A 42,316-nucleotide genomic window follows, 5' to 3' on the forward strand; every position below is an offset into this window, starting at 1 on the left:
GGAAGCTCGACTGAAAGATCGACACGCCGTCGTAGGTGAACGGCTTGTTCACTTCGACCCGGGCCGGCACGCGCGCTCCGGTCTTATGATCGATCACCACGATGTCACTCGCGAACAGCTTCGGCATGCCGGTCGAGTAGTAGTCGACGATGAACTTGTTGAGCTCGATCGAGAACGGCAGATCCTGGATCAGCGAGCCGTCCGGCTCATTAAGGATCGCCGTCGACACATGCTGCCCCTCCGGCACCCATGCGTAACCGCGGAAAGTCGGGTTCGATGGCGACAAACGATGTTCCGGCGGAATGTCGTTGATCACCGTGTTGGCACGAATCGGCGACTTGTCGAACAGCCACATTTGCAGCTTGATTGGCAGATTGCTGTCCAGCAAACCGCCCAAACAGATCACAACAATCGCAACGTGAGCCGAGATATAGCCGAACTTGGTCAACGCGCCGCGCTTGGCGGCGATCAGTGTGGCACCCTCAGACTCACGCGTAACGAACTTGTAGCCGAGCTTGGCCGAGAGTTTGGCGAGCACCGCCGAGGTCTGCGCGCGCGTGCCGTGCACCGCGAACTCACCCTTGTGATGGAACGCGCGGAGACTGCCTTCGCGGACCTTGTCCTTCCAGCTCTTCACGTCGGCGACCACTTTCGGCGCATTGCGGATCACGCACAGCGACACCGACACCATCAGGAAGCCGAGAATCAGCATGAACCACCACGAGCTGTACACCGTGTACAGACTCAGCGAGCGGAAGATGTCCGCCCAGAACGGGCCGAACTGGTTGACGTAGTTGGGATAGGGATCGTCCTGCGTGAGGACGGTGCCGATGATGCTGGCGATTGACAGAATCACGAGCAGCGAAATGGCGAAACGCATCGAACTCAATACTTCGACGACGCGGCGCGTGACCCGATTGCCCGACTTCGACTGCAAACCCGACGTGGTGATGCTCATTCATACTCCGACTGACCAGCAAAAAAGGGTGAAGGGCTGTCGTAGGTACGACGCCCCCACCCTTTTCTTGTTTTGTACCGGCCTCGCTGGGCCGGTTGCACTTGCGTGCGGACTCGTGAGAAACGCCGGGCCGCCCCAAGTTTTCTCGCCCCCTCGGGGGCCTGACGCAAAGCGGCAGGTCGGGGGCGCTCTATCTTAATGCAAGCCCGCGATGTAATCGGCGACAGCCTTGATCTCGCTGTCCGACAGACGCGTTGCAATTGCATGCATCGCCTCGTTGTTGTTACGTGCGCCCGGACCTTGCGTGAACGCGGTCAACTGCGCCACCGTGTATTCGGCCCACTGCCCCGAGAGGCGCGGATACTGCGACGGAATCCCTTGACCGGTCGGCCCGTGGCAGCTTGCGCAAGCCGGCACGCCCTTGTCCGCAATGCCGCCGCGGTAAATCTTCTGACCGAGCGGCACGGTATCTTTGTTATGCGCGTAGCCAGGCTTCGCGGTCTGCGTCGAGAAGTACGCAGCGACGTTGACCATGTCCTGACTGGACAGGGCCGAAGCCATACCCGCCATGATTGCATTGTTGCGTGCGGGCTGCTTGGCGCCAGGCTGCGTCTTGAAATCCATGAGCTGCTTGACGATGTACTCTGGATGCTGGCCCGCCAGCTTCGGATAGGCGCCGCCGGCACTGTTGCCGTCTGCACCGTGACATGACGCGCAAACCTGCACCGCGATTGCCTGCCCCCGATTGACGTCCGGCTTTGCCGGATCTGCTGCTCGTGCCTGAATTGCCAAACCTGAAAGACCTGCCGCTACTTGAATCACCATCAGAGTCTTGCACAGTCGATTCATTCGCACACCCTGTCTCGTCTTGTGGGATTTTAGATGTTTTGCAAAATACGACGGCGACTGAGTGACCGTTAAGAACCGCCAAGGCACGTGGGCCGGCCCCCTCAGGTTTTCAGTAAACCATCGTATTGTACAATAACTCGCTAATCGCTAAGACGCCAGTCGGGCTTGACCCGTCCCCACTCCGGGTTCCCCGGCGTCTCGAATCATGGCCTGATCATGTCCTTCCTGCTCCACCAATCCCGCTTTTTCACGACCGTCAATCATCTGCGCGATCTGCCGGCCACCGCGCAACCCGAGATCTGCTTTGCTGGACGCTCGAATGCGGGCAAGTCGACGGCCATCAATATTCTGTGCAATCAGAAACAGCTGGCCTTCGCCAGTAAGACGCCGGGACGTACGCAGCACATCAATTATTTTTCGGTGGGAAAGGCGGACGAGCCCACTGCGCACCTGGTCGACCTGCCGGGCTACGGTTATGCGGAAGTGCCGGGTGCAGCCAAGGCGCACTGGGAAGCGCTGCTGTCCACCTACTTGCAATCGCGCTCGCAGCTGCGCGGCATGATCCTGATGATGGATTCGCGCCGCCCGCTGACCGATCTGGATCGACGGATGATCGAGTGGTTCGCGCCGACCGGCAAGCCGATTCACACGCTGCTGACGAAGTGCGACAAATTGACGCGCCAGGAAAGCATTAACGCCTTGCGCGCAACGCAGAAAGGGTTGGCCGAGTATCGTACCGCCGGCTACCAGGGCGAACTGACGGCCCAGCTGTTCTCCGCGCTTAAGCGCGTCGGGATCGACGAAGCGCATGAACTGATCGAAAGCTGGCTGGTCCCCGAGGCAAAGGGCGAAACAGACGCGCCGCAATAGGAACGTCGGCCTTTATGAGCCAGGGCAAAAGCGCCATTTCGGCCTCCCATAAAAAAACCCGCCGCATTAACGGCGGGTCAAACAGCCTAATCGAAAAAACGACAGGCACCCGCTCAGGGAGGAGAAGCGGGGAGGTCAGCGCAGGGCGCCTTGCTCGATCGGTATGATATACCATTGTCTCGAAAAGTTTCCGGGAGCGGAGGCAGGCGTCACTGGTCCACTCCACACATCCACGATCTTCGATTCGTTTATGAGCTTCTACCCGCACTATCGTCCGCGCCGCATGCGCCGTGACGACTTCTCGCGCCGTCTGATGCGAGAAAACATTCTCACCACCAACGATCTGATCTATCCCGTGTTCATCGTCGAAGGCACCGACGTGCGGCAAGCCGTACCGTCAATGCCGGGCGTCGAGCGCGTGTCGGTCGATCTGCTGATGGGCGTGGCCGAACAATGCGTCGAACTGGGTGTGCCGGTGCTCTCGCTCTTTCCGGCAATCGAGCCTTCGTTGAAGACGCCTGATGGCCGCGAAGCGACCAACCCGGCTGGTCTGATTCCGCGCGCGGTTCGCGAACTGAAAAAGAACTTTCCCGAGCTGGGTGTGCTCACCGACGTCGCGCTCGATCCGTATACGAGCCACGGCCAGGACGGCGTGCTCGACGAAGCCGGCTACGTGATCAACGACGAGACGGTCGAAATCCTGGTCGAACAGGCGCATGCGCAGGCCGAAGCGGGCGTCGATATCGTCGCGCCTTCTGACATGATGGACGGCCGAATCGGCGCGATCCGTGAAATGCTCGAGAGCGAGGGCTATATCCATACGCGGATCATGGCTTATGCGGCCAAGTTCGCGTCGGCGTTTTACGGCCCGTTCCGCGATGCCGTCGGTTCCGCGACGAATCTCGGCAAGGGCAACAAGATGACCTACCAGATGGACCCGGCCAATTCGAATGAAGCGCTGCGCGAAGTGCAGGCGGACATCGACGAAGGCGCGGACATGGTGATGGTCAAGCCGGGCATGCCGTATCTCGACATCGTGCGTCGCGTGAAAGACGAGTTCCAGTTCCCGACTTACGTGTACCAGGTGAGCGGCGAATACGCGATGCTGAAGGCGGCGGCGCAGAACGGCTGGCTCGATCACGATAAGGCCATGATGGAGTCGCTGCTGGCGTTCAAGCGGGCAGGCGCGGATGGCGTGCTGACCTACTTTGCACTGGATGCCGCGCGGATTTTGCGCTCGCAGAAGTGATTTGACATGTCGCCTTGCTGGCGACGCTAGTCTTCTGAAGGCATAAAAAACGGAGGCCGACTCTAAGTCGTGCCTCCGTTTTTTATGCGTGTTCTGGCATGCGCCTTTTACGGGCGCGTCGGCGCGGGTTTCTTTGCGCGCTCAGGCAGGCGAGTTGCTCTGCGTTGCGCCCCCGGCTGCGCTCGCGCGATCAAGGGTGCGCAAAAACTTGTCCGCGGACTCGTATCCGACGACGCGCAGCACTTCCTTGCCGCCTTGATCGAAGAAGATGATGCCTGGCGGCCCGAACAGGCTGAAGCGCTTGAGCAGCATTTGATCGTCGGCGTTGTTCGCGGTGACGTCGGCACGCAGCAGGTTCATCTGCTTCAGCTTTGCCTGAACGCGCGGGTCGCTGAACGTGAACTTCTCCATTTCCTTGCAACTCACGCACCAGTCCGCGTAAAAATCGAGCATGGAGGGCCGCGCAGCCGCTTTGACGGCCTGGTCGAGTTCTGCCGAGGAATGCACCGCAGCGAACGTCAGATCGCTCTGTGGCGCCGCATTCGGCGTATTGGAGGCAGTCGCTCCGGCCGTCTCCCCGCTGCGTGCTGCCAGTACTGCGAGCGGACGCAGAGGATCGGACGAGCCCGCAGCCAGCCCGACCAACAGCACCGCCGCCCAGATTGCCAGCGCCGCGCCGATGCCACGGCCAAGCCGGCGCCATACGGAAACGCCTGCGGCTGGGGCAGAGAAAAGACCGAGGCCGGCCGCTGCGATAAGTAACCACAGCGCGCTCAATAGCATCGTCGCGGCCGCGCCGAGCACCGGCCAGACGATCCACAGAGCCGCCGCAAGCAGCACCACCCCGAAAAACACCTTGACGCCGTCCATCCACGCGCCGGCGCGCGGCAACAACGTGCCGGCGCCAAGACCGATGATCAGGAGCGGTACGCCGAGCCCAAGTCCCATCGAGAACAGCGCGGCACCGCCAAGCACCGCGTCGCCCGTATGTGCAATGAATGCCAGCACCGCAAAGAGCGGCGCGGTCATACAGGCGCCGACCACTAACGCGGAAAGCGCGCCCATTACCGCCACTGCGGCAAACTTGCCGCCGGAACGCCCGGTCGACGCACGCGACACGCCGTCTTGCCAGCGCTGCGGCAACGCGATATCGAAGCCCGCGATCAGGGTGAGCGCGAAAATCGTCAGCAGTACGCCAAACGTGCCGAGCACCCATGGGTTTTGCAGCCACGCGCCGAGACTTTGCCCAACCAGCGCTGCCGCAATCCCGAGCGCCGTGTACACGAGCGCCATCCCGATCACGTACGCCAGCGATAACGCAAAGCCACGGGCACGCGTCACCCGCGCGCCTTCACCGATGATGATCGCCGACAGGATCGGGATCATCGGATACGAGCAAGGCAGCAGACTGAGCACGGCGCCAGCCACAAAAAAGAGCCCGATAATCGCGAAGAAGCCCCCCCCTTGCAGCAGCGACTGCGCGTAATCGGCGCTGGTGGCGCGCTCGTACCACGGGGTACCGCTCACTGCAGATTGCTGCGTAGAGGCAGCCGCCGCCGCACTGCCGACCGGCTGCAAAGCCTCGCCGCTCACGTGGTACACGCGTTCCATCGGCGGATAGCAGATGCCGGCATCGGCACAGCCTTGAGACGTGACAGCGAGATCGAACGGTCCAGCCGCCTGTTTGACGGGGATACGGATCGTCAACTCATTACGATACGTTTCGACGTTCTTGTTGAAAGTCTGGTCGAACTTGACGTGGCCGGCCGGCAATTGCGGCTCGCCGATCGTGGCCGTGCCGTTGCGCGTCGCAAACGCGAAGCGCTCCCGGTACATGTAGTAGCCGTCCGCGATCTTGTAGGTGACGTCGACTTCACCAAGTTTCTCCGTCGCGCTGAATTTGAAGGCGATGGCGGGATCGAGGAAATCGTCCGCAGCGCGGGCAAGCGTGCCGAACTGAGCGAAGATCAGGCAGCCGAGCAGGAAGAAGACGGTGCGCAGCGCATGGCGCGCGCGTCGGTCGAGACCGTTAGACATGGAGAGGACGTTGAGTTTCAGCAGTGATCCACTGCCCGTACGCGACCGATGCCGTCGCGTGCCACGAGAGGATTTCCGGCGTTTCGTAGGGATGGTGCGCCTGAATGTATTGTTCGAGTTCCAGCGCACGTGCAGCGCTTGTCTTGAACAGCAACTGGATCTCCTGCGCTGTTTCGATCGCACCCTGCCAACGATAGCTGGACTGTACGGCGCCTAGTTGCGTGACGCAGGCGCATAGCCCCGCGGCCAATGCATTCGCGGCGAGCGCCTGGGCAACGGCGTCATCCGGCACCGTCGTCAGAATCAAGGTCACATTCACGCTCACAAAGGGCTCCCGCCGCGCACGATTCAGGTGCCGATATCGTATCACCTAGCCTTGCGGTGCCGCAGACACCACCGCTGCGGGCATGCGGCATTTGGCCGCCATGTCGGGTCTGGCAGCACATTTCGCCGCCAGAAACAAAAAAAGCCAAGCTTAGCGCCTGGCTTTTTCTTCGGTGCCAAAAAGCTTACTCAGCTTCTTGCACTTCAACTTCTTCGACTTCCGGACGGTCCAGCAATTCGACCAGTGCCATCGGTGCATTGTCGCCGACACGGAAGCCGAACTTCAGGACGCGCAGGTAGCCGCCCGGACGGGTGGCGTAACGCGGGCCGAGGACTTCGAACAGCTTCGTGACCGAGTCACGATCGCGCAGGCGATTGAACGCCAGACGACGATTTGCCAGCGACGGCTTCTTGCCGAGTGTGATCAACGGCTCGACGACTTTACGGAGTTCTTTCGCCTTCGGCAGCGTCGTCTTGATGACTTCGTGCTCGATCAACGAGTTGGACATATTACGGAGCATTGCCAGACGGTGGCTGCTCGTGCGGTTCAGTTTCCGCAGACCATGACGGTGACGCATGTTAATTCCTTTGATTCAAAGTTTTGGTCCAGCTCTTCTATCGCGCTCGGCCTACCTTCGGTTTCCCAACGGTGGCAAGTGCACGGGCCGGTAGTGAAAAAAGACAAGACGCGGATTTTAAAGGAAAATCCGCGTCTTTGCCAGTGCAGCGGCGGGGCTTATCCCGAGATGACTTCTCGAATTACTTGTCCAAACCTGCCGGCGGCCAGTTTTCGAGTTTCATGCCGAGTGTCAAACCACGCGACGCCAATACTTCCTTGATTTCGTTCAACGACTTGCGACCCAGATTCGGGGTCTTGAGCAACTCGTTTTCCGTGCGCTGGATCAGGTCGCCGATGTAGTAAATGTTCTCAGCCTTCAGGCAGTTCGCGGAACGAACCGTCAGTTCGAGATCATCAACCGGACGCAGCAGGATCGGATCGATCTGCGGCGCACGCGACGGCGCTTCCGCCGTTGCTTCGGTGCCTTCCAGTGCAGCGAACACCGACAGTTGATCAACCAGAATGCGCGCCGATTGACGGATCGCTTCTTCCGGCGAGATCACACCGTTTGTTTCGATGTTCATGACGAGCTTGTCGAGGTCGGTACGCTGTTCGACGCGCGCGCTTTCAACGGCGTAGCTCACGCGGCGAACCGGCGAGAACGACGCGTCCAGCACGATACGGCCGATGATCTTGGCCGACTCTTCGCCATAACGACGCACATTGCCCGGCACATAACCACGGCCCTTTTCGACCTTGATTTGCACGTCGAGCTTGCCGCCCTTCGACAGGTGCGCAATCACGTGATCCGGGTTGATCACTTCGCAATCGTGCGCGAGTTCAATGTCGCCAGCGGTGACAACGCCTTCGCCTTCCTTGCGCAGCGTAACCGTCACTTCGTCACGGTTATGCAGCTTGAACACCACGCCCTTCAGGTTCAACAACAGGTTGACCACATCCTCTTGCACACCGTCGAGCGTCGAATACTCATGTACGACGCCTGCGATCGTCACTTCGGTCGGCGCATAGCCCACCATCGACGACAGCAGCACGCGCCGAAGCGCGTTACCCAAGGTGTGGCCGTAACCGCGTTCAAACGGTTCCATGACCACTTTCGCGTGGCTCTCACCAAGCGATTCAACTGCGATGATCTTGGGCTTCAACAAACTGGTTTGCATAGGTTTTCCTTTTCAATACCCTCGGCTCGTTACACCGATAAGGCTGACCGGTAACAACCTGAAAATAAACAGCCGAGACGCCCCCTTGCGCAACGCAATCGAGGTGCCCCGGCCGTTAATCCGATTACCGCGAATACAATTCGACGATCAGGCTTTCGTTGATATCGCCAGCGATGTCGCTGCGTTCCGGCTTGCTCTTGAACGTGCCTTCGAACTTCTTCGAATCGACAGCAACCCAGCTCGGCAGACCGCCTTGCTCAGCCAGCGAAAGCGCTTCGAGAATACGCGCCTGCTTCTTCTTTTGTTCGCGCACTGCGACGACGTCGCCTGCCTTCACTTGCATCGACGGGATGTTCGACACGACGCCGTTCACCGTGATCGCCTTGTGGCTAACGAGCTGACGTGCTTCAGCGCGCGTCGAGCCGAAGCCCATGCGATACACGACGTTGTCCAGACGCGATTCGAGCAATTGCAGCAGGTTTTCACCGGTGTTGCCCTTCAGGCGGTCGGCTTCAGCGAAGTAACGGCGGAATTGACGCTCGAGAACACCATAGATGCGCTTCACTTTTTGCTTTTCGCGCAGCTGCGTACCGTAGTCGGACGTACGTGCACCCGACGTGCGGCCGTGTTGGCCAGGCTTGCTGTCAAGTTTGCACTTGTCGGCGAGCGAACGACGGGCGCTCTTCAGGAAGAGGTCAGTGCCTTCACGGCGGGACAGCTTGGCCTTAGGGCCGATATAACGTGCCACGTTGATTCCTTCTATGATTGATCACACGAATGCATGCACTCGCGCTAGTCCGAACCCTTTGGGTCGAACGGTGGGCTTAGTCAATTCAATAACGCAAGCGGCCTGTGGTCGCCGGCTTACGAGCCCCGGCGGCAACAGGCGCTAGCGAAAACAGCGTCTTAAATACGACGACGCTTCGGCGGACGGCAGCCGTTGTGCGGGACCGGAGTCACGTCGGAGATCGCGGTGATCTTGATACCAAGACCGTGCAACGCGCGCACCGCCGACTCACGGCCAGGACCGGGGCCCTTGATCCGCACTTCGAGGTTCTTCACGCCGTATTCCATCGCCACGCGGCCAGCCGATTCGGCTGCCACCTGGGCTGCAAACGGGGTCGATTTACGCGAACCCTTGAAGCCCTGACCACCCGACGTTGCCCAAGCAAGTGCATTGCCTTGACGATCAGTGATCGTGATGATGGTGTTGTTGAACGACGCGTGAACGTGAACCACGCCCTCGGCGACGTTCTTCTTGACCTTCTTGCGAACGCGTTGCGCCGCGGAGTTGTTCGAAGCCTTAGCCATTACGTTTTCCTGTAACTGTCAGTTCCGCTTACTTCTTCAGCGATTGCGCTGCACGACGCGGACCCTTGCGCGTACGGGCATTCGTACGCGTGCGTTGGCCACGCAGGGGCAAGCCCTTGCGATGACGCACGCCACGGTAGCAGCCGAGATCCATCAGGCGCTTGATGTTCATCGTCGTTTCACGGCGCAGATCGCCTTCAACGATGAACTTGCCGACTTCTTCACGCAGCTTTTCGAGGTCTGCGTCGTTCAGGTCCTTGACCTTCTTCGAAAATGCCACACCAGCAGCGACGCAGATGTCGCGCGAGCGCGTGCGGCCTACACCGTAAATAGCCGTCAGGCCGATTTCGGTATGCTGGTGATTCGGGATGTTAACCCCTGCGATACGAGCCATTGTTTTTCCTCAAACAAAAAGCGCAGCAAAAAGCGCGGCGTTCAGCCTTGACGCTGTTTGTGGCGCGGATCAGAGCTGCAAATCACGCGCACAACGCCTTTGCGCTTGATGATCTTGCAATTGCGGCAAATGCGCTTAACCGATGCCATCACTTTCATGATATTACCCTTTTTTCAAATCACTTCGCCCGGAACACGATCCGCGCACGCGACAGATCGTAAGGCGTCAATTCAACCGTCACCTTGTCGCCCGGCAAGATTCGGATGTAGTGCATCCGCATCTTGCCGGATATGTGTCCCAATACGACATGGCCGTTTTCCAGCTTCACCCTAAAGGTAGCGTTAGGCAGGTTTTCGATGACTTCACCCTGCATCTGGATAACATCGTCTTTGGCCATAAGTCCTTTCAACGCATCGGGACGCCGCCGCCTTTGAAATTAGCTTTCTTCAGCAGCGATTCATACTGTTGCGACATAACGTACGACTGCACCTGCGCCATGAAATCCATTGTGACGACGACAATGATCAGCAGCGACGTTCCACCAAAATAAAACGGCACGTTCCAGCGCAGTACCAAAAATTCAGGCAGCAGACAAACAAACACGATGTAGATCGCACCAGCCAGCGTCAGACGCGTGAGGATGCGGTCAATGTATCGCGCCGTTTGATCGCCCGGGCGGATGCCTGGGACGAAAGCGCCACTCTTTTTCAGGTTGTCGGCCGTTTCCCTGCTGTTAAACACCAGCGCGGTGTAGAAGAAGCAGAAGAAGACGATCGCCAACGCATACAGCAACACGTACACGGGTTGACCGGGCTTGATGGCTTCGGCCACATTGTGCAACGTGTCTGCGAACCAGCTGGTACGCGACCCCGAACTAAACCAGTTCAGGATGGTTGCCGGGAAGAGAATGATCGACGATGCAAAGATCGGCGGAATCACGCCCGACATATTCAACTTCAACGGCAGATGCGAAGACTGTCCGCCGTAAATCTTGTTACCGACTTGCCGCTTGGCGTAGTTCACAAGAATCTTGCGCTGGCCGCGTTCGATGAACACCACCACGTACGTCACAGCAGCAATCAGCGCGACCACGATAATCGCCGAAATGATGCTCATCGAGCCGGTTCGCACCAGTTCGAAGAGTCCACCGATTGCGTTCGGGAAACCCGCCGCAATACCGCCGAAAATGATGATCGAGATACCGTTGCCAAGCCCGCGCTCCGTGATCTGCTCACCCAGCCACATCAGGAACATCGTGCCGGTCACCAGCGTCACGACCGTCGTCAACCGAAACACCATTCCCGGATCGATCACCAGGCCCGGCTGATTTTCCAGTGCGACGGCGATGCCGAACGCCTGGAACGTTGCCAGCAGGACCGTAAAGATACGCGTGTACTGCGTAATCTTCCGTTGACCCGCCTGCCCTTCTTTTTTCAGCGCTTCCAGCTGCGGCGAGACAATCGCCAGCAACTGCATGATGATCGACGCCGAAATGTACGGCATGATCCCAAGCGCGAAAATCGTGAACCGCGAAAGTGCGCCACCCGAGAACATGTTGAACATGCCAAGGATGCCGCCCGACTGGCTTTGAAACAACTTTGCCAGCTGGTCCGGGTCAATACCCGGCACCGGAATGTGCGCGCCGATACGGTAGACGATCAACGCCAGCAGCAGGAATACTGCTCGCCGACGCAGATCGCCGAACTTCGCCGCGCCGCGACCGGGTTTTGCGAGACTCGGGCTGTTAGCCAAGTACCTTCTCCGATGCAAATGCTAGTGACGGCAAATAACTTGCTCGTTACTCGGCAAAAGAGCCGCCGGCTGCTTCAATAGCAGCACGCGCACCCTTCGTCGCACCCAGACCCTTCACAACGACCTTGCGCTTCAGCTCGCCCGTCGCGATGATCTTGGCGCTCGTGATCAGCTCGCCGAGCAGGCCGGCTTGCTTCAGAGCCAACAGATCGATTTCGTCGACCGGCAGCTTTTCCAGATCAGAGAGACGCACTTCACCGACGAATTCCTTCGTCAACGAGGTGAAACCACGCTTCGGCAGGCGACGTTGCAGCGGCATTTGACCGCCTTCGAAGCCAACCTTGTGAAAGCCGCCCGAACGCGACTTCTGACCCTTGTGACCACGGCCAGCAGTCTTGCCCAGACCGGAGCCGATACCGCGACCGACGCGACGCTTAGCGTGCTTCGAGCCTTCAGCCGGCTTCAGGTTATTCAATTCCATTATCAACTCCTTGAGTCCTGGTCAGCCGCTTAGCTGATGACCTTAACGAGGTACGAAACCTTGTTGATCATGCCGCGCACAGCCGGCGTATCCTGCAACTCGCTAACCGAGTTGAGTCGGCGCAGGCCCAAGCCACGCACCGTTGCACGGTGCGTTTCACGGGTGCCGATCAGGCTCTTGACGAGCTGGACCTTGACAGTTTTATCAGACATGGTGTCCACCTTAGCCCAGAATATCTTCGACGGACTTGCCGCGCTTCGCCGCGATGTCGCCCGGCGTGGACTGCTTGCGCAGACCGTCGAGCGTTGCACGAACGAGGTTGTACGGGTTCGTCGAACCGTGGCTCTTGGCCACAACGTTCTGCACGCCCATCACGTCGAACACTGCGCGCATCGGTCCACCAGCGATCACACCGGTACCGTCCTTCGCCGGAGCGAGGAGGACCATGGATGCGCCGTGCTTACCGTGCACTTCGTGTTGCAGGGTACCGTTCTTAAGCGGCACCTTGAACATGTTGCGGCGAGCCTGTTCCATCGCCTTCTGAACAGCGACCGGCACTTCCTTCGCCTTGCCCTTGCCCATACCGACGCGGCCATCACCGTCGCCAACCACGGTCAGAGCGGCGAAACCGAGAATCCGGCCACCCTTCACGACCTTGGTCACGCGGTTGACCGAAATCATTTTTTCCCGCAGGCCGTCGTCGCGTTCGTCAGCCTGAACTTTCGCTTGCATCTTTGCCATGACGAATTCTTCCCTTAGAACTTGAGTCCGGCTTCGCGCGCCGCATCAGCCAGCGCTTTCACGCGGCCGTGGTAACGGAAACCCGAACGATCGAAGGCGACGGATTCGATGCCGGCAGCCTTAGCCTTTTCTGCAATGCGCTTACCGATCAGGGTCGCAGCAGCGACGTTGCCGCCCTTGCCCGTCTGATCAGCCAGTTGAGCACGCACTTCGGCTTCGAGCGTCGACGCGCTGGCGAGCACCTTGGTGCCGCACGGCGAGAACACTTGCGCATAGATGTGCGTGTTCGTGCGATGCACGGCGAGACGCGCGACCTGCAGCTCAGTGATCTTGATACGCGTCTGACGAGCGCGGCGCAGGCGAGATTGAGTCTTATCCATGATTGCGCACCCTTACTTCTTCTTCGTTTCTTTGAGGATCACAACCTCGTTGGCGTAACGCACACCCTTGCCCTTGTAGGGCTCCGGCGGACGATAGCCGCGCACTTCTGCAGCGACCTGGCCAACTTGTTGTTTATTGATCCCCTTGATCACGATTTCGGTTTGCGTCGGGGTTTCAGCCTTGACGCCTTCCGGCATCTGGTGCACCACGGGGTGCGAGAAACCCAGCGACAGGTTCAGCTTGTCGCCTTGCGCTTGTGCGCGGTAACCGACGCCAACCAGCGTCAGCTTGCGCTCGAAACCCTTCGTCACGCCGTTCACCATGTTCGCCACCAGTGCGCGCATCGTGCCCGACATCGCATTCGCTTCGCGGCTTTCGCCAACCGGCTCGAACTTCAGCGTGCCGTTGTCGTTCACCACCTTCACGAGGCTGTTAGCAGCCTGCGAAATCGTACCCAGTGGGCCCTTGACGGTAATGCGTTCGTCGCTCAGGGCCACTTCTGCGCCTTGCAGCGCGATCGGGCTTTTACCTACTCGAGACATGTTTCTCTCCTTTCGGCCTTAAGCGACGTAGCAGATGACTTCGCCGCCAACGCCCGTTGCACGCGCCTTGCGGTCCGTCATCACGCCCTTCGGCGTCGACACGATTGCCACGCCGAGGCCATTCATGACCACGGGGATGTCGTTACGGCCGCGGTACACACGCAGACCAGGCTTCGAAACGCGTTCAATGCGCTCGATCACCGGACGGCCAGCGTAGTACTTCAACACGATGTTCAATTCAGATTTCGCACCTTCGGACTTCACTGCGAAATCATCGATATAGCCTTCGTCCTTCAGGACCTGCGCAATCGCAATCTTGACTTTCGACGAGGGCATTGTCACCGAAACTTTCTCGACCATCTGCGCGTTGCGGATGCGAGTCAGCATATCGGCGATAGGATCACTCATGCTCATTTACGTTTCTCCTATTACCAGCTCGCCTTGGTCAGGCCAGGGATCTCGCCGCGAAACGCGATTTCGCGAATCTTGTTGCGCGCCAGCCCGAATTTACGGAACGTGCCACGCGGGCGACCGGTAATTGCACAACGATTGCGCTTACGGGTCGGATTAGAGTTGCGCGGCAGTTGTTGCAGTTCCAGACGCGCTGCGTAATGCTCTTCGTCCGACTTGCTCATATCGCCAATGATCGCCTTCAACTCAGCACGCTTGGGAGCGTACTTAGCGGCCAGGCGAGCACGCTTCTTTTCACGTTCGATCAGTGCCAGTTTAGCCACGGTAACCTCAGTTTCTGAACGGGAACTTGAAGCTGGCGAGCAGAGCCTTTGCTTCGTCGTCGGTCTTCGCAGTCGTCGTGATGCTGATGTTCAGCCCACGCAGTGCGTCGATCTTGTCGTAGTCGATTTCGGGGAAAATAATCTGCTCTTTCACACCGACGTTGTAGTTGCCGCGACCATCGAACGCACGACCCGACACGCCACGGAAGTCGCGCACACGGGGGAGCGCAACCGTCACGAAACGGTCCAGAAATTCGTACATTGCCTGACCACGCAACGTGACCATTGCACCGATCGGATAGCCCTGACGGATCTTGAAGCCAGCGATTGCCTTGCGTGCCTTCGTGATCACCGGCTTCTGGCCTGCGATCTTCGTCAGGTCGCCAACGGCGTTTTCGATGATCTTCTTGTCAGCAACCGCTTCGCCAAGGCCCATGTTCAGGGTGATCTTGGTGATGCGCGGCACTTCCATCACGGACTTGTAACCGAACTTCTCGATGAGGCCGGGTACAACCTTCTCTTTGTAAAACTCTTGCAAACGAGCCATTTTTTTACTCCGCTGCGTCAGGCGCTCAGCTCAGCACCAGTCGTCTTAAGGAAACGGACCTTCTTGTCTCCTTCGACCTTGATGCCTACACGCGACGCCTTGCCATTCGCGTCGACCAATGCGACGTTCGAAATTTGCAGCGGCATCGTCTTGGCTTCCACACCGCCCGTCGTACCCTTCATCGGGTTCGGCTTGACGTGTTTCTTGACGAGATTGATGCCCTCGACAATCACTTTGCCTTCGCCAACGGACAGCACGATGCCGCGCTTGCCCTTATCTTTGCCGGTGATGACGATAACTTCGTCACCTTTGCGAATCTTGTTCATCGCGACTCCTTACAGCACTTCAGGTGCCAACGAAACGATCTTCATGAATCGTTCGCTGCGCAACTCGCGCGTAACAGGCCCGAAAATACGGGTGCCAATAGGTTCGAGCTTGGCATTCAACAGCACTGCGGCATTGCCATCGAACTTGATCAGCGAGCCGTCCTGACGGCGCACGCCCTTGGCGGTGCGAACCACCACGGCGTTATAAATTTCGCCTTTCTTCACGCGCCCGCGCGGCGTTGCTTCTTTGACGGTCACCTTGATGATGTCGCCAATGCTGGCATAACGACGCTTCGAGCCGCCGAGAACCTTGATGCACATGACTTCACGCGCACCGGTGTTGTCGGCCACTTCAAGCCGAGTTTCGGTCTGGATCATGGTTTATCTTTCCCAACTTAATCCGGTCACACCACCATGGCGTACCCGGTCAGTCTTGGTCCCGTCAGCCAATCGGCTGCTTGGGTTAGAACAGCAGCGACGGCAAACGAAACCCGCCATCGCAATCCGGTGAATCCTTCGGAACAGACTGGCGCCTGAACCGCTTCCCCCACCAACTTCGCCCGCGACGGGGCTCCCATAAAAGAGGGAAGACCGAGATTATAACTGATAACCTCGGTCTTGCAAGCGAAAATTACTGCGATTTCAACTACTTCTACAACTTCGCGGCGTCAGATGACGCGAGCAGCCTCGACCAGGCGAGCCACAACCCAAGCTTTCGTCTTCGAAATCGGACGTGTTTCCTGGATTTCAACGAGGTCGCCCTCGTTGTACGTGTTCGCATCGTCGTGCGCGTGGTACTTCTTCGAACGCACAACATACTTGCCGTAGATCGGGTGCTTCACGCGGTGCTCAACCAGCACGGTGACCGTCTTGTCCATCTTGTTGCTGACGACCTTGCCGACCAGCGTCCGCTTGAGCGAGGTTTTTACGCTATCGTTCATTTCTGGTTCGCCTTCTCAGTCAGGACGGTCCGCACACGTGCGATGTCGCGACGAACCTTCTTCAGCTGGCTCGTGTTCGTGAGCTGCTGGGTCGCGAGTTGCATGCGCAGGCCGAATTGCGCCTTCAACAGGTCCGACAGCTCCTTGTTGAGCGCGGCCTGATCTTTCTGGTGAAGTTCGGAAGCCTTCATCATTTGCTCCTTAGGCGCCGAGCTGACGCACGATAAACGTCGTCTTAAGCGGCAGCTTAGCTGCAGCCAGACGGAACGCTTCGCGTGCCAGCTCTTCGGTTACGCCGTCCATTTCGTACAGCATCTTGCCCGGTTGAATCTCTGCGACGTAGTACTCAGGGTTACCTTTACCGTTACCCATCCGTACTTCAGCCGGCTTGTGCGAGATCGGCTTGTCCGGGAATATGCGGATCCAGATGCGGCCACCACGCTTGATGTGACGCGTCATTGCACGACGTGCCGCTTCAATCTGGCGCGCGGTCAGGCGACCACGACCGATAGCCTTCAGGCCGAACTCACCGAACGACACCGCGTTGCCGCGGGTAGCGATACCGGTGTTACGACCCTTCTGCTCTTTGCGATACTTTCTGCGTTTCGGTTGCAGCATCGTTATTCTCCAGTCTTCCCGCCGTCGCCGGCACCGCCAGCACGACGAGGAGCGCCACGGCGTGCACCTGCCGGGCCACCACCTTCACCATCGCGACGCGGACGGCGATCGCCACCCGGACGTGCGTTACGGCGCGGACGCTTTTCTTCGGCGACTTCTTCAACCACCGGTGCGTCGTTGCGGCCGAGCGTATCGCCCTTGTAGACCCACACCTTCACGCCGATGATGCCGTACGTCGTCTTCGCTTCCGAAGTTGCGTAGTCGATATCAGCACGCAGCGTATGAAGGGGCACGCGACCTTCGCGATACCATTCCGTACGAGCGATTTCGATACCGTTCAGGCGGCCGGCGCTCATGATCTTGATGCCTTGAGCACCCAGACGCATTGCGTTTTGCATCGCACGCTTCATCGCACGGCGGAACATAATCCGGCGCTCGAGTTGTTGCGTGATCGAATCCGCGATCAGTTGCGCATCGGTTTCCGGCTTACGGATTTCTTCGATGTTGACGTGGACCGGAACGCCCATGCGGCGTTGCAGTTCCGACTTCAGCAGCTCGATATCTTCGCCCTTCTTACCGATGACGACACCCGGACGCGAGCTATAAATCGTGATGCGCGCGTTCTTCGCCGGACGCTCGATAACGACGCGGCCAACCGAAGCGTTTTTCAGCTTCTTCTTCAGGTATTCACGAACACCGATGTCTTCCTGCAACATCGCCGCGAAATTGTTGTTGTTCGCGTACCAACGCGACGCCCAATTGCGGCTGACGGCCAAACGGAAGCCAGTCGGATGAATTTTCTGTCCCATCGTATGACCCCTTAATTCCCGACCGTCACAGTGATGTGACAGGATTGCTTCTCGATGCGGTTACCACGGCCTTTAGCGCGCGCAGTAAAACGCTTGAGCGATGCAGCCTTGTCGACCATGATGCTCGTTACCTTGAGCTCGTCGATATCGGCGCCTTCGTTATGCTCCGCATTCGCGATCGCCGACAGCACGACCTTTTTCACGATTCCCGCAGCCTTCTTCGGCGAGAACGTCAGAACGTTCAACGCCTTGTCGACCGGCAAACCGCGGATCTGGTCAGCCACAAGGCGCGTTTTCTGCGCCGAGATGCGGGCACCGCGATGAATTGCTTTCACTTCCATCATGAGCCCCTTATTTCTTAGCCTTCTTGTCGGCTGCGTGACCCTTGAACGTCCGGGTCAATGCAAACTCGCCAAGCTTGTGGCCGACCATGTTTTCCGAGATGTACACCGGGACGTGTTGACGGCCGTTATGCACAGCAATCGTCAGACCGATGAAATCCGGCAGAATCGTCGAACGACGCGACCAGGTTTTGATCGGCTTCTTGTCACGCGCAGCGGCTGCCGACTCGACCTTCTTCAGCAAATGGGCGTCGCAGAACGGACCTTTTTTTACAGAACGTGCCATTGCCTACTCCTTAACGCTTGTGACGGCGCTGGACGATCATGCTCGTCGTGCGCTTGTTGCTGCGGGTGCGATAACCCTTAGCAGGCGTGCCCCACGGGCTCACCGGATCGCGACCTGCAGCCGTCTTGCCTTCACCACCACCGTGCGGGTGATCGACCGGGTTCATTGCAACGCCACGCACCGTCGGGCGGATACCGCGCCAGCGGTTTGCGCCAGCCTTACCGATTTGACGGAGGCTATGCTCTTCGTTGCCAACTTCACCAATCGTCGCGCGGCATTCAACGTGAACGCGGCGGATTTCACCCGAGCGCAGGCGGACCTGTGCGTAGATGCCTTCACGAGCCAGCAACATCGCCGATGTACCAGCCGAACGCGCCATTTGCGCGCCCTTGCCCGGCAGCATCTCGATGCAGTGGATCGTCGTACCGACCGGAATGTTGCGGATCGGCAGCGTATTACCTGCGCGGATCGGCGCTTCCGAACCCGACATCAGTTGCTGACCGACGGTGATACCCTTCGGAGCAATGATGTAGCGGCGTTCGCCGTCTGCGTACAGGACCAACGCAATGTTCGCGCTACGGTTCGGATCGTACTCAAGACGTTCGACCTTGGCCGGAATGCCATCCTTCGTGCGACGGAAATCGACGACACGATAGTGATGCTTGTGACCACCACCCTTATGACGCGTGGTGATGTGGCCGTTGTTGTTACGGCCGGCGGTCGTGGATTGCGCGTCGAGCAGCGGTGCGAACGGCTTGCCCTTATGCAGATCCTTGTTGACCACCTTGACCATCGCACGGCGACCCGGCGAAGTCGGCTTAACTTTAACGATTGCCATGATTACTTGGCCTCCGCTTCAAAGTTGATTTCCTGGCCGGGCTTCAGGCAGACGTACGCCTTCTTCACGTCCTTGCGCTTGCCCATGAAGCGGCCAAAGCGCTTGGCTTTACCCTTCGAGACCAGCACATTGACGGAATTGACTTCCACCTTGAACAGCAGCTCGACTGCAGCTTTCACTTCCTGCTTCGTGGCATCGGGCGCGACTTCGAACACAACTTGCTCGTTCTTGTCGGCCACCAGCGTCGCCTTTTCGGAGATCACCGGTGCGAGCAGGACCTGCATCAAACGATGATCGTTCTTGCGAATCTCGCTCATGACAGCAACTCCTCGATCTGGGCGACCGCAGCCTTCGTGATCAGGATCTTCTTGAAGTAGATCAGCGACAGCGGGTCGGCGTAACGCGGCTCGACAACTGCCACATGGGCGAGATTGCGCGACGCGAGGTACAGGTTTTCGTCAACCGTGTCGGTAATCACCAGCACGGAGTCGAGACCCATCGCCTTGAATTTTTCGGCCAGCAGCTTCGTCTTCGGCGCTTCGAGCGTCAGCTCGTCGACCACCGAGATACGGCCTTCGCGAGCCAGCTGCGAGAAGATCGAGCAGAGACCTGCGCGATGCATCTTCTTGTTGACCTTGTGCGAAAAGTTTTCTTCCGGCGAATTCGGGAAAATCCGGCCACCGCCGCGCCACAACGGGCTCGACGACATACCGGCGCGGGCGCGGCCCGTACCCTTCTGGCGCCACGGCTTCTTGGTCGTGTGCTTGACTTGCTCACGGTCCTTCTGCGCGCGGTTGCCGCTACGGGCATTCGCTTGATACGCCACCACAACCTGGTGAATCAGGGCTTCGTTGTAATCGCGGCCGAACACTACGTCCGACGCGCTAACGCCTGCACCTTCCTGACCATTGGCATTCAGGAGCTTAAGTTCCATTATTTCGCTCCTTTCACGGCACGCGTCTTCACGGCCGGCGTAACGAATACCTTGCCACCCTTCGCACCCGGAACGGCGCCCTTGACCAGCAACAGCTTGCGGTCAGCGTCGATACGAGCGATTTCGAGGTTTTGCACGGTTACCGTATCGTCACCCATGTGACCGGTCATGCGCTTACCCGGGAACACACGACCCGGATCCTGCGCCATACCGATCGAACCCGGCACGTTGTGCGAGCGCGAGTTACCGTGCGATGCACGGCCGGATGCGAAGTTGTAACGCTTGATGGTACCGGCGTAGCCCTTACCGATCGACACGCCTTGCACGTCGACCTTCTGGCCTACTTCGAACAGGTCGGGGCCGACCACGGTGCCGTTCGACAACTCGGCAGCCTTGGCAGCATCGATCTGGAATTCTTTGAGGATTTCACCGGCTTGAACACCGGCTTTGGCGAGATGACCGGCCAACGGCTTCGTCACACGCGATGCACGGCGCGTACCGAATGCAACCTGCACGGCCGTGTAGCCGTCGGTTTCAACAGTCTTGATCTGCGTCACGCGGTTGTCGGACACGTCCAGCACGGTAACGGGAATCGAATCCCCTTCTGCCGTGAAGATACGGGTCATGCCAACCTTGCGACCTACGAGTCCAAGGCTCATCGTTTTCTCCATTCCCGACTGCGATTGGTCGGGGCTAATTTACAAAATGCCGGTGCCGTTTCGGGCATGAATTCATGCTGCAGCACACCGACTTTTTTGCGCAAATGCGCGAAAAGCCTTGCATTATAGCGAGGCTTTTCGTTTTCCGCAAGCAATCAATGACTTAGCGTTGCCCGATACTTCGGACAACCTCTGAAAGCCTTATTGCAGCTTGATTTCCACGTCCACGCCAGCCGGCAGGTCCAACTTCATCAATGCGTCAACGGTCTTGTCCGTCGGGTCGACGATGTCCATCAGGCGTTGGTGCGTACGGATTTCGAGCTGATCGCGCGACGTCTTGTTAACGTGCGGCGAACGCAGGATGTCGAAACGTTGAATGCGGGTCGGCAGGGGCACCGGACCACGAACGATCGCGCCAGTCCGCTTAGCCGTGTCGACGATTTCAGCTGCCGATTGATCGATCAGGCGATAGTCGAAAGCCTTCAGGCGAATGCGGATTTTCTGGTTTTGCATGACAATTCCTTGGAAAGAGCGAGGCGGTATTGCGCCGCCAGATAGTAAAAGAACGTAGAGCCGGGCATGGGATAGGAACAAGCGCTGAAGCGCCAACGCCTATCGACAGGCGCCCGGCTCCGGGCACCACTTACTGCAAATTCAACCCTCGATTTTACTCGAGAATCTTGGCAACGACACCTGCGCCAACGGTACGGCCACCTTCGCGGATTGCGAAACGCAGGCCTTCTTCCATCGCGATCGGGTTGATCAGCTTCACCGTGATCGACACGTTGTCACCCGGCATGACCATTTCCTTGTCCTTCGGCAACTCGATCGAGCCCGTCACGTCCGTGGTACGGAAGTAGAACTGGGGACGATAGTTGTTGAAGAACGGCGTGTGGCGACCGCCTTCGTCCTTGCTCAGCACGTACACTTCTGCCGTGAAGTGCGTGTGCGGGTTGATCGAACCCGGCTTCGCCAGAACCTGGCCACGCTCCACGTCTTCACGCTTCGTGCCGCGCAGCAGGATACCAACGTTGTCGCCTGCCTGACCCTGGTCGAGCAGCTTGCGGAACATTTCCACGCCCGTGCACGTCGTCTTCACCGTCGGCTTGATACCGACGATTTCGATTTCTTCGCCGACCTTCACGACGCCGCGCTCAACGCGACCCGTCACCACCGTGCCGCGACCCGAAATCGAGAACACGTCTTCCACCGGCATCAGGAACGCACCGTCAACTGCGCGCTCCGGCGTCGGGATGTACGTGTCCAGCGCATCGGCCAGATTCATGATCGCCACTTCGCCCAGCTCGCCCGTGTCGCCTTCCAGCGCCAGCTTGGCCGAACCCTTGATGATCGGCGTGTCGTCGCCCGGGAAGTCGTACTTCGACAGAAGCTCGCGAACTTCCATCTCGACCAGCTCCAGCAGCTCAGCGTCGTCCACCATGTCGCACTTGTTCAGGAACACGATGATGTACGGAACGCCAACCTGACGCGCCAGCAGGATGTGCTCACGCGTTTGCGGCATCGGGCCGTCTGCGGCCGAGCACACCAGGATCGCGCCGTCCATCTGCGCTGCGCCCGTGATCATGTTCTTCACATAGTCAGCGTGGCCCGGGCAATCGACGTGGGCGTAGTGGCGGTTAGCCGTTTCGTACTCGACGTGCGCCGTATTGATCGTGATACCACGCGCCTTTTCTTCCGGCGCCGCGTCGATCTGGTCATATGCCTTCGCTTCGCCGCCAAACTTCTTGGTCAGCACCGTCGTGATCGCTGCCGTCAGCGTGGTCTTGCCGTGGTCAACGTGACCGATCGTGCCGACGTTCACGTGCGGCTTGGTCCGTTCGAATTTACCTTTAGCCATGTTTCTCTTCTTTCAAAAAGTTAATCGTTGAATGACTTGCCGCGCGCTTACTTCGACTTCGCGTTGATGATCGCTTCAGACACGTTGCGCGGTGCTTCGGAGTAGTGCTTGAACTCCATCGTGTACGTTGCACGACCTTGGCTCAGCGAACGCAGTGACGTCGAGTAGCCGAACATTTCCGACAGCGGCACTTCGGCGCGAACGATCTTGCCGCCGCCAATCATGTCTTCCATGCCCTGAACAATACCGCGACGGCCCGACAGATCGCCCATCACGTTGCCCATGTAGTCTTCCGGCGTTTCGACTTCCACAGCCATCATCGGTTCGAGGATGACCGGGCTCGCCTTGCGCATTGCTTCCTTGAACGCCATCGAGCCGGCCATGCGGAACGCGTTTTCGTTCGAGTCAACATCGTGGTACGAACCGAACGTCAGGTGAACCTTCACGTCAACGACCGGGAAGCCTGCCAGCACGCCAGCTTTCAGCGTTTCCTGGATACCCTTGTCGACTGCCGGGATGTATTCACGCGGAATCACACCGCCCTTGATTTCGTCCAGGAACTCGTAGCCCTTGCCTTGCTCGTTCGGCTCAAGCGTAATGACCGCGTGACCATACTGGCCGCGACCACCCGACTGCTTGACGAACTTGCCATCGACGTCTTCCGCCTTGCCGCGGATCGTTTCACGGTAAGCCACCTGCGGCTTGCCGACCGTTGCTTCGACGCCGAATTCACGCTTCATCCGGTCGACCAGAATTTCGAGGTGGAGCTCGCCCATGCCCGAAATGATGGTTTGACCCGATTCTTCGTCCGTTTGAACGCGGAACGACGGATCTTCCTGAGCCAGGCGATTCAGCGCCAGACCCATCTTTTCCTGGTCAGGCTTCGTCTTCGGCTCAACAGCCTGGGAGATCACCGGCTCCGGGAAAATCATGCGCTCGAGCACGATCGGGTGCAACGGATCGCACAGGGTGTCACCCGTGGTCGCGTCTTTCAGGCCAACCGCAGCAGCGATGTCGCCCGCGTGCACTTCCTTGATTTCTTCACGCTGGTTTGCGTGCATCAGCAGAATACGACCGAGACGTTCTTTCTTGTCCTTGGTCGCGTTCAGCAGCGTGTCGCCCGACTTCGTCGTACCGGAGTACACACGGAAGAAGATCAGCTGGCCGACAAACGGATCGGTCATGATCTTGAATGCGAGGGACGAGAACTTCTCGTCGTCAGCTGCGCGCCGCTCAGCCTTTTCACCGTTTTCGAGTTCACCCGTAACCGGCGGAATGTCGATCGGCGACGGCAGGAAATCGAGCACGGCGTCCAGCATCCGCTGCACGCCCTTGTTCTTGAACGCAGTACCACACAGCATCGGCTGAATTTCGCACGCGATCGTACGGTCGCGCAGACCCTTGATGATTTCCGCCTCGGTCAGTTCGCCCGACTCGAGGTACTTGTTCATCAGATCTTCGTTCGACTCGGCCGCAGCTTCGACCATCTTCTCGCGCCATTCGTTGCACGTGTCGACGAGTTCAGCCGGGATTTCTTCGTACGAGAACTTCGTGCCTTGGGACGCGTCATCCCAAATGATCGCCTTCATCTTCAGCAGATCGACGACGCCCGTGAACGTTTCTTCAGCGCCGATAGGCACCACGACCGGAACCGGGTTCGCCTTCAGACGCAGCTTGAGCTGGTCGTAGACCTTGAAAAAGTTCGCGCCGGTACGGTCCATCTTGTTGATGAACGCGAGACGGGGAACCTTGTACTTGTTAGCCTGGCGCCACACGGTTTCCGACTGGGGCTGCACGCCGCCCACTGCGCAGTAGACCATGCATGCACCGTCGAGCACGCGCATCGAGCGCTCGACTTCAATCGTGAAGTCGACGTGACCCGGGGTGTCGATGATGTTGATACGGTGCTCAGCGCGGTCGCCGGCCATGCCTTTCCAGAACGCCGTGGTAGCAGCGGACGTGATCGTGATGCCGCGTTCCTGCTCCTGCTCCATCCAGTCCATGGTGGCAGCGCCGTCGTGAACTTCACCAATCTTGTGGTTCACGCCGGTGTAGAACAGGATGCGCTCGGTCGTCGTCGTTTTGCCGGCGTCGATGTGAGCGCTAATACCGATGTTACGGTAGCGCTCGATAGGTGTCTTGCGAGCCACTTTGATCCTCTATTGGGATGACGCGATGCGAGAAAATACCCATCGCGCTGTAACACAAACGGGCGAGGCGCTTTGTAAGCGCACCCGCCCGGAATTTCTTTCCGCTTTTTCTGCTAAACCCGGGTTCGGGAAGCTTAGAAACGGAAGTGCGAGAACGCCTTATTGGCTTCTGCCATCCGGTGAACTTCGTCGCGCTTCTTCATCGCGCCGCCACGGCCTTCGGCCGCTTCGGAGAGTTCACCTGCCAGACGCAGGGCCATCGACTTCTCGCTGCGCTTCTTCGCGGCTTCACGCAACCAACGCATCGCCAATGCCATACGACGCGACGGACGCACTTCGACCGGAACCTGATAGTTCGCACCACCAACGCGGCGGCTCTTCACTTCGACCACCGGCTTGACGTTGTTGAGCGCTACCGTGAACACTTCCAGCGGGTCCTTGCCACCCTTGGTCTGGATCTGTTCGAAAGCGCCGTACACGATGCGCTCAGCAACCGACTTCTTGCCGGAGAGCATCAGCACGTTCATGAACTTAGCTACATCTACGTTACCGAACTTCGGATCCGGCAACACTTCCCGCTTGGGGACTTCGCGACGACGCGGCATGTTTCTTCCTTTACTTTTCAGTTGGAGCTGCTTATCAGCCCCGCGGCCACCAACTAACCCGATTCATCTCTAACGACTTACCAGCCCGGTCGGGTGACCACTTACTCGACAGCACCGGCGATTCCGGCACCACCGCTATTACCGCCTTTGCAGGCGACCTGAAACTACTCTGACCGGCTAATTACTTGCCAGCTTTTGCACGCTTCGCACCGTACTTCGAGCGAGCTTGCTTACGATCCTTGACGCCCTGGGTATCCAGCGAGCCGCGGACCATGTGGTAACGCACACCCGGCAAGTCCTTAACACGGCCGCCGCGAATCAGCACGACCGAGTGTTCCTGCAGGTTGTGGCCTTCACCACCGATGTACGAAATGACTTCGAAGCCGTTCGTCAGGCGCACCTTGGCAACTTTACGAAGTGCCGAGTTCGGCTTCTTAGGCGTCGTGGTGTACACGCGAGTGCACACGCCGCGACGCTGGGGGCAGTCCTGCAAAGCCGGGCTCTTGCTCTTCGTCGTTTCCGACGCGCGGCCTTTGCGAACCAGTTGATTGATGGTTGGCATTGTTTATTCCTGAAATTGAACAAAATCGACGCATTTGTTTCCGGGCAAAGCAGAAACGATTGCGCATCGAACTTCCGGACCCGACAGTCAGCGCACGAATTCACTTCGCGCACGGGCATCCCAAGAACCGGAACCTAGCATAATATTCCGAAAATGCTAAAGGAGTCAACAGGTTGCAATGTTTCGCAGGCCTGTCGACCTAAAACGGCACTCGACGCGCTCAGTCGGCGGCGACGACTTCCAGCAACTCGTCGCCGAAACGGTCGAGTTTGCGTGCGCCCATGCCCGGAATACCACGCAAATCCTCAATGGAATCCGGGCCGTTGCGGGCAATTTCCGCCAGCGTGGCGTCGTGGAAGATGACGTAGGCCGGCACGCCGTCGCTTTTCGCCGTCTCTGTGCGCCAGGTCCGCAGGCGCTCCCAGCGGGCGCGCTCGCGTGGGCCCATGCCGATCGTCGGGTCTGCCCGCTCGCTTGTCCGGCCGGACGATTGGCGGGTACGCGTGGGCTTCACATAACGGCGCATCGTAACGTTCTGCTCGCTCTTCAACACCGCTTTGGCCGCCTCAGTCAGCACCAGCGAGCCGAAGCCTTCGTGGTCGACGGTGAGGTAGCCGAACGCGACGAGCTGCCGGAAGATAGCGCGCCACTCCGGCTCGCCGAGTGCGGCCCCGATTCCGAACGTGGTGAGTTTTTCGTGGCCACGTTGCAGGACTTTCTCGCTGCGATTGCCGCGGAGAATGTCGATCAAATGCCCGGCGCCGAAGTGAAAGCCACTCGCCCGCTGCGCGCGGAATACACAGGAGAGCGCCATCTGCGCTTCGCGCGTTGCATCCCATGTGTCTGGCGGCTCGATACAGTTGTCGCAGTTGCCGCAGGGTTTGCTTGATTCACCGAAATACGCGAGCAGCCGCACGCGGCGGCAGGTCGCCGCTTCGCACAGACCGAGCAAGGCGTCGAGCTTGCCGGTCTGCACGCGCTTATGCGCGTCGTCGGCGTCGGACTCGTCGATCATCTTGCGCTGCTGGACGACGTCGCCCAGACCGTACGCCATCCAGGCGTTGGCAGGCATACCGTCGCGACCCGCGCGCCCGGTTTCCTGGTAATAGCCTTCGACGCTCTTTGGCAAATCAAGGTGAGCCACGAAGCGTACGTCTGGCTTGTCGATCCCCATACCAAAGGCGATCGTTGCGCACATCACGATGCCTTCCTCACGCTGAAACATCTCCTGATGCTTCTGGCGGATTTCGAACTCCATGCCGGCGTGATACGGCAAAGCGCGCATACCCTTTTCTTTCAGCCACTCTGCCGTTTCCTCCACTTTGCGGCGCGACAGGCAATAAACCACGCCGGCGTCGGTCGTGCCATCAGGTTTCGAATGTTCGGCGCGAATGAAATCGAGCAACTGAGCGCGCGCATTGTCTTTCTCGACGATGCGGTAGCGGATATTCGGGCGATCGAAACTGGAGATGAAAATGCGCGCATCGTCCAACGCGAGACGATGAATGATTTCGTCACGCGTAATTGCATCCGCGGTCGCGGTGAGCGCGATACGCGGCACGTTCGGAAAGCGCTCGTGCAGCACCGATAGCTGAATATATTCAGGCCGGAAATCGTGGCCCCATTGCGACACGCAGTGGGCCTCGTCGATCGCGAACAGCCCGATGCGTGTGCGCTCGAGCAACTCCTGAAAACGGGGCGTCATCAGGCGTTCGGGCGCCACGTAGAGCAGATCGATTTCGCCTTCGCGTAGCGCGCGTTCGGTGGCCATCGCTTCGGCACTCGACAGGGTCGAGTTCAGATAAGCCGCTCGTACACCGACTTCCTTCAGCGCGGCGACCTGGTCCTGCATCAGCGCGATCAGCGGGGACACCACGATCCCAGCTCCGCAACCCGCTTCGCGCCGCACCAGCGACGGAATCTGATAGCACAGCGACTTACCGCCACCTGTAGGCATCAGCACAAGGCAATCGCCGCCGCCGGCGACGTGCTCGACAATTTCGCCCTGCTGTCCTCTGAACGCGGGGTAACCGAAGACTTCGTTGAGGATTTCGAGCGGACGGGACATGAATTTGAGAGAAGCAGCGTAATGCCGGTGACACGAATTTTACCAACGCATTCGTGTTGCGCCCGCGCTTTGCAGCAACGTTAGCCGTTCGGCCGACGAATCCACAAAAACCGCACAAAAATGAGGCGCGCGCGGTGCGTTGGACAGGAGTAAGTGCTAAAGCACTTACTCCTGTCGACAAAAAAAAACCGCTCAGTCGAAACTGAGCGGCTTCGCTGGCTGGTGAGCCCCAGGCGGCTTGCGCCGCCGGGACTTACTCGCCTGAGTGTTGCTGTTCGGCGGCCGGGGTTTCCGGCGTACCGAATTCGAACGACTCTTCCGCTGCGATCTGATCGAAACGCTCGCGGTCGGACAGTTCCTTGCTCTTGCGTGCCTTGTGGAACGCGAGACCCGTACCAGCCGGAATCAGACGACCAACGATCACGTTTTCCTTCAGCCCGCGCAGATCGTCGCGCTTGCCCATGATCGCCGCTTCGGTCAGCACGCGAGTCGTTTCCTGGAACGACGCCGCGGAGATGAACGAATCGGTCGACAGCGACGCCTTCGTGATACCGAGCAGCACGTTGTCGTAGGTTGCCGGGATCTTGTCTTCCGCAGCCATCCGGTCGTTCTCGTCGAGCATATCCGAGCGCTCGACTTGTTCGCCCATGATGAAGCGCGTGTCACCGTTATCGACGATCTGCACACGGCGCAGCATCTGACGGACGATCACTTCAATGTGCTTGTCATTGATCTTCACGCCCTGCAAACGATACACGTCCTGCACTTCGTCCACGATGTAGCGCGCCAGCGCTTCGACGCCCTGCAAACGCAGGATGTCGTGCGGATCAGCCGGCCCGTCGACAATCATTTCGCCCTTGTTGACGACCTGACCATCGTGCACCAGAACCTGCTTTTCCTTCGCGATCAGGAACTCGTGCTGATTGCCTTCGAGATCCGTGATAACGAGACGCTGCTTACCCTTCGTGTCCTTACCGAACGACGTCGTGCCCGTGACTTCCGCCAGAATACCGGCGTCCTTCGGCGAGCGCGCTTCGAACAGTTCGGCCACACGCGGCAGACCACCGGTAATGTCACGCGTTTTCTGCGATTCAACCGGGATCCGTGCGAGCACTTCACCGACCTGCACTTGCTGACCGTCCTTCACGGTGATCAGAGCGCCAACCTGGAAACCGATCTGCACCGAGTGCTCGGTGTTCGGGATCTTGACTTCTTCGCCGTTCGCGTCGAGCAGCTTGACCTGCGGGCGCACCGTCTTCGACGCTTGCGAACCACGGCGCTTCACGTCGATCACGACCAACGTCGAAAGACCCGTCACATCGTCGATCTGCTTGGCAACCGTCACGCCTTCTTCGACGTTTTCGAACTTCACCGTACCACCGTACTCGGTGATGATCGGACGCGTCATTGGATCCCACGTCGCCAGCTGCGTGCCGGCCTTGATCTGCGCGCCGTCCAGTTGCAACAGCGTCGCGCCGTACGGCACCTTGTGACGTTCACGCTCACGGCCGTGGTCGTCGGTGATCATGGCTTCGCCCGAACGCGAGATGACGATCTGCTCGCCCTTCGCATTGGTGACGTAACGCATGGTCGCCGTGAAACGCACCGTACCGTTCGACTTGGCTTCAACCGACGAAGCCACTGCTGCACGCGATGCCGCGCCACCGATGTGGAACGTACGCATCGTGAGCTGCGTGCCCGGTTCACCGATCGACTGAGCAGCGATCACGCCGACTGCTTCGCCAACGTTGACCGACGAGCCACGACCCAGGTCGCGGCCGTAGCAGGCTGCGCACAGACCGTAACGCGTTTCGCAAGTCAGCGGCGTACGCACGCGCACTTCGTCGATGCCGAGGCGTTCGATTTCCTCGACCGCGTCTTCGTCGAGCAACGTGCCCGTTTCGTACAGCGTTTCCTGCGATTCCGGATTGACGACGTCAGCCACCGTCACGCGACCGAGGATACGGTCACGCAACGCTTCGACGACTTCACCGCCTTCGACCAACGCCTTCATGGCGACGCCGTTGGACGTACCGCAATCGTCCTCGACCACCACCAGGTCCTGCGTCACGTCGACCAGACGACGCGTCAGGTAACCCGAGTTTGCCGTCTTCAGTGCCGTATCAGCCAGACCCTTACGTGCACCGTGGGTCGAGATGAAGTACTGCAACACGTTCAGGCCTTCGCGGAAGTTCGCCGTAATCGGCGTCTCGATGATCGAGCCGTCCGGCTTCGCCATCAGGCCACGCATACCGGCCAGCTGACGAATCTGAACCGCGGAACCACGCGCACCCGAGTCAGCCATCATGTAGATGGAGTTGAACGACTCCTGACGCGTCTGGTTACCGTCACGATCGACCACCGGTTCCGTCGACAGCTGCTCCATCATCGCCTTGCCGACCGCTTCCGACGTTGCCGACCAGATGTCGACCACGTTGTTGTAGCGTTCTTGCGACGTGACGAGACCCGACATGTACTGACGGTCGTATTCCTTCACCTTCTTCGCAGCGTCGCCGACGATCTGTTCTTTCTGCGGCGGCACGAGCATGTCGTCCACGCAAATCGAAATACCGGCGCGCGTTGCCAGACGGAAACCCGATTGCATCAACTGGTCGGCGAAAATCACCGTTTCGCGCAGACCGCACTTGCGGAATGCGGTGTTGATCAGACGCGAGATTTCTTTCTTCTTCAGCGGCTTGTTCAGCACCGAGAACGGCAGGCCTGGCGGCAGAATTTCCGACAGGATCGAACGGCCGACGGTCGTCGCGTACAGCGAGATCTTCGGCACGAACGCCGGCGCACCTTCCGACTTGTCTTCGTTGTGGACCATTTCCGTGATCCGCACGTTGACGCGCGAGGCGAGCTCGACTTCCTTGTTCTCGTACGCACGCAGTGCTTCCGACACGCCGGTAAACGTCAGGCCTTCGCCCTTGGCGTTCACTGCTTCACGCGTCGCGTAGTACAGGCCGAGCACGATATCCTGCGACGGCACGATCGACGGATCGCCGTTGGCCGGGAACAGGATGTTGTTCGACGCCAGCATCAGCGTACGCGCTTCCATCTGCGCTTCGAGCGACAGCGGCACGTGCACAGCCATCTGGTCACCGTCGAAGTCGGCGTTGAACGCCGCGCAAACGAGCGGGTGCAGCTGGATAGCCTTACCTTCGATCAGCACCGGCTCGAAAGCCTGAATGCCAAGACGGTGCAGCGTCGGCGCACGGTTCAGCATGACCGGATGTTCGCGGATCACCTCTTCGAGGATGTCCCACACCACCGGCGTCTGGTTCTCGACTTCCTTCTTCGCAGCCTTGATGGTGGTAGCAACACCCATCACTTCCAGCTTGTTGAAGATGAACGGCTTGAACAGTTCGAGCGCCATCAGCTTCGGCAGACCGCACTGATGCAGCTTGAGCGTCGGGCCGACCACGATGACCGAACGGCCTGAGTAGTCAACGCGCTTACCGAGCAAGTTCTGACGGAAACGACCGCCCTTACCCTTGATCATGTCAGCGAGCGACTTCAGCGGACGCTTGTTCGCGCCGGTCATTGCCTTACCGCGACGACCGTTGTCGAGCAGCGAATCGACGGCTTCCTGCAGCATCCGCTTTTCGTTGCGGACGATGATTTCAGGCGCCTTCAGTTCGAGCAGACGCTTCAACCGGTTGTTACGGTTGATCACGCGGCGATACAGGTCGTTCAGGTCCGACGTCGCGAAGCGGCCGCCATCGAGCGGCACCAGCGGACGCAGTTCCGGCGGCAGCACCGGCAGCACTTCGAGCACCATCCAGTCAGGCTTGATGCCCGAACGTTGGAAAGCCTCGAGCACCTTCAGGCGCTTCGCATACTTCTTGATCTTCGCTTCCGAACCCGTGTTCTTGAGTTCGGTGCGCAGCATCTCGACCTGTTCGTCGATGTTGATCGCGCGCAGCAGTTCGCGAACGCCTTCCGCGCCCATCTCGGCGCGGAATTCGTCACCGTACTCTTCGACCTTGTTGTAGTAATCCTCTTCCGTCATGATCTGCCGCGCTTTCAGCGGCGTCATGCCCGGATCGATCACCACATAGGCTTCGAAGTACAGCACGCGTTCAATGTCGCGCAGCGTCATGTCGAGCACCATGCCCAAACGCGACGGCAGCGACTTCAAAAACCAGATGTGCGCAACCGGCGAGGCCAACTCAATGTGGCCCATCCGTTCGCGACGCACCTTCGCCAGCGTCACTTCGACGCCGCACTTTTCGCAGATCACGCCACGATGCTTCAGGCGCTTGTACTTGCCGCAAAGGCATTCGTAGTCTTTGATCGGCCCGAAGATCTTCGCGCAGAACAGACCATCGCGTTCCGGCTTGAACGTCCGGTAGTTGATGGTTTCCGGCTTCTTAACTTCACCGAACGACCACGAACGGATCTTGTCTGGCGAGGCCAGACCGATCTTGATCGCGTCAAAAACTTCAGGTTGTTGGACTTGCTTGAATAGATCGAGCAAAGCTTTCATCGCTTCTCTCCAGTAGTCCGATTAGTTCCGGTCCAGGTCGATGTCGATACCGAGCGACCGGATTTCCTTCACCAACACGTTGAACGACTCAGGCATGCCGGCATCGATCACGTGATCGCCCTTGACCAGGTTCTCGTAAACCTTGGTCCGGCCCGCCACGTCATCCGACTTCACAGTCAGCATTTCCTGCAGCACGTACGATGCGCCGTACGCTTCGAGCGCCCACACTTCCATTTCACCAAAACGCTGGCCACCGAACTGCGCCTTACCGCCCAACGGCTGCTGCGTGACGAGCGAGTACGGGCCCGTCGAACGCGCGTGCATCTTGTCGTCGACCAAGTGGTGCAGCTTCAGGTAGTGCATGTAGCCGACAGTCACCGTACGTTCGAACATCTCACCTGTGCGGCCGTCATACAGACGCACCTGGTTCTTCGACGGCGTCATGCCGAGGTTCTTCGCGATGTCGTCCGGGAATGCCAGATCCAGCGCGCGCGACATTTCCTCTTCCGTCGCACCGTCGAACACCGGCGTTGCAAACGGCACGCCTTCGCGCAGGTTCTTCGCCAGTTCGACGATTTCGTCGTCCGTGAATGTATCGAGTTCTTCGGCGCGGCCCGACTCGTTGTAGATCTTGATCAGGAATTCGCGCAGTTCAGCGATCTTCGCCTGACGTTGCAGCATTTCGCCGATACGCCAGCCGAGGCCCTTCGCGGCCCAACCCAGATGCACTTCGAGAACCTGGCCCACGTTCATCCGCGACGGCACGCCGAGCGGGTTCAGAACGACGTCAGCCGGACGGCCGTCGGCCATGTACGGCATGTCTTCGATCGGAACGATCTTCGACACGACACCCTTGTTACCGTGACGGCCAGCCATCTTGTCGCCAGGCTGCAGACGACGCTTCACAGCCAGATACACCTTGACCATCTTCAGCACACCCGGCGGCAGTTCGTCGCCTTGGGTGAGCTTCTTGCGCTTTTCTTCGAACGCCAGATCGAACTGGTGACGCTTCTGTTCGATCGAGTCTTTGATCGCTTCGAGCTGTGCCGCTGCTTCTTCGTCCGCGAGGCGGATGTCGAACCAGTGGTAGTGGTCGAGATCTTCCAGGTAAGCCTGTTCGATCTTCGTACCCTTTGCGAGCTTCTTCGGACCGCCGTTCGCGACCTTGCCGGTCAACATACGTGCGAGACGCTGGAATGCATCGCCTTCCACGATACGCAGCTGGTCGTTCAGGTCGAGGCGATAACGCTTCAGTTCATCGTCGATGATCTGTTGCGCACGCTTGTCGCGCTGAATGCCTTCACGCGTGAACACTTGAACGTCGATCACCGTGCCGCTCATGCCCGACGGCACGCGCAGCGACGTGTCCTTCACGTCCGAAGCCTTTTCACCGAAGATCGCGCGCAGCAGCTTTTCTTCCGGCGTCAGTTGGGTTTCGCCCTTCGGCGTAACCTTACCCACCATCACGTCGCCTGCTTCGACCTCAGCGCCGATGTAGACGATGCCCGACTCGTCGAGACGGCCGAGTTGCACTTCCGCCAGGTTCGAGATGTCGCGCGTGATTTCTTCCGGTCCGAGCTTGGTATCGCGAGCTACGACGTTCAGTTCTTCGATGTGGATCGACGTGTAACGGTCATCCGCAACCACCTTCTCCGAGATCAAAATCGAATCTTCGAAGTTGTAGCCGTTCCACGGCATGAACGCGACCAGCATGTTCTGGCCGAGAGCCAGTTCGCCGAGGTCGGTCGATGCACCATCAGCCAGCACGTCGCCACGCGACACGATATCGCCGACCTTCACGATCGGGCGCTGGTTGATGTTCGTGTTCTGGTTGGAACGCGTGTACTTGATCAGGTTATAGATATCCACGCCGACGTCGCCAGCAACGGCTTCATCGTCGTTCACGCGGATCACCATACGGCCTGCGTCGACGTAATCGACCACACCACCGCGGAATGCCTGAACCGTCGTACCCGAGTCGACTGCCACCGTGCGTTCGATACCCGTACCGACCACCGCCTTTTCAGGACGCAGACACGGCACAGCCTGACGCTGCATGTTCGAACCCATCAATGCGCGGTTCGCGTCATCGTGCTCGAGGAACGGAATCAGCGATGCCGCCACCGACACGATCTGCGACGGCGCCACGTCCATGTACTGGATGCGGTCCGGCGTAACCATCAGCGTTTCGCCTGCTTCACGCGACGACACCAGTTCGTCGGTCAGCGAGCCGTCCGCAGCAACTGCCGCGTTCGCCTGAGCGATCACGTAACGGCCTTCTTCGATCGCCGACAGATAGTCGATCTGGTCGGTCACCTTGCTGTCCACGACCTTGCGATACGGCGTTTCGAGGAAACCGTATTCGTTCAGGTGCGCGTACAGAGCCAGCGAGTTGATCAGGCCGATGTTCGGACCTTCCGGCGTTTCAATCGGGCACACACGGCCGTAGTGGGTCGGGTGCACGTCGCGAACTTCAAAGCCGGCGCGCTCACGCGTCAAACCGCCCGGGCCAAGTGCCGAAACACGGCGCTTGTGGGTGATTTCCGACAGCGGGTTCGTTTGGTCCATGAACTGCGACAGCTGCGACGAACCGAAAAACTCGCGAATCGCCGACGAAATCGGCTTCGAGTTGATCAGGTCATGCGGCATCAGGTTTTCGCTTTCGGCTTGGCCGAGGCGTTCCTTCACAGCACGTTCGACACGCACGAGACCGGCGCGGAACTGATTTTCCGCCAGTTCGCCGACGCAACGCACACGACGATTGCCCAAGTGGTCGATGTCGTCCACTTCGCCCTTGCCGTTACGCAACTCGACCAGAATCTTGATCGTTGCGAGGATGTCGTCGTCTTGCAGCGTCATCGGACCGACGATCTCGTCGCGGCCGACACGGCGGTTGAACTTCATACGACCCACCTTGGACAGATCGTATGCGTCTTCGCTATAGAACAGACGGTTGAACAGCGCCTCGACCGCTTCCTCGGTCGGCGGTTCGCCCGGACGCATCATGCGGTAGATCGCAATGCGTGCAGCCATGCGGTCCGCGGTTTCGTCGATACGCAGCGTCGACGAAATGTACGGACCTTGATCCAGATCGTTCGTGTAGAGCGTCTGGATGTCTTTGATCTTCGATTCGCGGAGCTTTTCGAGGACGGTTTCGGTGATTTCGTCGTTCGCGTTAGCGATCACTTCACCCGTGTCGCCGTCGACGACGTTCTTCGCCAGCACGCGGCCAAGCAGATAGTCTTCCGGAACCGAAATGAACTTCGTCTTCGCGTTGTCGAGATCGCGAATGTGCTTGGCGTTGATCCGCTTGTCCTTCTGGACGATCACGTTGCCGTCACGATCCGAAATGTCGAAACGTGCGACTTCACCACGCAGACGCTCCGGAACGAATTCCATCTGCGCGCCTTCCGGCATCAACGTGAAATTATCGAAAACGAAGAAGTTTGCGAGGATCTGTTCCGGGGTCAGGCCGATCGCCTTCAGCAGGATCGTAACCGGCATCTTGCGACGACGGTCGACGCGGAAGTACAGCACGTCCTTCGGATCGAATTCGAAGTCGAGCCACGAACCACGGTAAGGAATGATACGAGCCGAGAACAACAGCTTGCCCGAGCTGTGCGTCTTGCCCTTGTCGTGTTCGAAGAACACGCCCGGCGAGCGGTGCAGCTGGGAAACGATCACACGTTCCGTGCCGTTGATAACGAACGAACCGGTCGGCGTCATGAGCGGAATTTCGCCCATGTACACTTCCTGTTCCTTCACTTCCTTGACGACCGGCTTGCTCGGCGATTCCTTGTCGAGCAGCACCAGACGCACTTTCGCGCGCAGGGCCGAACAGTACGTCAAACCGCGCTGCTGACATTCCTTGATGTTGAATGCCGGCGGCGACAGCATGTAGCTGACGAACTCTAGACGTGCGAACCCGTTATGCGAAACAATCGGGAAAACGGATGTGAACGCAGCTTGCAGGCCTTCCGGCTTGCGTTGCGTGGACGACGTGTCTGCTTGCAGAAACGTACTGAATGATTCAAGCTGGGTAGCCAGCAGGAAAGGTACTTGGTGAACGATGGGGCGCTTCGCAAAACTCTTGCGAATGCGCTTCTTCTCGGTGAAGGAATATTGCATACGATCTCCGAATCACGGCGGGCATTGTTGTCGAGGCAGGATACCTTGATGAGACAACCCGAGTGTTCACCGACTGAGACCCGATGGCCGTCCGATGGCTTGAACGAGCCTAGAAGCTTGGTGGTTGGCCGCTACCAACCGCTGGCTGACGGCAGCGGATGCCTGTGTTGCCCGCTACCCGACCAAACTTGCCTTCTGCAGTCGCTTCAGAAGACAAAGAGAAGCGCCGGTCAATGTTGCCGATAGGCGATTTTCTTTGGCTTCTGGGAGTCACGTTCTTGCCGAAACGGCTAGGCGAAAACACGCCCCCCACAAAGCACAAAAAGGCCGGCGGTGGAAAACCGCCAGCCTTCGCACAGCGCGCCGAAACTTACTTGATTTCAGCCTTCGCGCCGGCTTCTTCCAACTTCTTCTTGGCTTCTTCAGCAGCAGCCTTCGGTACCGATTCCTTAACAGGCTTCGGTGCACCGTCGACCAAGTCCTTCGCTTCCTTCAGGCCGAGACCCGTCAGTTCGCGAACAGCCTTAATGACCGAAACCTTGTTCGCGCCGACTTCCGTCAGGTTGACCGTGAATTCGGTTTGCTCTTCAACAGCAGCAGCAGCGCCGCCGCCTGCCGGGCCTGCCACTGCAACAGCAGCTGCCGACACGCCAAACTTTTCTTCGAACGCCTTGACCAGTTCGTTCAGTTCCAGAACCGACATCGAGCTTACTGCCTCGAGGATGTCATCTTTTGCGATTGCCATTTGAAATACTCCTAAATTGAATTCGGATACAGCCAGCGATCAATCACGCTCGGCTGAAGTGCGTTACGCAGTGGCTTCTTCGCCTTGTTTCTTTTCTGCCAGCGCGGCCAGAGCGCGCGCAAAGCCGGAAACAGGTGCTTGCATAACGTACAACAGCTTGGAGAGCAGTTCTTCGCGGCTCGGGATGTTTGCCAGCGCTTGCACGCCAGCCTTGTCCATCACCTTGCCTTCGTAGGAACCAGCCTTGATGATCAACTTGTCATTGGTTTTGCCGAAGTCGTTGACGACCTTAGCAGCAGCAATGGCATCTTCCGAGATGCCGTAGATCAGGGGGCCAGTCATCTGCTCTGCCAGCGGAGCGAACGGGGTACCTTCAACAGCGCGACGCGCCAGCGTGTTCTTCAACACGCGAAGGTAAACCTGTTGCTCGCGCGCTTTCGCGCGCAGCTTGGTCAGATCGCCAACCGCGATTCCACGATACTCAGCCAGAACCACGGTCTGGGCTTTCGCGACTTGCGCGGCAACCTCAGCGACGACGGCCTGCTTGCTTTCTTTGTTAAGTGGCACGGTTAACCTCCAGATTCGATACACGCAGCGTGCGCCTTGTGTACCGCGTTCAATAACGGCGTCCGACCAGTCAGGAGTATTTCGACCGCCTGACGCTCACATTGCTGTGGACATCAACCGGTTTCATCACTACAAAACCTTTTCGGGTTCGCCATCTGCGTTGGCTTTACATTAAGAGACCGCCTACCTGCTGCGTTCCCGCCAACGGTCTTTGACAACCGGCCGCTCGATGCAGACTGCCATCTTGCGACCGCCCAAAGCCCATAAAACCGCCTCGACTCACATCGAGGCGATGAAATTTATTACTGTGCTGCGATCGATGCCTGGTCGACGCGAACGCCAACACCCATCGTGCTCGACAGCGCGACCTTGCGCAGGTACACACCCTTGCTCGTTGCCGGCTTCGCCTTTTGCAGCGCGTCGACGAGAGCGTTCAGGTTGCTACGCAGAGCCGTCGGCTCGAACGAAGCGCGGCCAATCGTGGCGTGGATGATACCGGCCTTGTCGACACGGAATTGAACCTGACCGGCCTTGGCGTTCTTGACTGCAGTCGCGACGTCCGCCGTAACCGTGCCGACCTTCGGGTTCGGCATCAGGCCACGCGGGCCGAGGATCTGACCGAGCGTACCGACAACGCGCATCGTGTCCGGCGAAGCGATCACGATGTCGAAGTCCAGCTTGCCAGCCTTGACTTGTTCAGCCAGGTCTTCCATACCGACAACTTCTGCGCCGGCAGCACGAGCTTGCTCAGCCTTTTCGCCTTGTGCGAACACTGCCACGCGAACCGACTTACCGGTACCAGCCGGCAGCACGACCGAGCCGCGAACCACTTGGTCCGACTTCTTCGCGTCGATGCCGAGTTGCACTGCAACGTCGATGGACTCGTCGAACTTCGCGCTTGCGCATTCCTTCACGAGCGACAGAGCTTCGTCGATCGCGTACAGTTTTTGACTATCAACCTTAGCTGCAAATGCTTGCAGACGCTTTGAAAGCTTAGCCATTTACACGCCCTCCACGGTGATGCCCATCGAGCGGGCGCTACCTGCGATCGTACGAACCGCTGCGTCCAGATCAGCTGCCGTCAGATCAGGCATCTTGGCCTTGGCGATGTCTTCAGCTTGAGCGCGGGTGATCTTGCCGACCTTGTCGGTATGCGGCTTGGCCGAACCCTTGTCGATCTTCGCTGCCTTCTTGATCAGAACCGTAGCCGGCGGCGTCTTCAGAACGAACGTGAAGCTCTTGTCCGCGAACGCGGTAATCACGACCGGAATCGGCAGACCCGGTTCCATAGCTTGAGTCTGCGCGTTGAACGCCTTGCAGAACTCCATGATGTTCAGGCCGCGTTGGCCCAGTGCCGGACCGACCGGCGGCGACGGGTTGGCTTTACCTGCAGGGATCTGCAGCTTGATAAAGCCGATGATTTTCTTTGCCATTTTGAAAACCTCTTAGGAACGCCGCCGTGGTACAAGCGGACATTCAGTGAGTAGTAGCGCGCGTTCACCAAAAAACAGGCTACTTACGCTCCTCAACGGCCGTTACGCGGACCGTAAGCGCGAAATACGGGACGCACCCAATGGTGCGCCCCGTAGAATTCTGGATTACAACTTTTCGACCTGACCGAATTCCAGCTCGACCGGCGTGGCACGGCCGAAGATTGTAACGGAAACACGGACGCGCGACTTTTCGTAGTTCACTTCTTCGACGCTGCCGTTGAAATCCGTGAACGGACCGTCCTTCACCCGCACCATCTCGCCTACTTCGAACAGGGTCTTCGGACGCGGCTTTTCCACGCCTTCCTGCATTTGCGACATGATCTTCTCGACTTCCCGCGGGGAAATCGGGCTCGGACGATTACGCGCACCGCCCACGAAACCCGTCACCTTTGCCGTGTTTTTCACGAGGTGCCAAGTCTCATCCGTCATTTCCATTTCTACGAGGACATAGCCCGGGAAGAAACGACGTTCGGTCACCGATTTGTGACCACCTTTTACCTCAACTACTTCTTCAGTCGGAACGAGGATTTGACCAAACTGATCTTGCATGCCGGCACGTTCGATGCGCTCTTGAAGCGCACGTTGCACACTTTTCTCCATGCCGGAGTATGCGTGCACCACGTACCAACGTTTGCCACTCGGGGATGCCGGAGTATCGCTCATATCATTTCCAACCCAGAATCACCGAGAAAATCGCCCATTCAATGGATTTATCGCTAACCCAAAGAAAGATTGCCATCACGAACACGAAGCCGAACACTACGAGCGTCGTCTGGGTAGCCTCTTTACGAGTCGGCCAGACAACCTTACGGACTTCTTTGTACGAGTCTTTGGCGAAAGCGATGAAACCCTTGCCAGGCGCGGAGAGAAGACCGACTGCAACACCCGCAATAGCGCCAACAGCCAAGGCGGCTCCGCGGACGTACCATTCCTGGCCGCTGAGCCAGAAGAACCCCACGAACCCGGCCAAGACCAACAATACGCCCGCGACGAGCATCAGCTTGTCGCCGGATGTATTTACAGTTTCGACGGAAGGATTCGCCATAACACCTTAACGAAGCGCCACATACGACGCGAGAGTTGGCAGGGGCAGAGGGAATCGAACCCCCAACCTTCGGTTTTGGAGACCGACGCTCTGCCAGTTGAGCTATACCCCTAAACCATTTTGGGGTTGACGACACCGCCAACCCCGAAACTACCGATCAACGAGAACTATCTGGCGTTACTCGAGAATCTTGGCAACGACACCTGCGCCAACGGTACGGCCACCTTCGCGGATTGCGAAACGCAGGCCTTCTTCCATCGCGATCGGGTTGATCAGCTTCACCGTGATCGACACGTTGTCACCCGGCATGACCATTTCCTTGTCCTTCGGCAACTCGATCGAGCCCGTCACGTCCGTGGTACGGAAGTAGAACTGGGGACGATAGTTGTTGAAGAACGGCGTGTGGCGACCGCCTTCGTCCTTGCTCAGCACGTACACTTCTGCCGTGAAGTGCGTGTGCGGGTTGATCGAACCCGGCTTCGCCAGAACCTGGCCACGCTCCACGTCTTCACGCTTCGTGCCGCGCAGCAGGATACCAACGTTGTCGCCTGCCTGACCCTGGTCGAGCAGCTTGCGGAACATTTCCACGCCCGTGCACGTCGTCTTCACCGTCGGCTTGATACCGACGATTTCGATTTCTTCGCCGACCTTCACGACGCCGCGCTCAACGCGACCCGTCACCACCGTGCCGCGACCCGAAATCGAGAACACGTCTTCCACCGGCATCAGGAACGCACCGTCAACTGCGCGCTCCGGCGTCGGGATGTACGTGTCCAGCGCATCGGCCAGATTCATGATCGCCACTTCGCCCAGCTCGCCCGTGTCGCCTTCCAGCGCCAGCTTGGCCGAACCCTTGATGATCGGCGTGTCGTCGCCCGGGAAGTCGTACTTCGACAGAAGCTCGCGAACTTCCATCTCGACCAGCTCCAGCAGCTCAGCGTCGTCCACCATGTCGCACTTGTTCAGGAACACGATGATGTACGGAACGCCAACCTGACGCGCCAGCAGGATGTGCTCACGCGTTTGCGGCATCGGGCCGTCTGCGGCCGAGCACACCAGGATCGCGCCGTCCATCTGCGCTGCGCCCGTGATCATGTTCTTCACATAGTCAGCGTGGCCCGGGCAATCGACGTGGGCGTAGTGGCGGTTAGCCGTTTCGTACTCGACGTGCGCCGTATTGATCGTGATACCACGCGCCTTTTCTTCCGGCGCCGCGTCGATCTGGTCATATGCCTTCGCTTCGCCGCCAAACTTCTTGGTCAGCACCGTCGTGATCGCTGCCGTCAGCGTGGTCTTGCCGTGGTCAACGTGACCGATCGTGCCGACGTTCACGTGCGGCTTGGTCCGCTCAAACTTACCCTTGGCCATTTTCGACTCCTAAGAGGATTTTTCCGTACGTTGCGCCGCGCGCAAACAATCACCGAGTACTTCTGGTGCCCATGGGCAGGATCGAACTGCCGACCTCTCCCTTACCAAGGGAGTGCTCTACCACTGAGCCACATGGGCGCTACTTCTTTGTTACTGGAGCGGGTGAAGGGAATCGAACCCTCGTCGTAAGCTTGGAAGGCTTCTGCTCTACCATTGAGCTACACCCGCAAGGATTCATGGATTCCCAACTACTATTGCTACAGCTTGCATTCTGGTGGAGGAGGTTGGATTCGAACCAACGTAGGCGTAAGCCAACAGATTTACAGTCTGCCCCCTTTAGCCACTCGGGCACCCCTCCGCAGAGAACTGATGATTATGAGGGAACAACCACTTGTTGTCAAGGCTTGCTTGACCGCTCCAAACTCACATCTCTCACTTATATGGCGATTCCAAGGCTGCCGTAAACGCAGAAACCCCACCTTTGAGGGGTGGGGTTTCTGGCCATGCAGGGGAGCCTGACGATTACCTACTTTCACACGGGAATCCGCACTATCATCGGCGTGGAGTCGTTTCACG

49 protein-coding genes and 4 tRNA genes (1 of these 53 only partly in view) are annotated in these 42,316 nt (G+C 58.7%); 2 read left to right on the plus strand and 51 right to left on the minus strand.

The genetic code is table 11. The annotated features are described in order from the left end of the window. A protein-coding gene (locus ACAX43_RS27885; RefSeq protein ID WP_370711620.1) for a cytochrome c biogenesis protein ResB crosses the window boundary here: on the minus strand, window positions 1-958 show its 5' portion. The gene continues 1,265 nt to the left of window position 1, outside the view; the window shows 958 of its 2,223 coding nt (coding positions 1-958); it begins with the start codon at window positions 956-958; its stop codon lies beyond the left edge, outside the window. Window positions 959-1,153: 195 nt separating this feature from the next. Continuing rightward, the gene (locus ACAX43_RS27890) at window positions 1,154-1,807 is read right to left on the minus strand and encodes a cytochrome c (RefSeq protein WP_370711621.1); all 654 of its coding nucleotides are present in this window, start codon (window positions 1,805-1,807) and stop codon (window positions 1,154-1,156) included. Between the two features lie 216 nt (window positions 1,808-2,023). Here ACAX43_RS27890 and yihA point away from each other — a divergent pair, with 216 nt between their 5' ends. After that, window positions 2,024-2,677 (plus strand): ribosome biogenesis GTP-binding protein YihA/YsxC, encoded by a 654-nt coding sequence (gene yihA / locus ACAX43_RS27895; protein WP_370711622.1) that lies wholly within the window; start codon window positions 2,024-2,026, stop codon window positions 2,675-2,677. 250 nt (window positions 2,678-2,927) lie between these two features. Beyond that, the gene (gene hemB, locus ACAX43_RS27900) at window positions 2,928-3,926 is read left to right on the plus strand and encodes a porphobilinogen synthase (protein ID WP_370711623.1); all 999 of its coding nucleotides are present in this window, start codon (window positions 2,928-2,930) and stop codon (window positions 3,924-3,926) included. A gap of 141 nt (window positions 3,927-4,067) precedes the next feature. Here the strand turns inward: hemB and dsbD are convergent, their stop codons facing one another. From dsbD to ACAX43_RS28145, 49 genes are all read right to left on the minus strand, one after another. Further along, a complete protein-coding gene (dsbD, locus tag ACAX43_RS27905) occupies window positions 4,068-5,963 on the minus strand; it encodes a protein-disulfide reductase DsbD (RefSeq protein ID WP_370711624.1) in 1,896 nt (631 codons plus the stop codon). Next, on the minus strand, window positions 5,956-6,288 hold the full coding sequence (gene cutA / locus ACAX43_RS27910; RefSeq protein ID WP_370711625.1) for a divalent-cation tolerance protein CutA: 333 nt from the start codon (window positions 6,286-6,288) through the stop codon (window positions 5,956-5,958). The genes dsbD and cutA overlap by 8 nt, the downstream gene beginning before the upstream one ends. A gap of 184 nt (window positions 6,289-6,472) precedes the next feature. Further along, entirely contained in the window at window positions 6,473-6,865 is a 393-nt protein-coding gene (gene rplQ, locus ACAX43_RS27915) for a 50S ribosomal protein L17 (RefSeq protein WP_006052227.1), read from the minus strand. Window positions 6,866-7,046: 181 nt separating this feature from the next. After that, window positions 7,047-8,024: a DNA-directed RNA polymerase subunit alpha gene (gene rpoA / locus ACAX43_RS27920; RefSeq protein WP_028199575.1), complete on the minus strand. Its 978-nt coding sequence runs from the start codon at window positions 8,022-8,024 to the stop codon at window positions 7,047-7,049. 124 nt (window positions 8,025-8,148) lie between these two features. Further along, window positions 8,149-8,772, minus strand: a complete 624-nt coding sequence (rpsD, locus tag ACAX43_RS27925; protein WP_027800372.1) for a 30S ribosomal protein S4 — start codon at window positions 8,770-8,772, stop codon at window positions 8,149-8,151. A 158-nt stretch (window positions 8,773-8,930) separates the two neighbouring features. Beyond that, complete coding sequence (gene rpsK / locus ACAX43_RS27930; protein WP_006052224.1) at window positions 8,931-9,335, minus strand: 30S ribosomal protein S11; 405 nt, start codon at window positions 9,333-9,335, stop codon at window positions 8,931-8,933. Window positions 9,336-9,363: 28 nt separating this feature from the next. Continuing rightward, window positions 9,364-9,729 (minus strand): 30S ribosomal protein S13, encoded by a 366-nt coding sequence (gene rpsM / locus ACAX43_RS27935; protein ID WP_012434566.1) that lies wholly within the window; start codon window positions 9,727-9,729, stop codon window positions 9,364-9,366. Between the two features lie 41 nt (window positions 9,730-9,770). Next, on the minus strand, window positions 9,771-9,887 hold the full coding sequence (rpmJ, locus tag ACAX43_RS27940; RefSeq protein WP_004199844.1) for a 50S ribosomal protein L36: 117 nt from the start codon (window positions 9,885-9,887) through the stop codon (window positions 9,771-9,773). 20 nt (window positions 9,888-9,907) lie between these two features. Next, window positions 9,908-10,126 carry a translation initiation factor IF-1 gene (gene infA, locus ACAX43_RS27945; protein WP_004521905.1) on the minus strand — a complete coding sequence of 73 codons (219 nt, stop codon included), beginning with the start codon at window positions 10,124-10,126 and terminating at the stop codon, window positions 9,908-9,910. 8 nt (window positions 10,127-10,134) lie between these two features. After that, window positions 10,135-11,481: a preprotein translocase subunit SecY gene (gene secY / locus ACAX43_RS27950; RefSeq protein WP_370711628.1), complete on the minus strand. Its 1,347-nt coding sequence runs from the start codon at window positions 11,479-11,481 to the stop codon at window positions 10,135-10,137. Between the two features lie 46 nt (window positions 11,482-11,527). Continuing rightward, window positions 11,528-11,962, minus strand: a complete 435-nt coding sequence (rplO, locus tag ACAX43_RS27955; protein WP_370711629.1) for a 50S ribosomal protein L15 — start codon at window positions 11,960-11,962, stop codon at window positions 11,528-11,530. A 29-nt stretch (window positions 11,963-11,991) separates the two neighbouring features. Beyond that, a complete protein-coding gene (gene rpmD, locus ACAX43_RS27960; RefSeq protein ID WP_007180126.1) occupies window positions 11,992-12,174 on the minus strand; it encodes a 50S ribosomal protein L30 in 183 nt (60 codons plus the stop codon). Between the two features lie 10 nt (window positions 12,175-12,184). Continuing rightward, the gene (gene rpsE, locus ACAX43_RS27965) at window positions 12,185-12,703 is read right to left on the minus strand and encodes a 30S ribosomal protein S5 (protein ID WP_006052219.1); all 519 of its coding nucleotides are present in this window, start codon (window positions 12,701-12,703) and stop codon (window positions 12,185-12,187) included. Window positions 12,704-12,717: 14 nt separating this feature from the next. Further along, window positions 12,718-13,083 (minus strand): 50S ribosomal protein L18, encoded by a 366-nt coding sequence (gene rplR, locus ACAX43_RS27970; protein ID WP_102632854.1) that lies wholly within the window; start codon window positions 13,081-13,083, stop codon window positions 12,718-12,720. 12 nt (window positions 13,084-13,095) lie between these two features. Next, window positions 13,096-13,626, minus strand: coding sequence for a 50S ribosomal protein L6 (gene rplF / locus ACAX43_RS27975; protein WP_370711630.1), 531 nt, complete (start codon window positions 13,624-13,626; stop codon window positions 13,096-13,098). Between the two features lie 18 nt (window positions 13,627-13,644). After that, window positions 13,645-14,040 (minus strand): 30S ribosomal protein S8, encoded by a 396-nt coding sequence (gene rpsH, locus ACAX43_RS27980; RefSeq protein ID WP_027199076.1) that lies wholly within the window; start codon window positions 14,038-14,040, stop codon window positions 13,645-13,647. Window positions 14,041-14,054: 14 nt separating this feature from the next. After that, on the minus strand, window positions 14,055-14,360 hold the full coding sequence (rpsN, locus tag ACAX43_RS27985; protein WP_006052215.1) for a 30S ribosomal protein S14: 306 nt from the start codon (window positions 14,358-14,360) through the stop codon (window positions 14,055-14,057). Window positions 14,361-14,367: 7 nt separating this feature from the next. Then, on the minus strand, window positions 14,368-14,907 hold the full coding sequence (gene rplE / locus ACAX43_RS27990) for a 50S ribosomal protein L5 (protein ID WP_094778390.1): 540 nt from the start codon (window positions 14,905-14,907) through the stop codon (window positions 14,368-14,370). A gap of 17 nt (window positions 14,908-14,924) precedes the next feature. Then, a complete protein-coding gene (gene rplX, locus ACAX43_RS27995) occupies window positions 14,925-15,233 on the minus strand; it encodes a 50S ribosomal protein L24 (RefSeq protein ID WP_115109799.1) in 309 nt (102 codons plus the stop codon). Between the two features lie 9 nt (window positions 15,234-15,242). Continuing rightward, on the minus strand, window positions 15,243-15,611 hold the full coding sequence (gene rplN / locus ACAX43_RS28000; RefSeq protein ID WP_006052212.1) for a 50S ribosomal protein L14: 369 nt from the start codon (window positions 15,609-15,611) through the stop codon (window positions 15,243-15,245). Between the two features lie 290 nt (window positions 15,612-15,901). After that, window positions 15,902-16,174, minus strand: a complete 273-nt coding sequence (rpsQ, locus tag ACAX43_RS28005) for a 30S ribosomal protein S17 (protein ID WP_007180129.1) — start codon at window positions 16,172-16,174, stop codon at window positions 15,902-15,904. Beyond that, window positions 16,171-16,365: a 50S ribosomal protein L29 gene (rpmC, locus tag ACAX43_RS28010; protein WP_007180130.1), complete on the minus strand. Its 195-nt coding sequence runs from the start codon at window positions 16,363-16,365 to the stop codon at window positions 16,171-16,173. The genes rpsQ and rpmC overlap by 4 nt, the downstream gene beginning before the upstream one ends. Before the next feature lie 10 nt (window positions 16,366-16,375). Next, window positions 16,376-16,792 (minus strand): 50S ribosomal protein L16, encoded by a 417-nt coding sequence (rplP, locus tag ACAX43_RS28015; protein ID WP_007180131.1) that lies wholly within the window; start codon window positions 16,790-16,792, stop codon window positions 16,376-16,378. A 2-nt stretch (window positions 16,793-16,794) separates the two neighbouring features. Beyond that, window positions 16,795-17,601, minus strand: coding sequence for a 30S ribosomal protein S3 (gene rpsC / locus ACAX43_RS28020; protein WP_011490053.1), 807 nt, complete (start codon window positions 17,599-17,601; stop codon window positions 16,795-16,797). Between the two features lie 11 nt (window positions 17,602-17,612). Then, window positions 17,613-17,945, minus strand: a complete 333-nt coding sequence (gene rplV, locus ACAX43_RS28025; protein ID WP_197070230.1) for a 50S ribosomal protein L22 — start codon at window positions 17,943-17,945, stop codon at window positions 17,613-17,615. A 7-nt stretch (window positions 17,946-17,952) separates the two neighbouring features. Further along, window positions 17,953-18,228 carry a 30S ribosomal protein S19 gene (gene rpsS, locus ACAX43_RS28030; RefSeq protein ID WP_054036552.1) on the minus strand — a complete coding sequence of 92 codons (276 nt, stop codon included), beginning with the start codon at window positions 18,226-18,228 and terminating at the stop codon, window positions 17,953-17,955. A gap of 10 nt (window positions 18,229-18,238) precedes the next feature. Next, entirely contained in the window at window positions 18,239-19,066 is an 828-nt protein-coding gene (gene rplB / locus ACAX43_RS28035; RefSeq protein ID WP_370711631.1) for a 50S ribosomal protein L2, read from the minus strand. A 2-nt stretch (window positions 19,067-19,068) separates the two neighbouring features. Next, complete coding sequence (rplW, locus tag ACAX43_RS28040; protein ID WP_007180135.1) at window positions 19,069-19,383, minus strand: 50S ribosomal protein L23; 315 nt, start codon at window positions 19,381-19,383, stop codon at window positions 19,069-19,071. Then, window positions 19,380-20,000 (minus strand): 50S ribosomal protein L4, encoded by a 621-nt coding sequence (gene rplD, locus ACAX43_RS28045; RefSeq protein ID WP_007180136.1) that lies wholly within the window; start codon window positions 19,998-20,000, stop codon window positions 19,380-19,382. Before rplD ends, rplW begins: the two co-directional genes overlap by 4 nt. After that, complete coding sequence (rplC, locus tag ACAX43_RS28050) at window positions 20,000-20,659, minus strand: 50S ribosomal protein L3 (protein ID WP_007180137.1); 660 nt, start codon at window positions 20,657-20,659, stop codon at window positions 20,000-20,002. Before rplC ends, rplD begins: the two co-directional genes overlap by 1 nt. A 201-nt stretch (window positions 20,660-20,860) precedes the next feature. Beyond that, window positions 20,861-21,172 carry a 30S ribosomal protein S10 gene (rpsJ, locus tag ACAX43_RS28055; RefSeq protein WP_006998489.1) on the minus strand — a complete coding sequence of 104 codons (312 nt, stop codon included), beginning with the start codon at window positions 21,170-21,172 and terminating at the stop codon, window positions 20,861-20,863. Window positions 21,173-21,326: 154 nt separating this feature from the next. Then, the gene (tuf, locus tag ACAX43_RS28060) at window positions 21,327-22,517 is read right to left on the minus strand and encodes an elongation factor Tu (RefSeq protein WP_063497539.1); all 1,191 of its coding nucleotides are present in this window, start codon (window positions 22,515-22,517) and stop codon (window positions 21,327-21,329) included. 47 nt (window positions 22,518-22,564) lie between these two features. Then, window positions 22,565-24,667, minus strand: a complete 2,103-nt coding sequence (fusA, locus tag ACAX43_RS28065) for an elongation factor G (protein WP_370711632.1) — start codon at window positions 24,665-24,667, stop codon at window positions 22,565-22,567. 134 nt (window positions 24,668-24,801) lie between these two features. Beyond that, a complete protein-coding gene (gene rpsG / locus ACAX43_RS28070; RefSeq protein ID WP_006053291.1) occupies window positions 24,802-25,272 on the minus strand; it encodes a 30S ribosomal protein S7 in 471 nt (156 codons plus the stop codon). A gap of 181 nt (window positions 25,273-25,453) precedes the next feature. Continuing rightward, the gene (gene rpsL / locus ACAX43_RS28075; RefSeq protein WP_006998493.1) at window positions 25,454-25,834 is read right to left on the minus strand and encodes a 30S ribosomal protein S12; all 381 of its coding nucleotides are present in this window, start codon (window positions 25,832-25,834) and stop codon (window positions 25,454-25,456) included. Window positions 25,835-26,054: 220 nt separating this feature from the next. Further along, window positions 26,055-27,902: a DNA helicase RecQ gene (gene recQ, locus ACAX43_RS28080; RefSeq protein ID WP_370711633.1), complete on the minus strand. Its 1,848-nt coding sequence runs from the start codon at window positions 27,900-27,902 to the stop codon at window positions 26,055-26,057. A 253-nt stretch (window positions 27,903-28,155) separates the two neighbouring features. Then, window positions 28,156-32,394 carry a DNA-directed RNA polymerase subunit beta' gene (gene rpoC, locus ACAX43_RS28085; protein ID WP_370711634.1) on the minus strand — a complete coding sequence of 1,413 codons (4,239 nt, stop codon included), beginning with the start codon at window positions 32,392-32,394 and terminating at the stop codon, window positions 28,156-28,158. 21 nt (window positions 32,395-32,415) lie between these two features. Beyond that, on the minus strand, window positions 32,416-36,522 hold the full coding sequence (rpoB, locus tag ACAX43_RS28090; RefSeq protein ID WP_370711635.1) for a DNA-directed RNA polymerase subunit beta: 4,107 nt from the start codon (window positions 36,520-36,522) through the stop codon (window positions 32,416-32,418). A 370-nt stretch (window positions 36,523-36,892) separates the two neighbouring features. Next, entirely contained in the window at window positions 36,893-37,267 is a 375-nt protein-coding gene (rplL, locus tag ACAX43_RS28095) for a 50S ribosomal protein L7/L12 (RefSeq protein WP_370711636.1), read from the minus strand. 63 nt (window positions 37,268-37,330) lie between these two features. Further along, window positions 37,331-37,834: a 50S ribosomal protein L10 gene (gene rplJ / locus ACAX43_RS28100; RefSeq protein ID WP_370711637.1), complete on the minus strand. Its 504-nt coding sequence runs from the start codon at window positions 37,832-37,834 to the stop codon at window positions 37,331-37,333. Window positions 37,835-38,136: 302 nt separating this feature from the next. After that, window positions 38,137-38,835 carry a 50S ribosomal protein L1 gene (gene rplA, locus ACAX43_RS28105; RefSeq protein ID WP_370711638.1) on the minus strand — a complete coding sequence of 233 codons (699 nt, stop codon included), beginning with the start codon at window positions 38,833-38,835 and terminating at the stop codon, window positions 38,137-38,139. Next, window positions 38,836-39,267: a 50S ribosomal protein L11 gene (rplK, locus tag ACAX43_RS28110; protein WP_074262715.1), complete on the minus strand. Its 432-nt coding sequence runs from the start codon at window positions 39,265-39,267 to the stop codon at window positions 38,836-38,838. It lies immediately after the preceding gene. 165 nt (window positions 39,268-39,432) lie between these two features. Continuing rightward, window positions 39,433-39,990 carry a transcription termination/antitermination protein NusG gene (gene nusG / locus ACAX43_RS28115; protein WP_007180147.1) on the minus strand — a complete coding sequence of 186 codons (558 nt, stop codon included), beginning with the start codon at window positions 39,988-39,990 and terminating at the stop codon, window positions 39,433-39,435. Between the two features lies 1 nt (window position 39,991). Next, window positions 39,992-40,372, minus strand: coding sequence for a preprotein translocase subunit SecE (secE, locus tag ACAX43_RS28120; protein ID WP_011490062.1), 381 nt, complete (start codon window positions 40,370-40,372; stop codon window positions 39,992-39,994). A 36-nt stretch (window positions 40,373-40,408) separates the two neighbouring features. Continuing rightward, window positions 40,409-40,484 (minus strand) — tRNA-Trp (locus tag ACAX43_RS28125). Window positions 40,485-40,549: 65 nt separating this feature from the next. Continuing rightward, window positions 40,550-41,740, minus strand: coding sequence for an elongation factor Tu (tuf, locus tag ACAX43_RS28130; protein WP_063497539.1), 1,191 nt, complete (start codon window positions 41,738-41,740; stop codon window positions 40,550-40,552). Between the two features lie 63 nt (window positions 41,741-41,803). Beyond that, window positions 41,804-41,878 (minus strand) — tRNA-Thr (locus ACAX43_RS28135). Window positions 41,879-41,894: 16 nt separating this feature from the next. After that, window positions 41,895-41,968, minus strand: a tRNA-Gly gene (locus ACAX43_RS28140). A 44-nt stretch (window positions 41,969-42,012) separates the two neighbouring features. After that, window positions 42,013-42,098: transfer RNA gene (locus tag ACAX43_RS28145), tRNA-Tyr, on the minus strand. Window positions 42,099-42,316: the final 218 nt, after the last annotated feature.

It is taken from the genome of Paraburkholderia sp. IW21 (assembly GCF_041321145.1).
GTDB lineage: Bacteria > Pseudomonadota > Gammaproteobacteria > Burkholderiales > Burkholderiaceae > Paraburkholderia.

Coding starts and splice junctions, on each gene's coding strand:
- ACAX43_RS27890 (WP_370711621.1), bottom strand. CDS start 1,807: ATGAATCGACTGTGCAAGACTCTGATGGTGATTCAAGTAGCGGCAGGT.
- yihA (WP_370711622.1), top strand. CDS start 2,024: ATGTCCTTCCTGCTCCACCAATCCCGCTTTTTCACGACCGTCAATCAT.
- hemB (WP_370711623.1), top strand. CDS start 2,928: ATGAGCTTCTACCCGCACTATCGTCCGCGCCGCATGCGCCGTGACGAC.
- dsbD (WP_370711624.1), bottom strand. CDS start 5,963: ATGTCTAACGGTCTCGACCGACGCGCGCGCCATGCGCTGCGCACCGTC.
- rplQ (WP_006052227.1), bottom strand. CDS start 6,865: ATGCGTCACCGTCATGGTCTGCGGAAACTGAACCGCACGAGCAGCCAC.
- rpoA (WP_028199575.1), bottom strand. CDS start 8,024: ATGCAAACCAGTTTGTTGAAGCCCAAGATCATCGCAGTTGAATCGCTT.
- rpsK (WP_006052224.1), bottom strand. CDS start 9,335: ATGGCTAAGGCTTCGAACAACTCCGCGGCGCAACGCGTTCGCAAGAAG.
- rpsM (WP_012434566.1), bottom strand. CDS start 9,729: ATGGCTCGTATCGCAGGGGTTAACATCCCGAATCACCAGCATACCGAA.
- rpmJ (WP_004199844.1), bottom strand. CDS start 9,887: ATGAAAGTGATGGCATCGGTTAAGCGCATTTGCCGCAATTGCAAGATC.
- infA (WP_004521905.1), bottom strand. CDS start 10,126: ATGGCCAAAGACGATGTTATCCAGATGCAGGGTGAAGTCATCGAAAAC.
- rplO (WP_370711629.1), bottom strand. CDS start 11,962: ATGGAATTGAATAACCTGAAGCCGGCTGAAGGCTCGAAGCACGCTAAG.
- rpmD (WP_007180126.1), bottom strand. CDS start 12,174: ATGTCTGATAAAACTGTCAAGGTCCAGCTCGTCAAGAGCCTGATCGGC.
- rpsE (WP_006052219.1), bottom strand. CDS start 12,703: ATGGCAAAGATGCAAGCGAAAGTTCAGGCTGACGAACGCGACGACGGC.
- rplR (WP_102632854.1), bottom strand. CDS start 13,083: ATGGATAAGACTCAATCTCGCCTGCGCCGCGCTCGTCAGACGCGTATC.
- rplF (WP_370711630.1), bottom strand. CDS start 13,626: ATGTCTCGAGTAGGTAAAAGCCCGATCGCGCTGCAAGGCGCAGAAGTG.
- rpsH (WP_027199076.1), bottom strand. CDS start 14,040: ATGAGCATGAGTGATCCTATCGCCGATATGCTGACTCGCATCCGCAAC.
- rplE (WP_094778390.1), bottom strand. CDS start 14,907: ATGGCTCGTTTGCAAGAGTTTTACAAAGAGAAGGTTGTACCCGGCCTC.
- rplX (WP_115109799.1), bottom strand. CDS start 15,233: ATGAACAAGATTCGCAAAGGTGACGAAGTTATCGTCATCACCGGCAAA.
- rplN (WP_006052212.1), bottom strand. CDS start 15,611: ATGATCCAGACCGAAACTCGGCTTGAAGTGGCCGACAACACCGGTGCG.
- rpsQ (WP_007180129.1), bottom strand. CDS start 16,174: ATGAACGATAGCGTAAAAACCTCGCTCAAGCGGACGCTGGTCGGCAAG.
- rpmC (WP_007180130.1), bottom strand. CDS start 16,365: ATGAAGGCTTCCGAACTTCACCAGAAAGATCAGGCCGCGCTCAACAAG.
- rplP (WP_007180131.1), bottom strand. CDS start 16,792: ATGCTGCAACCGAAACGCAGAAAGTATCGCAAAGAGCAGAAGGGTCGT.
- rpsC (WP_011490053.1), bottom strand. CDS start 17,601: ATGGGACAGAAAATTCATCCGACTGGCTTCCGTTTGGCCGTCAGCCGC.
- rplV (WP_197070230.1), bottom strand. CDS start 17,945: ATGATGGAAGTGAAAGCAATTCATCGCGGTGCCCGCATCTCGGCGCAG.
- rpsS (WP_054036552.1), bottom strand. CDS start 18,228: ATGGCACGTTCTGTAAAAAAAGGTCCGTTCTGCGACGCCCATTTGCTG.
- rplB (WP_370711631.1), bottom strand. CDS start 19,066: ATGGCAATCGTTAAAGTTAAGCCGACTTCGCCGGGTCGCCGTGCGATG.
- rplW (WP_007180135.1), bottom strand. CDS start 19,383: ATGAGCGAGATTCGCAAGAACGATCATCGTTTGATGCAGGTCCTGCTC.
- rplD (WP_007180136.1), bottom strand. CDS start 20,000: ATGGAACTTAAGCTCCTGAATGCCAATGGTCAGGAAGGTGCAGGCGTT.
- rplC (WP_007180137.1), bottom strand. CDS start 20,659: ATGAGCCTTGGACTCGTAGGTCGCAAGGTTGGCATGACCCGTATCTTC.
- rpsJ (WP_006998489.1), bottom strand. CDS start 21,172: ATGCAAAACCAGAAAATCCGCATTCGCCTGAAGGCTTTCGACTATCGC.
- tuf (WP_063497539.1), bottom strand. CDS start 22,517: ATGGCTAAAGGTAAATTCGAACGGACCAAGCCGCACGTGAACGTCGGC.
- rpsG (WP_006053291.1), bottom strand. CDS start 25,272: ATGCCGCGTCGTCGCGAAGTCCCCAAGCGGGAAGTGTTGCCGGATCCG.
- rpsL (WP_006998493.1), bottom strand. CDS start 25,834: ATGCCAACCATCAATCAACTGGTTCGCAAAGGCCGCGCGTCGGAAACG.
- recQ (WP_370711633.1), bottom strand. CDS start 27,902: ATGTCCCGTCCGCTCGAAATCCTCAACGAAGTCTTCGGTTACCCCGCG.
- rpoC (WP_370711634.1), bottom strand. CDS start 32,394: ATGAAAGCTTTGCTCGATCTATTCAAGCAAGTCCAACAACCTGAAGTT.
- rpoB (WP_370711635.1), bottom strand. CDS start 36,522: ATGCAATATTCCTTCACCGAGAAGAAGCGCATTCGCAAGAGTTTTGCG.
- rplL (WP_370711636.1), bottom strand. CDS start 37,267: ATGGCAATCGCAAAAGATGACATCCTCGAGGCAGTAAGCTCGATGTCG.
- rplA (WP_370711638.1), bottom strand. CDS start 38,835: ATGGCTAAGCTTTCAAAGCGTCTGCAAGCATTTGCAGCTAAGGTTGAT.
- rplK (WP_074262715.1), bottom strand. CDS start 39,267: ATGGCAAAGAAAATCATCGGCTTTATCAAGCTGCAGATCCCTGCAGGT.
- nusG (WP_007180147.1), bottom strand. CDS start 39,990: ATGAGCGATACTCCGGCATCCCCGAGTGGCAAACGTTGGTACGTGGTG.
- secE (WP_011490062.1), bottom strand. CDS start 40,372: ATGGCGAATCCTTCCGTCGAAACTGTAAATACATCCGGCGACAAGCTG.
- tuf (WP_063497539.1), bottom strand. CDS start 41,740: ATGGCCAAGGGTAAGTTTGAGCGGACCAAGCCGCACGTGAACGTCGGC.